General features: G+C 70.7%; 51 protein-coding genes and 1 pseudogene (1 of these 52 cut by a window edge). 31 read left to right on the forward strand and 21 right to left on the reverse strand.

Features of this window, described 5'->3' with window-relative positions:
• Positions 1–157 (reverse strand): DUF397 domain-containing protein (locus LE548_RS10255; RefSeq protein ID WP_225096454.1); only part of this gene is annotated, 157 nt, incomplete at its 3' end.
• Positions 154–984: a helix-turn-helix transcriptional regulator gene (locus LE548_RS10260; RefSeq protein ID WP_225096360.1), complete on the reverse strand. Its 831-nt coding sequence runs from the start codon at positions 982–984 to the stop codon at positions 154–156. The genes LE548_RS10260 and LE548_RS10255, both read right to left, overlap by 4 nt.
• Before the next feature lie 104 nt (positions 985–1,088).
• Between LE548_RS10260 and LE548_RS10265 the strand changes: the two genes are divergently transcribed.
• The 3 genes from LE548_RS10265 to LE548_RS10275 all read left to right on the forward strand — a co-directional run bounded on the left by LE548_RS10265 (position 1,089) and on the right by LE548_RS10275 (position 1,988).
• Positions 1,089–1,340 (forward strand): hypothetical protein, encoded by a 252-nt coding sequence (locus tag LE548_RS10265; protein WP_225096361.1) that lies wholly within the window; start codon positions 1,089–1,091, stop codon positions 1,338–1,340.
• Between the two features lie 175 nt (positions 1,341–1,515).
• Positions 1,516–1,689 (forward strand): hypothetical protein, encoded by a 174-nt coding sequence (locus LE548_RS10270; RefSeq protein WP_225096362.1) that lies wholly within the window; start codon positions 1,516–1,518, stop codon positions 1,687–1,689.
• Positions 1,686–1,988 (forward strand): hypothetical protein, encoded by a 303-nt coding sequence (locus LE548_RS10275; RefSeq protein ID WP_225096363.1) that lies wholly within the window; start codon positions 1,686–1,688, stop codon positions 1,986–1,988. The genes LE548_RS10270 and LE548_RS10275 overlap by 4 nt, the downstream gene beginning before the upstream one ends.
• Here LE548_RS10275 and LE548_RS10280 read toward each other — a convergent pair.
• Complete coding sequence (locus LE548_RS10280; protein ID WP_225096364.1) at positions 1,957–2,328, reverse strand: hypothetical protein; 372 nt, start codon at positions 2,326–2,328, stop codon at positions 1,957–1,959. The genes LE548_RS10275 and LE548_RS10280 overlap by 32 nt on opposite strands.
• 101 nt (positions 2,329–2,429) lie before the next feature.
• Between LE548_RS10280 and LE548_RS10285 the strand changes: the two genes are divergently transcribed.
• From LE548_RS10285 to LE548_RS10300, 4 genes are all read left to right on the forward strand, one after another.
• Positions 2,430–3,350: a serine hydrolase gene (locus tag LE548_RS10285; protein ID WP_225096365.1), complete on the forward strand. Its 921-nt coding sequence runs from the start codon at positions 2,430–2,432 to the stop codon at positions 3,348–3,350.
• A 66-nt stretch (positions 3,351–3,416) separates the two neighbouring features.
• Complete coding sequence (locus LE548_RS10290; RefSeq protein ID WP_225096366.1) at positions 3,417–4,442, forward strand: esterase-like activity of phytase family protein; 1,026 nt, start codon at positions 3,417–3,419, stop codon at positions 4,440–4,442.
• A 146-nt stretch (positions 4,443–4,588) separates the two neighbouring features.
• Positions 4,589–8,308 carry an ABC transporter ATP-binding protein gene (locus LE548_RS10295; protein WP_225096367.1) on the forward strand — a complete coding sequence of 1,240 codons (3,720 nt, stop codon included), beginning with the start codon at positions 4,589–4,591 and terminating at the stop codon, positions 8,306–8,308.
• Positions 8,309–8,419: 111 nt separating this feature from the next.
• Positions 8,420–8,809, forward strand: a complete 390-nt coding sequence (locus LE548_RS10300; RefSeq protein WP_225096368.1) for a hypothetical protein — start codon at positions 8,420–8,422, stop codon at positions 8,807–8,809.
• Between the two features lie 85 nt (positions 8,810–8,894).
• On the opposite strand, the gene LE548_RS10305 is transcribed toward LE548_RS10300, so the two are convergent.
• Both LE548_RS10305 and LE548_RS10310 read right to left on the reverse strand, forming a co-directional pair.
• Entirely contained in the window at positions 8,895–9,455 is a 561-nt protein-coding gene (locus LE548_RS10305) for a hypothetical protein (RefSeq protein WP_225096369.1), read from the reverse strand.
• Positions 9,456–9,572: 117 nt separating this feature from the next.
• Positions 9,573–11,552, reverse strand: a complete 1,980-nt coding sequence (locus LE548_RS10310) for a glycoside hydrolase family 3 protein (protein WP_225096370.1) — start codon at positions 11,550–11,552, stop codon at positions 9,573–9,575.
• Between the two features lie 99 nt (positions 11,553–11,651).
• On the opposite strand from LE548_RS10310, the gene aroA reads away from it, so the two are divergent.
• The gene (gene aroA / locus LE548_RS10315; protein WP_225096371.1) at positions 11,652–12,878 is read left to right on the forward strand and encodes a 3-phosphoshikimate 1-carboxyvinyltransferase; all 1,227 of its coding nucleotides are present in this window, start codon (positions 11,652–11,654) and stop codon (positions 12,876–12,878) included.
• Position 12,879: 1 nt separating this feature from the next.
• Here aroA and LE548_RS10320 read toward each other — a convergent pair whose 3' ends face one another.
• Positions 12,880–13,680: a sugar phosphate isomerase/epimerase gene (locus LE548_RS10320; RefSeq protein WP_225096372.1), complete on the reverse strand. Its 801-nt coding sequence runs from the start codon at positions 13,678–13,680 to the stop codon at positions 12,880–12,882.
• Between the two features lie 18 nt (positions 13,681–13,698).
• On the reverse strand, positions 13,699–14,472 hold the full coding sequence (locus LE548_RS10325; protein WP_225096373.1) for a bifunctional helix-turn-helix transcriptional regulator/GNAT family N-acetyltransferase: 774 nt from the start codon (positions 14,470–14,472) through the stop codon (positions 13,699–13,701).
• Positions 14,473–14,787: 315 nt separating this feature from the next.
• Between LE548_RS10325 and LE548_RS10330 the strand changes: the two genes are divergently transcribed.
• Both LE548_RS10330 and LE548_RS10335 read left to right on the forward strand, forming a co-directional pair.
• The gene (locus LE548_RS10330; RefSeq protein WP_225096374.1) at positions 14,788–15,072 is read left to right on the forward strand and encodes a hypothetical protein; all 285 of its coding nucleotides are present in this window, start codon (positions 14,788–14,790) and stop codon (positions 15,070–15,072) included.
• Between the two features lie 145 nt (positions 15,073–15,217).
• On the forward strand, positions 15,218–16,459 hold the full coding sequence (locus LE548_RS10335) for an FAD-dependent monooxygenase (RefSeq protein ID WP_225096375.1): 1,242 nt from the start codon (positions 15,218–15,220) through the stop codon (positions 16,457–16,459).
• Positions 16,460–16,662: 203 nt separating this feature from the next.
• Here LE548_RS10335 and LE548_RS10340 read toward each other — a convergent pair whose 3' ends face one another.
• A complete protein-coding gene (locus tag LE548_RS10340; RefSeq protein ID WP_225096376.1) occupies positions 16,663–17,709 on the reverse strand; it encodes a LacI family DNA-binding transcriptional regulator in 1,047 nt (348 codons plus the stop codon).
• Positions 17,710–17,944: 235 nt separating this feature from the next.
• On the opposite strand from LE548_RS10340, the gene LE548_RS10345 reads away from it, so the two are divergent.
• From LE548_RS10345 to LE548_RS10375, 7 genes are all read left to right on the forward strand, one after another.
• Positions 17,945–19,096, forward strand: a complete 1,152-nt coding sequence (locus LE548_RS10345; protein ID WP_225096377.1) for a Gfo/Idh/MocA family protein — start codon at positions 17,945–17,947, stop codon at positions 19,094–19,096.
• A complete protein-coding gene (locus LE548_RS10350) occupies positions 19,093–20,244 on the forward strand; it encodes a dihydrodipicolinate synthase family protein (RefSeq protein WP_225096378.1) in 1,152 nt (383 codons plus the stop codon). Before LE548_RS10345 ends, LE548_RS10350 begins: the two co-directional genes overlap by 4 nt.
• Positions 20,241–21,074, forward strand: coding sequence for a sugar phosphate isomerase/epimerase (locus tag LE548_RS10355; protein WP_225096379.1), 834 nt, complete (start codon positions 20,241–20,243; stop codon positions 21,072–21,074). The genes LE548_RS10350 and LE548_RS10355 overlap by 4 nt, the downstream gene beginning before the upstream one ends.
• 318 nt (positions 21,075–21,392) lie before the next feature.
• The gene (locus tag LE548_RS10360; protein ID WP_225096380.1) at positions 21,393–22,664 is read left to right on the forward strand and encodes a vanadium-dependent haloperoxidase; all 1,272 of its coding nucleotides are present in this window, start codon (positions 21,393–21,395) and stop codon (positions 22,662–22,664) included.
• Between the two features lie 31 nt (positions 22,665–22,695).
• The gene (locus LE548_RS10365) at positions 22,696–23,613 is read left to right on the forward strand and encodes a LysR family transcriptional regulator (protein WP_225096381.1); all 918 of its coding nucleotides are present in this window, start codon (positions 22,696–22,698) and stop codon (positions 23,611–23,613) included.
• Positions 23,614–23,749: 136 nt separating this feature from the next.
• On the forward strand, positions 23,750–23,932 hold the full coding sequence (gene dmpI, locus LE548_RS10370) for a 4-oxalocrotonate tautomerase DmpI (protein WP_361196183.1): 183 nt from the start codon (positions 23,750–23,752) through the stop codon (positions 23,930–23,932).
• A 45-nt stretch (positions 23,933–23,977) separates the two neighbouring features.
• Positions 23,978–24,424, forward strand: a complete 447-nt coding sequence (locus LE548_RS10375) for a nuclear transport factor 2 family protein (RefSeq protein WP_225096383.1) — start codon at positions 23,978–23,980, stop codon at positions 24,422–24,424.
• A 56-nt stretch (positions 24,425–24,480) separates the two neighbouring features.
• Here LE548_RS10375 and rbsD read toward each other — a convergent pair whose 3' ends face one another.
• The 7 genes from rbsD to LE548_RS10410 form a co-directional block, all read right to left on the reverse strand.
• Positions 24,481–24,861, reverse strand: coding sequence for a D-ribose pyranase (gene rbsD, locus LE548_RS10380; protein ID WP_225096384.1), 381 nt, complete (start codon positions 24,859–24,861; stop codon positions 24,481–24,483).
• The gene (locus LE548_RS10385) at positions 24,858–25,760 is read right to left on the reverse strand and encodes a ribokinase (RefSeq protein ID WP_225096385.1); all 903 of its coding nucleotides are present in this window, start codon (positions 25,758–25,760) and stop codon (positions 24,858–24,860) included. Before LE548_RS10385 ends, rbsD begins: the two co-directional genes overlap by 4 nt.
• Positions 25,761–25,877: 117 nt before the next feature.
• Entirely contained in the window at positions 25,878–27,839 is a 1,962-nt protein-coding gene (locus LE548_RS10390; protein ID WP_225096386.1) for a substrate-binding domain-containing protein, read from the reverse strand.
• Positions 27,829–29,358: a sugar ABC transporter ATP-binding protein gene (locus tag LE548_RS10395; protein ID WP_225096387.1), complete on the reverse strand. Its 1,530-nt coding sequence runs from the start codon at positions 29,356–29,358 to the stop codon at positions 27,829–27,831. Before LE548_RS10395 ends, LE548_RS10390 begins: the two co-directional genes overlap by 11 nt.
• The gene (locus LE548_RS10400; protein ID WP_225096388.1) at positions 29,355–30,404 is read right to left on the reverse strand and encodes a LacI family DNA-binding transcriptional regulator; all 1,050 of its coding nucleotides are present in this window, start codon (positions 30,402–30,404) and stop codon (positions 29,355–29,357) included. Before LE548_RS10400 ends, LE548_RS10395 begins: the two co-directional genes overlap by 4 nt.
• A 1,016-nt stretch (positions 30,405–31,420) precedes the next feature.
• On the reverse strand, positions 31,421–32,341 hold the full coding sequence (locus tag LE548_RS10405) for a hypothetical protein (RefSeq protein WP_225096389.1): 921 nt from the start codon (positions 32,339–32,341) through the stop codon (positions 31,421–31,423).
• A gap of 35 nt (positions 32,342–32,376) precedes the next feature.
• Complete coding sequence (locus LE548_RS10410; RefSeq protein WP_225096390.1) at positions 32,377–32,781, reverse strand: ATP-binding protein; 405 nt, start codon at positions 32,779–32,781, stop codon at positions 32,377–32,379.
• A 188-nt stretch (positions 32,782–32,969) separates the two neighbouring features.
• Between LE548_RS10410 and LE548_RS10415 the strand changes: the two genes are divergently transcribed.
• From LE548_RS10415 to LE548_RS10430, 4 genes are all read left to right on the forward strand, one after another.
• Positions 32,970–33,806 (forward strand): helix-turn-helix transcriptional regulator, encoded by an 837-nt coding sequence (locus tag LE548_RS10415; protein ID WP_225096391.1) that lies wholly within the window; start codon positions 32,970–32,972, stop codon positions 33,804–33,806.
• Positions 33,807–33,812: 6 nt separating this feature from the next.
• A complete protein-coding gene (locus LE548_RS10420; RefSeq protein ID WP_225096392.1) occupies positions 33,813–33,995 on the forward strand; it encodes a DUF397 domain-containing protein in 183 nt (60 codons plus the stop codon).
• 33 nt (positions 33,996–34,028) lie between these two features.
• Positions 34,029–36,302: an ATP-dependent RecD-like DNA helicase gene (locus LE548_RS10425; protein WP_225096393.1), complete on the forward strand. Its 2,274-nt coding sequence runs from the start codon at positions 34,029–34,031 to the stop codon at positions 36,300–36,302.
• A gap of 196 nt (positions 36,303–36,498) precedes the next feature.
• Positions 36,499–37,788, forward strand: coding sequence for a citrate synthase (locus LE548_RS10430; protein ID WP_225096455.1), 1,290 nt, complete (start codon positions 36,499–36,501; stop codon positions 37,786–37,788).
• 718 nt (positions 37,789–38,506) lie between these two features.
• On the opposite strand, the gene LE548_RS10435 is transcribed toward LE548_RS10430, so the two are convergent.
• The 3 genes from LE548_RS10435 to LE548_RS10445 all read right to left on the reverse strand — a co-directional run bounded on the left by LE548_RS10435 (position 38,507) and on the right by LE548_RS10445 (position 42,139).
• Entirely contained in the window at positions 38,507–40,771 is a 2,265-nt protein-coding gene (locus tag LE548_RS10435) for a cation-translocating P-type ATPase (protein ID WP_225096394.1), read from the reverse strand.
• Between the two features lie 85 nt (positions 40,772–40,856).
• Entirely contained in the window at positions 40,857–41,096 is a 240-nt protein-coding gene (locus LE548_RS10440; RefSeq protein ID WP_225096395.1) for a heavy-metal-associated domain-containing protein, read from the reverse strand.
• A gap of 92 nt (positions 41,097–41,188) precedes the next feature.
• Entirely contained in the window at positions 41,189–42,139 is a 951-nt protein-coding gene (locus tag LE548_RS10445; protein WP_225096396.1) for a PrsW family intramembrane metalloprotease, read from the reverse strand.
• Positions 42,140–42,457: 318 nt separating this feature from the next.
• On the opposite strand from LE548_RS10445, the gene LE548_RS10450 reads away from it, so the two are divergent.
• Positions 42,458–43,501 (forward strand): zinc-dependent alcohol dehydrogenase family protein, encoded by a 1,044-nt coding sequence (locus tag LE548_RS10450; protein ID WP_225096397.1) that lies wholly within the window; start codon positions 42,458–42,460, stop codon positions 43,499–43,501.
• Between the two features lie 6 nt (positions 43,502–43,507).
• Here LE548_RS10450 and LE548_RS10455 read toward each other — a convergent pair whose 3' ends face one another.
• Positions 43,508–43,705 carry an AlpA family transcriptional regulator gene (locus LE548_RS10455; protein WP_225096398.1) on the reverse strand — a complete coding sequence of 66 codons (198 nt, stop codon included), beginning with the start codon at positions 43,703–43,705 and terminating at the stop codon, positions 43,508–43,510.
• Between the two features lie 214 nt (positions 43,706–43,919).
• Positions 43,920–44,837 (reverse strand): sugar phosphate isomerase/epimerase, encoded by a 918-nt coding sequence (locus LE548_RS10460; protein ID WP_225096399.1) that lies wholly within the window; start codon positions 44,835–44,837, stop codon positions 43,920–43,922.
• 125 nt (positions 44,838–44,962) lie between these two features.
• Between LE548_RS10460 and iolC the strand changes: the two genes are divergently transcribed.
• The 9 genes and pseudogenes from iolC (at position 44,963) to LE548_RS10505 (ending at position 57,356) form a co-directional block, all read left to right on the forward strand.
• Entirely contained in the window at positions 44,963–45,913 is a 951-nt protein-coding gene (gene iolC, locus LE548_RS10465; RefSeq protein WP_225096456.1) for a 5-dehydro-2-deoxygluconokinase, read from the forward strand.
• Positions 45,910–46,857, forward strand: coding sequence for a deoxyribose-phosphate aldolase (locus LE548_RS10470; RefSeq protein ID WP_225096400.1), 948 nt, complete (start codon positions 45,910–45,912; stop codon positions 46,855–46,857). Before iolC ends, LE548_RS10470 begins: the two co-directional genes overlap by 4 nt.
• 7 nt (positions 46,858–46,864) lie before the next feature.
• Positions 46,865–47,689, forward strand: coding sequence for a 5-deoxy-glucuronate isomerase (gene iolB, locus LE548_RS10475; protein ID WP_225096401.1), 825 nt, complete (start codon positions 46,865–46,867; stop codon positions 47,687–47,689).
• Entirely contained in the window at positions 47,686–49,566 is a 1,881-nt protein-coding gene (gene iolD, locus LE548_RS10480; protein ID WP_225096402.1) for a 3D-(3,5/4)-trihydroxycyclohexane-1,2-dione acylhydrolase (decyclizing), read from the forward strand. Before iolB ends, iolD begins: the two co-directional genes overlap by 4 nt.
• Positions 49,567–49,583: 17 nt before the next feature.
• Positions 49,584–51,086 (forward strand): CoA-acylating methylmalonate-semialdehyde dehydrogenase, encoded by a 1,503-nt coding sequence (gene mmsA, locus LE548_RS10485; protein WP_225096403.1) that lies wholly within the window; start codon positions 49,584–49,586, stop codon positions 51,084–51,086.
• Between the two features lie 306 nt (positions 51,087–51,392).
• Positions 51,393–52,811 (forward strand): APC family permease, encoded by a 1,419-nt coding sequence (locus LE548_RS10490; protein ID WP_225096404.1) that lies wholly within the window; start codon positions 51,393–51,395, stop codon positions 52,809–52,811.
• A gap of 120 nt (positions 52,812–52,931) precedes the next feature.
• Positions 52,932–55,586 (forward strand): alpha/beta fold hydrolase, encoded by a 2,655-nt coding sequence (locus LE548_RS10495; RefSeq protein WP_225096405.1) that lies wholly within the window; start codon positions 52,932–52,934, stop codon positions 55,584–55,586.
• Positions 55,583–56,437, forward strand: a complete 855-nt coding sequence (locus tag LE548_RS10500; RefSeq protein WP_225096406.1) for an ABC transporter permease — start codon at positions 55,583–55,585, stop codon at positions 56,435–56,437. The genes LE548_RS10495 and LE548_RS10500 overlap by 4 nt, the downstream gene beginning before the upstream one ends.
• A gap of 46 nt (positions 56,438–56,483) precedes the next feature.
• Positions 56,484–57,356, forward strand: a pseudogene (locus tag LE548_RS10505) (IS5 family transposase).
• Here LE548_RS10505 and LE548_RS10510 read toward each other — a convergent pair.
• On the reverse strand, positions 57,340–57,671 hold the final stretch of the coding sequence (locus LE548_RS10510) for a hypothetical protein (RefSeq protein WP_225096407.1). 403 nt of this gene lie beyond the right edge of the window; the window shows 332 of its 735 coding nt (coding positions 404–735); its start codon lies off the right edge, out of view — the gene reads right to left on this strand; its stop codon occupies positions 57,340–57,342. The pseudogene LE548_RS10505 and the gene LE548_RS10510 overlap by 17 nt on opposite strands.

Consider the following 57,671-nt stretch of genomic DNA (forward strand, 5'->3'; position numbering starts at 1 on the left):
CGGCGGGGAAGCTCAGCACCGGACCGCTCGGGTTCTTGGAGTCACGGACGGGGATCACACCGTGCGAGGCGGCAAGGTTGACGGCGACTTCCACGCAGTTGCCGCCGTTGTTGCTGTAGGAGGACGTGAACCAGCGGGGAGCGTCGTTCGTTGTCACGGGGTGCCCTTTCGAAGCTGATCGATCATGGCCACGGAAGCCGCCTGCGAGAGTGCTTCGGCCTGTAGTTGATGGTAGGCCGCCATCATGGGCCGGATGGAAGTGGTTTCACGGTCCAGGTGGCCCTGAGCTTGGGACTCGGCGTAGGCGACCATGGACTGGTCGGACAGCGTCAGCAAGTTGACGGGCAGATCGTAAGGACGCTTCTCGCCTATCTCGAACGGGGCGATCTGTAGCACCGTGTTGGGGCGGGCGGCAAACTCGACCAGGCTCTCAAGCTGGGCGCCCATGACCTTGGTGCCGCCGACCAATCGCCGAATGCAGCTCTCATCCATGACGACAAGCACCGAGAGGAGCTGGGGCCGCAGTAGCGTCTTCTGCCGCTCCAGCAGGTACGCAACCCGCTCGTCAGCCTGCTCGGGTGTGATGGCTCCCCGCCTGACGGCGCTGTCCGCCAGTACTCGCGCGTACTCGGGCGTCTGAAGCAGACCCGGGATGATTCCGATCTCATAGAGCCGAATCTCAACTGCGCGGGCTTCGTAGTCGACATACTCAGCGAAGCCCTCCAACAAGGAGCCAAGGGTGAGCTCGCGGAAGCGGCGCTCGAACATGTCGCCCGTGCCCAACGTGCGGTCAGCACTGCGCGAGAAGCGCAAAGTTGGCATCTTCCGACCAGTTTCAACGGCCGAAATATGTGAGCTGGAATATTCCATTCTGGAAGCTAACTCCTCCTGCTTCCACCCCCTCTCTTCCCTCGACCTGCGCAGTTGAGCTCCGTAGGCCGCCTGTGGGCTGCGCTCGGGGTTCAGCACTTTCACGTTGGCCAACCCAACCTCCAACTAATCTGCCAGATCTGACACGTTGAATAGTTCCCAACTGTAGGCCACGCTGAACGCACTTGGTAGTCACGGCGCTACGGAGAGGAGCGATCATGCCCGAGGTTGACCAGAAGCAGGCGGAGGCCTTCCCCAAGTGCTACGGGTCGCTGAAGGAGTTGCGTGAAGCCCTGGCCAGCGTCGGCGTCTCCCTCCCCGGCCTCCGACTCGACCCAGCGTCCTTCGGCGACGGTGACGGGATCCCTCTCTTTGACCTCGGCCGTTGCAACATGACCAACGCGGCTCGCCTGGTCGAAGTGCTTCGGAAGGGAGTCTCGCCGCGACGGGACGGAAACGTGTCCGAGTAGCGGTCAGACCGCCACCTGACCCGTCAGAGACCGGCCCCGGTCGTCTCTGTTCCCCCAAGGGGCGACCGGGGCCTCTCCATGCCCTGAACCGAGGCCGGAAGAGATGTCGAAACCCCCGCGACCACGCGACCGGTCCGGGGGCGTGGCCATCAACAAACGCAAGGGAGTTGACGACATGCGTCACCGTATCGCCCGCTTCTTCACGTCGCTGCTGTTACGGCGGAACGGGCCGACCAGCTACGGCACCGGCACCTGGCCCCCGCGGCCACAGTCGGTGCCCCCGGTCACGGTGCCCGGGATCGGCATGGGGTCGTGCGGTATGCCGCCGGGCGTGGAGGTGAGGAAGTGAAGGACGGCACCAGCGCACGCCTCCTGCCCTGGGCGGGCTCGGAGGGCAAGCCCTGTTACCTCATCACCGACGGAACCGGCTATCTCTCCCGGGTGGCCGACGGCATCGAGTCCGTGCAACTCGGCATGGTCACCGGCCTCCTCGGCCATGCCTCCGACCTGCTCGCCGACGACCAGGCGACGTCTGCCCAGCTCCGGTTCCTGCTCGCCCGGATGCGCGAGGCGTTGACCGACGTGCACAGGATTGCCGTGAGCCGGGGCGTCCGCCTCACTTCAGGAGAGCGGGAAAGTCCTCTTTGAACTGGGCCAGTTGGGCGTCGTAACCGGCGATGAAGTCCGGGCGGCGGTCGTCGCCGAGGGTGCCTGTGGGCGGAAGCGGCCCCTGCTCCAGGAGGTCGGGCAGCGAGCGGAACACCGCCGCTGCCGCCTTCCAGTGCGCGTCGTCGCGCGTGCGGGCCCGCAGCAGGGCGTCGTACGGATTCGACCTCAGGTCGTTGATGCGCTGTGCCGGGACGAACTTGCCCGTGAAGGCGTCCGCGCCGGGCAGGGGCTGGCCCGGATCCGCGAGCGAGCGCAGCACCGCCACCACCGCGAACAACCGTCCCCACCGTCTGACTTGACTCTCGGTTCCGTCCGTCATGAGGGGATCACTGCCACGCGCCCCACCTCCCGAATCCCGCGAACTGCCTTGATAAGAACTGGTGTGCAACCATTCGGCCGCCCCCGCATGTCAAGTGGGGTATGAATCACCGGACATGGAGACGTACCAGCGCACTCGCCGCCGCCCTGCTCATACCGGCGGTCACCGCCGTGGCCGCCGCCGGTCCGGCCGCCGCGGCCACGCCCGCCGTCAGCTGTACGTCCGCCAAGGCGGGCCTCGCCGCCAAGCTCCAGAAGGACATCACCGGCGCCCTGGCGGGCCGCAAGAGCACGGTCGCCCTCGGCCTGTACGACCGCAGCACCAACACCACCTGCACCCTGCGCGCGACCAGCGCCTACGACTCGGCCAGCACCGTCAAGGTCACCGTGCTCGCCACGCTGCTGTGGGACGCCAAGAAGCACAACCGGTACCTCACGGACACCGAGACCAAGCTCGCCACGGCCATGATCACCAGGTCGGACAACAACGCGACCAGCACGCTGTGGAAGCAGCTGGGCCTGACGAAGATCAAGGGGTTCCTGTCCGCCGCCGGGATGACGAAGACCGTGCCGGGCACGGGCGGTTACTGGGGCCTGACCCAGGAGAACGTCACCGACGAGCAGAAGCTGCTCAAGCTCATCACCGCCAAGAACAGCGTGCTGAGCGACAACTCCCGCGCCTACATCCTGAAGCTGATGGGCCAGGTCGTCTCCGACCAGCGCTGGGGCACGCCCGCCGGTGCCCCGTCCACCGTCTCCGTGCACGTCAAGAACGGCTGGCTGGAGCGCTCGACGCACGGTTGGCGGGTGCACAGCCTCGGCACCTTCAACGGCGCCGGCCACGACTACATGATGTCGGTGCTCACCCAGGACAACAGCACCATGGACTACGGCGTGACCACCATCCAGAACGTCGCCAAGGTCATCCACAAGGATCTCGTGCCGACCACGGCGACCACCAAGGTCTACGTCCCGACGAGCAAGCCCAGTGAGGCCTTCGTCGCGGTGCCGCCGCAGGGCTGACGCGTCGACACGGCGTTTCACGGTGCGGTCTCCCGCGGGACACCCGGCCGCCCTACGGTGACGGGCATGCGTCTGAGAACCGTACTCGCCACCCTCACCGTCGGCCTGGCGGCGGTCACCTCCCTGACCGCCGCCGGGCCCGCCAGCGCCAACTCATCGATCAGCAAAGCCTGTTCGCCATCCGTCTCCCTCGACCGCTTCTCCGACGTGCTCGACAAGACGACGTACGACGGCACCTTCGTCGGCAACTTCTCCGCGCTCGCCGTGGACCGGGACGGTTCCCTCGCCGCGCTGGAGGACCGCTCCTCCCTCTTCGACCTGGACCCGACGACCCTCCAGCCGAAGCGGGCCGTCCACCTCGCCGACGAGAAGGGCGCCGACCTCGACTCCGAGGGCCTCGTCATCGACCGGGACGGCACCCGGCTGATCACCTCCGAGACCGAGCCGTCGGTCCGCCGCTACTCCGTCGACGGCAGGATCCTCGACCGCCTCCCGGTCCCGTCCTCCCTCCTGGTTGCCCCCGCCGGCCGCGCCACCGCCAACCAGACCTTCGAGGGCCTGACCCTGCTGCCCGGCGGACACACCCTGCTGGCCTCCATGGAGGACGCGATCTCGGGCGACTCGACCGGGATCGTCCGCTTCCAGACCTGGACACGTCACCAAGGCCCTTTCGAACTGTCCGCCCAGTACGGCTACCGCACCGACCCCGGCCTCGGCGTCCCCGAGGTCCAGGCCACCCCCGACGGCCGCCTCCTGGTCCTGGAGCGCGGCTTCACCGCGGGCGTCGGCAACACCGTCCGCCTCTATCTGGCCGACCCCCGCCATGCCTCAGACACGAGCGGCATCGAGAATCTCACCGGGCAGCCTTCCGTCCGCCTGATCAGGAAAACCCTGCTGACCGGCATCGTCACCTGCCCCTCCCTCGGCGCCACCGCGAAGCAGCCCCAGCCCAACCCCCTGCTGGACAACATCGAAGGCATGACGATCACAGGGCGTGACCACACCGGCCGCCTGAAAGTGGTCCTGGTGAGCGACGACAACCAGAACCCGGCCCAGACGACCCGGTTCTATTACCTGCGGGTACGGGTCTGATACCTGCGGGTACGGGTCTCATATCTGCGGGTACGAGTCTGACCCTTTCCCCGAACCCTCCCCCCTCGTTTGTTGCAGAGGGATGAAATCCGCTCCCGCGCGCGTTGGTGCCTTCCGGTAGACCAGGTCAACAGGGAGGCACCGGCGTGGCAGCGCAACGGGGATGGGCAAAGCGCCTGGCGGGCTACGCCTGGCGGTATCCGAAGGACGTGATCCTCGCCCTCGGCTCCTCGCTCGCCGGCATGGCCGTCATGGCCGTCGTGCCCCTGATCACCAAGGTGATCATCGACGACGTGATCGGGAACCACACCCGCTCCATGGCCCCCTGGGCCGGCGCCCTCATAGCCGCCGCCCTCCTCGTCTACGCCCTCACCTACATCCGCCGCTACTACGGCGGCCGCCTCGCCCTCGACGTCCAGCACGACCTGCGGACGGAGATGTACGGCACGATCACCCGGCTCGACGGGCGCCGTCAGGACGAGCTCAGCACGGGACAGGTCGTCGGCCGGGCGACCAGCGACCTCCAGCTGATCCAGGGGCTTCTCTTCATGCTCCCGATGACCATCGGGAACGTCCTGCTCTTCGTGATCTCCCTGATCATCATGGCGTGGCTGTCGCTGCCGCTGACCCTGGTCGCGCTCGCCGTCGCGCCCGCGCTCGGCTGGATTGCCAGGCGCAGCCGCAGCAAGCTGCACCCCGCCACCTGGTACGCGCAGGCCCAGGCCGCCGCCGTCGCGGGTGTGGTCGACGGCGCCGTCAGCGGCGTCCGGGTGGTGAAGGGTTTCGGGCAGGAGGACCAGGAGACCGGGAAGCTGCGCGAAGTGGGCCGGCGGCTGTTCGCGGGGCGCCTGCGCACCATACGGCTGAACAGCAAGTTCACCCCCGCCCTTCAGGCCGTCCCCGCCCTCGGTCAGGTCGCCATGCTGGCCCTCGGCGGCTGGCTGGCCGTACGCGGTCACATCACGCTGGGCACCTTCGTCGCCTTCTCCTCCTACCTCGCCCAGCTGGTCGGCCCGGTCCGCATGCTCGCGATGGTCCTCACCGTCGGCCAGCAGGCCCGCGCCGGCACCGAGCGCGTCCTGGAGCTGATCGACACCGAGCCGACCATGCAGGACGGCACGAAGACCCTGCCCGCCGACGCGCCCGCGACCGTCGAGTTCGACGACGTGTCCTTCGGATACGACCATGAACGCCCGGTCCTCGAAGGGCTCACCTTCGAGATCCGGCCCGGTGAGACCCTCGCCGTCGTCGGCTCCTCCGGTTCCGGCAAGTCCACCCTCTCCCTGCTCCTGCCGCGCTTCTACGACGTGACCCACGGCGCCGTGCTCATCGGCGGTCACGACGTCCGCGAGCTGACCCTGGACTCGCTGCGGGCCGCGATCGGTCTCGTCCCCGAGGACTCCTTCCTCTTCTCCGACACCGTCCGCGCCAACATCGCGTACGGCCGTCCGGACGCCACCCAGGAGGAGATCGAGCAGGCCGCCCGCGCCGCCCAGGCGGACCGTTTCATCAATGACCTCCCCGCGGGCTACGACACCAAGGTCGGCGAGCAGGGCCTGACCCTCTCCGGCGGCCAGCGCCAGCGCGTCGCGCTCGCCCGCGCCCTGCTCACCGACCCCCGCCTGCTGGTCCTGGACGACGCCACCTCGGCCGTGGACGCCCGGGTCGAGCACGAGATCCACGAGGCGTTGAAGCACGTCATGGAGGGCCGGACCACCCTCCTCATCGCGCACCGCCGCTCCACCCTCAACCTCGCCGACCGCATCGCCGTCCTCGACGGCGGCCGGCTCGCCGACCTCGGCACCCATGACGAACTCCAGGAGCGGTCCGCCCTCTACCGCCGGCTGCTCACCGACCCCGACGAGCTGGGCGGGGTCTCCCCGGGCCATGCCCTGCCGGTCCCGCCCGCCGAGGACACGACCGTCCGCGAGGAGCTGGACGCCGAGTTCGACGCCGAGCGGGGCGTGACCCCCCGGCTGTGGAGCGGCGACCGGGAGCCCAGGGACCTGGCGCTGTCCGGCACGCCCGCCACCCCCGAACTGCTCGCCCAGGTCGACGCGCTGCCCCCGGCCACCGACACCCCGGACATCGACGAGGCACGGGCGGTCCGGCGCGAGGACTCCTACGGGCTGCGCCGGCTGCTGCGCGGCTTCGGCGTGCCCCTGCTGATCAGCCTCGGGCTGGTCGCCGTGGACGCGGGCGCCGGTCTGCTGCTGCCGGTGCTGATCCGGCACGGCATCGACGCGGGCGTGACGAAGATGGCCCTCGGCGCGGTCTGGGCGGCGTCCCTGCTCGGCCTCGCGACCGTCCTCGTCCAGTGGGCCGCGCAGATCGGCGAGACCCGGATGACCGGCCGTACCGGCGAACGCGTGCTGTACACGCTGCGGCTGAAGATCTTCGCTCAGCTCCAGCGGCTCGGCCTCGACTACTACGAGCGCGAGCTGACCGGCCGGATCATGACCCGGATGACGACCGACGTCGACGCCCTGTCGACGTTCCTGCAGACCGGCCTGGTCACGGCGTTCGTCTCGGTCGTCACCTTCTTCGGCATCATGGTCGTCCTGCTCGTGATCGACGTCCAGCTCGCGCTCGTCGTCTTCGTGACCCTGCCCCCGCTGATCGTCGCGACCGTCTTCTTCCGCCGGGCGAGCGTGAGGGCGTACGAACTCGCCCGCGAGCGCGTGTCGGTGGTCAACGCCGATCTGCAGGAGTCGGTCGCCGGGCTGCGGATCGTGCAGGCCTTCCGGCGCGAGCGGGACGGCGGTGCGCGGTTCGCCGGGCGCAGCGAGGACTACCGGCGCGCCCGGATCCGCGGCCAGTGGCTGATATCGGTCTACTTCCCCTTCGTCCAGCTGCTGTCCTCGGTCGCGTCGGCGTCCGTGCTGATCGTGGGCGCGCACCGGGTGGAGGCGGCCACGCTGACGACCGGTGCCCTGGTCGCCTACCTCCTCTACATCGACCTGTTCTTCGCGCCCGTCCAGCAGCTGTCCCAGGTCTTCGACGGCTACCAGCAGGCCACGGTCTCCCTGGGCCGCATCCAGGAGCTGCTGCGCGAGCCGACGTCCACGAAGTCGGCCGACGAGCCCCTCGAAGTCCTGTCCCTGCGCGGGGACATCGCCTTCGAGGACGTGCACTTCGCCTACGGCGCCGAGGAGGAGGCGCTGACCGGCATCGACCTGACGATCCCCGCCGGGCAGACGGTGGCGTTCGTCGGCGAGACGGGCGCGGGCAAGTCCACCCTGGTCAAGCTGGTCGCGCGCTTCTACGACCCCACCGCGGGGCGGGTCACGGTCGACGGCACGGATCTGCGCGCCCTCGACATGACCTCGTACCGGCACCGCCTCGGGGTCGTCCCGCAGGAGGCGTACCTGTTCCCCGGCACCATCCGTGACGCCATCGCCTACGGCCGCCCCGACGCCAGCGACGCCGAGGTGGAGGCGGCGGCGCGGGCGGTCGGCGCGCACGAGATGATCGCCGGGCTGGAGGGCGGCTATCTGCACGAGGTCGCCGAGCGCGGCCGCAACCTCTCGGCCGGCCAGCGCCAGCTGATCGCGCTCGCCCGCGCCGAACTGGTCGACCCCGACATCCTGCTCCTGGACGAGGCCACGGCCGCCCTGGACCTGGCCACCGAGGCCCAGGTCAACCAGGCCACCGACCGCCTGGCCGGCCGCCGTACGACCCTGGTCGTCGCCCACCGCCTGACCACGGCGGCCCGCGCCGACCGGGTCGTGGTGATGGACCACGGCCGGGTCGCGGAGGATGGCACGCACGACGAACTCCTCGCCCGCGGGGGCCGGTACGCCGAGTTGTGGCGGACCTTCGTCGGCGGGGCTGAGCCGGAGGAGCCGGTTCCCGCCACTCGCTGAGGCGTTCCGCTGACGGTCGTGCAACCTTCCGACACACTGACGCGTCCGTACATCAGTACGGGCCATCGGGGGAGGGTGACCGTCATACGGGGCAATACGGGGAGGACAACTGTGGACCGTGGTGGGATACGCCGGCGGCTGGCACTCGGCGCGGCCGTGCTGGCCGCCTCCGGGGGGCTCGCACTGTTGGCGTCGGGCACCGCTCAGGCCGACGCCAACTCCTGCGCCGGGCGCGAGGTGCGCACGCTGCCGTTCGACACAGGTGTGACGCACGTGTACAAGGACAACGGCTACGTCTGCGCCATCACCGTCGCCAGACGCGCCGGCACCAGCCAGACCATGTCCGTCAGCGTCCAGGCCCGCGGCAACCGCCCGGTCGCCGACACGGGCAGCTACTACTACCAAGCCGGCCCCGTCACCGTCCACGCCGGCCACCGCTGCGTGTGGATCAAGGGCTCGGTGGGCCGGAGCTCGGTGAGTTCCGGGTGGATCCTGTGCTGACCGCGCGCTGAGGCCTCACACCCGCGACCTCACACCCGCGACCTCACACCCGCGACCTCACACCCGCGACCTCACACCCGCGACCTCACACCCGCCGGGCGCAGCCCACCGGGTTGCTTCCGCCCAGCTGGACGTACAGGGCCGTCGACGCGGGACACTCCGCCCGCGTCGCCGCCGCCCTGGTGATCCGGTACTGCGGCCGGTGGGTGCCCGAGCCGTCGCACGGGGTCTCGCGGACCTGGCCGGCGCCGGAGGCGTACACACAGTCGCCCGGGATCGTGCGCGGGCCGCCTCCGCCGCCGGGGTCGCCGGGGTGCGGGGGCTCCAGGTTGCGCATGCACGCGTAGCCCTGGGCGCCGATGTGCAGCACGAAGTCGGTGGTCGCCGGGCACAGGGGGCCGTCGGCCGTCGCGCCGTCGTAGCGGGCGACGACCCGGGCCGCCGCCCGCTCGCTCGTGCACGGCACCTCGGTGAACCTGGTCGTGCCGAACGAGCTGCACGTGCCGACGGCGAGGAACTCGGCGCCGTAACCGCCGACGGCCGTGGGGCGGGCGTCGCCCACCGGGGTGCCCGCCGTGCCCCGGCAGCCGGTCAGCGAGGCGGCCAGCAGCAGGCACGCCAGTACGGAGACACCTTTCCCGCGCATCGCCACCCCCCGGACACACACCCCCGCCCAGCGTGACCCGGGGCCCCGGTGACACGCCAGACGATGAGGGAGGGTTTCCGGCGTTCGATGGCGGTACGCCCGGTGTGTGACGTACGCCTAGTACGTCAGCCCGTGTCCGATCGGGTACAGCACCTGCGCCGGATCGTCCGCCCGCTGCACCGGCACCGGCAGCTTCCCGCGCGGCGACACGCGCCCGGCGATCACCCGGGCCGCCGCCCGCACTTCGACATCGGTCCAGCCGTAGGACGCCAAGCAGGCCTTCACGGAGGCGAGTTGGGCCACGTCGTAGGGGTTGCGGACGGCGAGGGCAGCCAACGGCCTGCCCGTGGTGAGCAGTTGTTCCACCAGGGTGCGTTGCGGGCTGTCCGCGGTGACGTTGTACGTCGCCACGACCACCGCGTCCGCGCCCTTCGCCGCCGTGACCGCCTCGGCGACGGTCGCGGCGGAGGGGGCGGTGCCGGTGGACAACGCCGTTGCGGTGAAGCCGAGTTCGGTGAGGGCGGCCGCCAGGACGCCGGTGGGCGGGCCGGTGGTGCCGGAGGGGGAGGCCGGGTCGGCGCCGACGACCAGGATCCGGCGTGCGGTGCGGGGCGTGAAGGGGAGGGTGCGGTCCTCGTTGACCAGCAGGGTCGTGGTGCGCTCGGCGATCCGGTCGGCGGCGGCCAGGTGCGCCTCGGTGCCCACCGTGCGCTCGACGGCCGCCCGGCTGGTGTACGGCGCGTCGAAGAGGCCGAGCCGGGACTTCAGCCGCAGGATACGCAGGATCGATTCGTCCAGGCGGGACTCGGTCAGCTCGCCGTCCTGTACGGCCTTCAGCACGGCGTGCCAGGCCACGTCGATCGACGGCGGGTTGAGCAGCTGGTCCACCCCGGCCTTCAGCGCGAGCACCGGCACCCGGTCGTCGCCGTACTTCGTGCGGACGCCCTCCATGCCCAGGGAGTCGGTGATGACGACGCCGTCGTAGCCGAGCTCGCCGCGCAGGATGCCGGTCAGGATCGGGTGGGAGAGGGTGGCCGGGTCGCCGGAGTCGTCCAGGGCCGGGAACTGGATGTGCGCGGTCATGACCGAGTCGATGCCGGCGGCGATCGCGGCCCGGAACGGCACCGCGTCCAGCTTCTCCCACAGGTCCCGGCTGTGTGTGATGACCGGGAAGCCGGTGTGGCTGTCGACGGCCGTGTCACCGTGCCCCGGGAAGTGCTTGGCGGTCGCCGCGACCCGGGACTGCTGATAGCCCTTCACCTCGGCGGCCACCAGCCCCGCCACCGCCTCCGGGTCGGCCCCGAACGACCGTACGCCGATGATCGGGTTCGCCGGGTTGACGTTGACGTCGGCGTCCGGGGAGTAGTCCTGGTTGATGCCCATCGCGCGCAGCTCGGCGCCGGAGATCCGGCCGAGTGTCTGCGCGTCGGAGTGTGAGCCGCCCGCCCGTCTCCCACCACCGCCCTTCTGACGAAGCGCTTCGCGCCCTCTTTCTCCTGCGCCGAGGGCCATCGCGCCGGGGAAGAGGGTGGCGGGCCTGCCGACCCGGCAGACCGCGCCGTGCTCCTGGTCGGTGGCGATGAGCACCGGCAGACCGCGCGCCTGGCCCAGCGAGGCCCGCTGGATGCCGTCGGAGAGGTCCGCGATCTGGTGCGGGTCGCGGGTGTTGTGAGCCCAGGTGAAGTAGATGATGCCGCCGACCCGGTACGTCGCGATCAGCTCGGCGGCCGTGCGGACCCCGAGCTCTTTGCGGTTGGCGTCGATGTCGGCCTGGGCGGGGGCGGTGGCGGAGTCGCCGTAGACCCGCATCACGAACAGCTGGCCGACCTTCTCCTGAAGGGTCATGCGGGAGATCAGGGCGCGCAGCCGGCGGTCGTCGGGGGGAGTGGCGGGAGTGGCGGGAGCGGCGGGGGTGGTGGCGTGGGCGGCGGCGGACGGTACGGTCAGCGCGGCGGTGAGGCCCGCGCCGGCGGTGAGGACGGCGCGTCTGGACGGTCTGCCGGTGTCGGGCACATGCGCTCCTTCCAGAGGAGAACCACTGAAGGAAACTTCCGAGAAGCCACCAATATCCGGGAAGTTTCTTTCCGTCAAGGACATGCGCAGCAACCCCGGCAGGGGTCGGTTCCGGCCACTCCGGTGTCCCAGTTCATGGACAGCGGGCTCCCGGCGGGCGGCCGTACGGCCATCATGGGGGCCATGCCCGCAGTCGAGATCCCCGGTTCCAAGTCCATCACCGCCCGCGCCCTCTTCCTCGCGGCCGCCGCCGACGGTGTCAGCACCCTGGTACGGCCTCTGCGGTCCGACGACACCGAGGGCTTCGCGGAGGGCCTGACCCGGCTCGGCTACCGGGTGGGCCGCACCCCCGACACCTGGCAGGTGGACGGCCGCCCGCAGGGCCCGGCGCACGCCGAGGCCGACGTCTACTGCCGCGACGGCGCCACCACTGCCCGCTTCCTGCCGACCCTGGCCGCCGCCGGCCACGGCACCTACCGCTTCGACGCCTCCCCGCAGATGCGCCGCCGCCCCCTCGGCCCGCTCACCCGCGCACTGCGCGACCTGGGCGTCGACCTGCGGCACGAGGAGACCGAGGGCCACCACCCGCTCACCGTCCGGGCGGCGGGTGTCGAGGGCGGCGAGGTGGTCCTGGACGCCGGCCTCTCCTCCCAGTACCTGACCGCCCTCCTCCTGCTGGGCCCACTCACCCGCACCGGCCTCAGGATCCGGGTGACCGAGCTGGTCTCGGCGCCGTACGTGGAGATCACGCTCGCGATGATGCGGGCATTCGGGGTGGAGGTCGTCCGGGACGGCGACGTGTACGCCGTCCCGCCGGGCGGCTACCGGGCCACCACCTACGCCGTCGAGCCGGACGCCTCCACCGCCAGCTACTTCTTCGCCGCGGCCGCCGTCACCCCGGGCCGCGAGGTGACCGTCCCGGGCCTCGGCACGGGCGCGCTCCAGGGCGACCTGCGGTTCGTGGAGGTGCTGCGCCGGATGGGCGCCGAGGTGGAGACCGGGGCGGACCGGACGACCGTACGCGGCACGGGAGTTCTGCGCGGACTCACCGTCAACATGCGGGACATCTCCGACACCATGCCGACCCTGGCCGCGATCGCCCCGTTCGCCGACGGACCCGTGCGCATCGAGGACGTGGCCAACACCCGGGTGAAGGAGTGCGACCGTCTGGAGGCCTGCGCGGACAACCTCCGGCGGCTCGGCGTGACGGCGACGACCGGCCCGGACTGGATCGAGATCCAGCCGGGCAGCCCGCTGCGGGACGTCGAGATCAAGACCTACGGCGACCACCGCATCGTCATGTCCTTCGCCGTGACCGCCCTGCGCACACCTGGCATCACGTACGACGACCCCGGTTGCGTACGCAAGACCTTCCCGGGGTTCCATGAGGCGTTCGCACAGCTGGGCTGACCTACGCCGCCTCGCCGAGCAGCCTCAGCAGATGCTGCCGTCCCCCGCCCAGCAACTCGGGAAGCGGCGCAGCCGACTCGTACCACCGCTTCTCGTACTCCCAGCACAGCCACCCGTCCCAGCCGTTGCGGCACAGGACGTCCACGCACTCGGTGAGCGGAAGCACCCCCGCCCCGAGCGGCAGCGGGGTCGTGTCCTCGGCCGAGGCGATGTCCTTGACCTGCACGTATCCCAGGTGTGGAGCGAGTGCGGCGTAGGTCTCCGCGGGCTGTTCGCCGCCCAGCCAGGTGTGCATCACGTCCCACAGCGCGCCGACGTGGCCGTGTCCGACCGGCCCCAGGACACGGATCGCGGCGGCTCCGGTGCGGTGGGAGTCATGGGTCTCCAGCAGGACGCGTACTTCGAGCGCGGCGGCGTCCTCGGCGACCGTGCCGAGCCGCCGGGCGGCGGCCGCGTCGGACTCGGCGGCGGGCAGGGCCGGGTCGGCGCCGGGGAAGACCCGGATGAAGGGAGCGCCCATGTCATGGGCGAGATGGAGGAGTTGGCGGATCTCGTCGACGACCGGGGCGTCCTCGCCGGGCGCCGCGACGCGCGCATACCCGGCAATGCCCAGGACTTCGACCCCGGCCGCCTTGAACTCGGCGGCGACATCCGCCCGCCCGGCCGCCGAGAGGCCCGGATGCACCGGCTCCTCCGGATGCGCGCGCAGTTCGACGCCGTGGTAGCCGTGCGCGGTCGCGAGCGCCAGGACGTCCGGCACCGGCAGGCCGGGAACCCCGAGGGTGGAGAAGGCTAGCTTCATGGTCACGGACCCTACTCGTCACTCGCCCGATCGGTGCAGATCCAGGCGCCAGTCCTGGCCGATCAGGTCCTTGCCGAAGGAGCGGTGCGGTTTCTCCGCGGTGAGCACGAAACCGTGCCGCTGGTAGATGCGCCGGGCGGCGCCGAGCACGTCGTTCGTCCACAGCACCAGGTCCCGGTAGCCGACCCCGCGCGCGAAGTCCACGACCGCGCCGACCAGCCGGTCCCCGAGGCCGAGCCCCCGTGCCTCCGGCTCGACCAGCAGCAGCCGCAGCCGTGCGGTGCCGGGCGCGTCGTCCCGTACGCACATCACGCATCCCGCGGGCCGCCCCGCCAGCTCCGCGATCCACACCCGCTCCAGATGGGGATCGTGGTCCTCGGCGAAGTCGGCCACGATCCGGGCCACCAGCCCCTCGTAGTCGGCGTTCCAGCCGTACTCGGCGGCGTACAGCGCGGCATTGCGCTGCACGATCCACCCCAGGTCACCGGGCCGGGGCTCACGCAGCGCGACCCCTGCGGAACCCTGCGGGGCCGGGCTGCCGAGGAAGGTACGGAGCGTTTCCCGGGCCCGCTCGGCGAGCAGCCCGGCGGCGGCCCGTCCGCGCGCGGTGAGTGCCACGCGCGTCCCGGCGGGGGCCCGCTCGACCAGTCCGGCCGCCGCGAGGGAGTCGAGTGTCCGGCTCACGTGTGCGGCGTCCAGCCCGAGTCGGGTCCGCAGCCCGGCCTCGTCGCTGTCCGCGGTGTGCGCGAGTTCGTACAGCAACCGGCACTCGGCGATGGTCTGGACGGTCATGGCTGGACCCCGATGGTTTCCTGCGGCGATGGTTTCCTGCGGCACCGATGGTTGAAATCTTGAACTACCTTGACTTCTCTTGCAGTTATCTTCTCTCGCCGCGGCCTGCTTTTGACTTCCCCGCTCTCTCATCGTAGGTTTAAACACGAACGTCACTTATGTCCGTTTAGAACCGGAAGTGACGGATCCGCCGCAGATCGCCTTTGCGGGCGGCGGACCCCCGCTCGGAGCTGCGCGCAGGCTCTGGAGCGCCAGGAGAACGGCCCCGATCGCGGCCGTCGAAAGAGAAATCACACCCTCGGAGAGGGGCACACCATGCGCGCGCACACCACCCGTATCAAGAGAGTGGCCATCGCTGTCTGCTCGGCCCCCATCCTGGCACTCGCGGCCGGGGCCGGAGTCGCCAGCGCCGCCACGACCGCAGCTCCGACCACGGCTGTCCAGCACGACGGCGGCGGCTGGGGTTGGGGAGACCACGGCGGCGGCTGGGGCTGGGGCGACGGCGGCGGCTGGGGTTGGGGAGACCACGGCGGCTGGGGTTGGGGAGACCACGGCGGCTGGGGCTGGGGTGACGAAGGCGGCTGGGGTTGGGGCGACTGACCACCAGCTGTGACGTGACACCCCCCTGACGACAACGAAGACGAAGGGTGGATCCGGGTGCCCGGCTCACGGGCACCCGGATCCATATGCCCTCCGCACAGGGAATCCCCGTAGGGGTGAAGGCAGTGGTGAAGGCGGTGACCGGATGAGGATCGTCTGCGTGGGCGGAGGCCCGGCCGGGCTGTACTTCTCGATCTCGGCGAAACTCAGGGACGCCGGGCACGAGATCACGGTGATCGAACGCGACCCGCCCGAGGCCACCTACGGCTGGGGCGTCGTGTACTGGAACGACCTGCTGGACATCCTGCACGGCAACGACCCCGAGAGCGCGCGGGCGGTGAGCGCCGGCTCCGTGCTCTGGGAGGGGCAGGAGATCCAGCTGCACGGCAGCCGGCACGACGGTACGGCGTACTTCGGGGGCTACGGCTACAGCATGGGCCGCGCCTCCCTCCTGGACGCGCTGACCCGGCGCGCCCGGTCGCTCGGTGTGGACGTACGGCACGGGGAGTATCTGGCCGACCCTGCCGAGCTGCCCGAGGCCGACCTGATCGTGGCCGCCGACGGCGCGAGCAGCCGGATCCGGCAGAGTCGCGCCGAGCACTTCGGCACGAAGACCGAGACCGGCCGCAACCCCTACATCTGGCTCGGCACGGACCGGCAGTTCGACAGCTTCGTGTTCTGCTTCGAGGAGACCGAGGCCGGCTGGGTCTGGTTCCACGCCTACCCGTCGATCCGCGGGATCAGCACCTGCATAGTGGAGTGCTCCCCACAAACCTGGCAGGGCCTGGGCCTCGACTCGATGGAGACCGAGGAGGCCGTACCCCTGCTGGAGAAGATCTTCCACCGGGCCCTGGACGGCCACTCCCTCATCAGCCGGTCCCGCGGCGCCCCGGCGAAATGGCAGCGCTTCACCCACATCAGCAACGAGACCTGGTTCGACGACACCGACGGCAGGCTCGTCGTCCTGGCCGGCGACGCCGCCCACACCACCCACTTCACCCTGGGCTCCGGCACCCGGCTCGCGATGATCGACGCGATCGTGCTGGCCCACAGCCTGGCCCACCACGCGGATCCCCGCGCGGCCCTGCGCGCCTACGACCAGCACCGCCGCGAGGAACTCCACCCCGTCCAGGCCGGCGCCCGCTCCAGCATGGCCTGGTTCGAGCAACTCGACGACTACCTGGACCGCGACCCGGTCTCCTTCGCCTACGCCATGTCGGTCCGCACCGGCAAACAATCCCCCTGGCGTTACCAGGTCCACCTGGCCACCCAGATCCCGCCCGTACGCAAGGCCCGCCTGGCCTACGACAGGGGCCGCCGCTGGTACCGCGACAGGAGGAGGGGCGAGGCACCGCTGCCGCTGCTGGGGCGGTCACTTCACGGGTGACGGCGAGGGAGCGCGGGGAGGGTCGCGGGGAGGATCGCGGGGAGGACGGCTCGCTTCCCGGCCGGCCGGAGAACGAACCCCGGGCGGGTCACCTCTCGGCCGGCCGGAGAACGAACCCCGGGCGGGTCACCCCTCGGCCGACCGGGTCGGGTGGCGGATGGGCACAGGCCGGGGATGGGGGGCGGAGCCCCCAGGTGGGCCGCTCAAGCCCGGGGCACCCCCGAAGACCCCCGCACCATCAACTCCCCGCGAACCGTCGCGATCCCGCCGGGGGGCGGCTCCTCCCGCCCCATCGCGATCCGCCCGGCCCGCGCCCCCGCCTCCGCCAGCGGCAACCGCACCGTCGTGAGCGCAGGCACCGCATCCACGCTGAACGGCAGATCGTCGAACCCGGCGACAGAGACATCGTCCGGAATCCGCAGCCCCGACTCCCGCAGCGCCGCACACGCCCCCAGCGCGACGGAGTCGTTCGCCGCGACGATCGCCGTCAGCCCGGGATCCCGCCGCAGCAATTCCAGCGTGGCCTCGTACCCGGACCGGCGGTCGTAGCGGCCGTACACCGTCCAGCGCGGATCCTCCTCTATCCCCGCCGTGGCCAGCGCCGCCCGGTGTCCCTCCAGCCGATGTCGTGTCGTCGTCCGCTCCTCCGGCCCCGCGATGTACCCGAGCCGCCGGTGACCGAGCCCGAGCAGATGCTCGGTCAGCCGGTGCGCGCCCCCGCGGTTGTCGAAGGTGAGCGCCACGGCATCGGTGCCGGGCACCGGCGGCCGCCCGCACAGCACCACCCGCGTCCCGGCCTCCGCCAGCTTGCGCAGCTTCGCCGAGACCGCCGCCGCGTGCGGCACGTTCTCCATCGCGCCGCCGGTCAGCACCACGGCCGCCGCACGCTGCCGCTGGAGCAGCGTCAGATAGGTCAGCTCCCGCTCGGGCGACCCCCCGGTGTTGCAGACGACGGCCAGCCGCTCGCCGCCCGCCCGGCCGCCGGGTCCGCCGATCTCGGCCTGGATCGCGGACGCCATGATCCCGAAGAAGGGGTCCGCGATGTCGTTCACCAGGATCCCGACCAGGTCGGACGTGGCGGCGGCCAGCGCGCTGGCGGGACCGTTGAGGACGTAGTCCAGCTCGTCCACCGCCCGCAGCACCCGTTCTCGCGTGGAGGCGGCCACCGGGTAGTTGCCGTTCAGTACGCGCGACACCGTCGCGGGGGAGACCTGGGCGCGGGCCGCCACATCCGCCAGGGTCACCGTCATGTCGTCGTCCTCCGGTCGCGCTTCGTGTCGTACGCCCTCGTAGACAGCCGGGCACTGCTCCTGGTTCCGAGCAGATCTCCAGCAGATCTTCCAGCAGACCTTAGAGCCATGGACCCCGTTTGTTCGCCCCCTCGAACAACTCGAAGGGGCAACGGTCTTGTACAGACCACTGTTCAGAGGCTAGCTTCTCAGGTGATAGAAAGCGCTTGCTGTACCCGTATATGAGGGGACTGACGTGACACGCAAGACGGTGCGTATCGCCATGAACGGCGTGACCGGGCGCATGGGCTACCGCCAGCACCTCGTCCGGTCGATCCTCGCCCTGCGCGAGCAGGGCGGCCTCGACCTCGGCGACGGCACCGTGCTGTGGCCGGAGCCGATCCTGCTCGGCCGCCGCGAACACGCGCTCCAGGAGATCGCCGAGCGCCACGGCCTGGAGCACATCTCGACGGACCTGGACGCGGTGCTGGCCGATCCTTCCGTGGACATCTACTTCGACTCCCAGGTCACCTCGGCCCGCGAGGAGTCGATCAAGAAGGCGATCGCGGCCGGAAAGCACATCTACACCGAGAAGCCCACCGCCACCGGGCTGGAGGGCGCCCTCGACCTCGCCCGCCTCGCCCACGACAAGGGCATCAAGCACGGCGTCGTCCAGGACAAGATCTTCCTGCCGGGCCTGCTGAAGCTGAAGCGGCTCATCGACGGCGGCTTCTTCGGCCGGATCCTGTCCGTCCGGGGCGAGTTCGGCTACTGGGTCTTCGAGGGCGACTGGCAGCCGGCCCAGCGTCCCTCCTGGAACTACCGCGCCGAGGACGGCGGCGGCATCGTCGTCGACATGTTCCCGCACTGGGAGTACGTCCTGCACGAGCTGTTCGGCCGCGTCACCTCCGTCCAGGCCCTCGCCACCACCCACATCCCGCAGCGCTGGGACGAGCAGGGCAAGCCCTACGACGCGACGGCGGACGACGCGGCGTACGGCGTCTTCGAGCTGGAGGGCGGTGCGATCGCCCAGATCAACTCCTCCTGGGCGGTCCGGGTCAACCGCGACGAGCTGGTGGAGTTCCAGGTCGACGGCACCGAGGGCTCGGCGGTGGCGGGACTCAGGAACTGCCGGGTCCAGCACAGGTCGGCGACCCCCAAGCCGGTATGGAACCCGGACATCCCCGCCACCGAGGTCTTCCGCGACCAGTGGCAGGAAGTGCCGGACAACGGCGACTTCGACAACGGCTTCAAGGCCCAGTGGGAGCTGTTCCTCAAGCACGTCTACGCCGACGCGCCGTACCACTGGGACCTGCTCGCCGGCGCCCGCGGTGTGCAGCTCGCCGAACTGGGCCTGAAGTCCTCCGCCGAGGGCCGCCGCCTCGACGTACCGGAGATCTCGCTGTGACCATCCAACTCCCGTCGGCGGACGGCACGTTGCGGACGTACGAGCCGCGCACCGAACCCCTCCTGTTCTCGTCGGGCACCCCCTTCAGCTCCCGTACGGTCTTCTCGGCGGCCCACGTCGTCGCGGACCCTTACGCGGACACGACCCCCGACTCGCCCGCGGCCGTCGACTGGGACGCCACCCTCGCCTTCCGCCGCCACCTGTGGTCCCACGGGCTCGGTGTCGCCGAGGCGATGGACACCGCCCAGCGCGGCATGGGCCTGGACTGGGTGGGCGCGGCCGAACTGATCCGCCGCAGCGCGGCGGAGGCGCGTTCGGTCGGCGGCCGCATCGCCTGCGGGGTCGGCACCGACCAGATCACGGGCGGCACACTCGCCGACATCCGCGCGGCCTACGAGGAACAGCTGGCCGTGGTGGAGGAGTCCGGCGCCCAGGCGATCCTGATGGCGTCGCGAGCCCTGGCCGCCGTGGCCTCGGGCCCCGAGGACTACCTGGAGATCTACGGCCATCTGCTGCGCCAGTCCGCCGAGCCGGTGATCCTGCACTGGCTGGGCCCGATGTTCGACCCGGCGCTGGGGGGCTACTGGGGCTCGGCCGACCTCGACGCGGCGACGGAGGTGTTCCTGGAGGTCATCGCCGCCCACCCGGACAAGGTGGACGGCATCAAGGTGTCGCTCCTGGACGCCCAGCGCGAGATCGACCTGCGCCGCCGCCTCCCGCAGGGCGTCCGCTGCTACACCGGCGACGACTTCAACTACCCCGAGCTGATCGCGGGCGACGACCAGGGCTTCAGCCACGCCCTGCTGGGCATCTTCGACCCGCTGGGCCCCCTGGCGGCGCAGGCGGTACGGGTCCTGGACACGGGCGACGTGACCGGCTTCCGAGCCCTGCTGGACCCGACGGTCGACCTCTCCCGCCACCTCTTCCAGACCCCGACCCGCTTCTACAAGACGGGCGTGGTCTTCCTGGCCTGGCTCGCGGGCCACCAGTCGCACTTCACGATGGTCGGCGGCCTCCAGTCGGCCCGCTCCCTGCCGCATCTGGCCCGCGCCTACGAACTCGCCGACGGCCTGGGCCTGTTCCCGGACCCGAAGCTGGCGGAGGAGCGGATGAAGAACCTGCTGTCGCTGTACGGGGTGGACCGATGACCGATCTCTCCCGGTTCAGCATCAACCAGATGACGGTGAAGCAGCTGTCCCTGCCGGAACTGGCCGATGTCTGCGGCCAGTTGGGCGTGAGCCAGGTAGGCCTGTGGCGCGAACCGGTCCAGGCGTACGGCGTGGAGGCGACGGCCAAGCTCATCCGTGAGGCGGGCCTGACGGTGACGACCCTGTGCCGGGGCGGCTTCTTCACGGCGATCGACCCGGAGGCTCGCGCGGCGGCGCTGGCCGACAACCGGCGCGCCATCGAGGAGGCGGCGACCCTCGGCACCGACACCCTGGTCCTGGTCTCCGGCGGCCTCCCCGCCGGCAGCAAGGACCTGCGGGCGGCCCGCGAACGCATCGCCGACGCCCTGGCCGAACTCGGGCCGTACGCCGAGCAGCACGGCGTCCGCCTGGCCATCGAGCCCCTGCACCCCATGTACGCCTCGGACCGCTGCGTGGTCTCCACCCTGGCCCAGGCCCTGGACATCGCCGAGCGTTTCCCGGCGCACCAGGTCGGGGTGACGGTGGACACGTACCACATCTGGTGGGACGACCAGGCCCCGGCCCAGATCGCACGGGCGGGCGCGAGCGATCGCATCCACACCTTCCAGCTCGCCGACTGGACCACCCCGTTGCCGGAGGGCGTCCTCAACGGCCGCGGCCAGATCGGCGACGGCGCGATCGACATGCGGGAGTGGAAGGGGTACGTGGAGGCCGCCGGCTACACGGGCCCGATCGAGGTCGAACTCTTCAACGACGCGCTGTGGGCCCGGGACGGGCGAGAGGTGCTGGCGGAGACGGCGGAGCGGTTCGTGGAGCACATGGCGGACTGAAGGATCCGCGGCCGCCGGCCATCCGGCGGCCGATGCCCTGTTCGCGGGGGAGGAGGAGGTCCTCGACCTCCTCCGCGATTCCGAACTGCGGACCGCGTTTCTGCACTTCCGGGGTGTCAGCTACTGATACGCCCGTCCCGCACGGCCCCGACGAACGCGGCCCAGCCGTCGGTCGAGAAGTTGAGGGTAGGACCGGTGGCGTTTTGCCGAGGCGCACGCCTTGGCCAGCCTGACCATGATGCCGGAGTTGCGGCGCGGATCGGGTCCCCGCAGGCTGGATCTGGCGAGCGACCTCGATGACGTGAAGAGGTGATCGGGTTGCGGAAGACACTCGCCGTACTGACCGGAGCCGCGCTGGCAGCCGGACTCACCAGCCCCGCATTCGCAGCCGGCGCCGCTCCCTCATCCACGGCGCCCAGGGCGTCGGCCACGGCGTCGGGGACGTCGGTCGTGGAATGGAACCGCGAGCTCATCACCATCCTCGGCGATCCGAAAGCGCAGCCCGCCACCGTCCAGCCCACGCGCAGCTTCGCGCTCCTCCAGGCCGCCGAGTACGACGCGGTGGTGTCGATCAGCCGGGGCGGCCCCGCCTACCTGTTCTCGGTGTCGGCGCCGCGAGGCGCTCGTGCGGATGCCGCGGCGGACCAGGCGGCCCACGATGTGCTGGTCGCCCTGTACCCGGGCAAGCGCGCGGGCGTGGACCAGCGGCTGAGGAGCCAGCTGTCCGCGATTCCGGGCGGCCCGGACAAGCAGGCGGGCACGGCTGTGGGAGCCGAGGTCGCCCGCAGGCTGATCAGCCTGCGGTCCGACGACGGGTCGTCGGCGACACCGCCGCCGTTCCACCCCGGCGACAAGGCCGGTGACTACCGGCCCACCCCTCCCGACCATCCGGCACCGGTGTTCACCGACTGGGGCTCGGTCAAGCCGTTCGTGCTGACCAGCGGACGCCAGTTCCGCCCGGCAGCACCGCCGGCCGTGAGCAGCGAGGCGTACGCCACCGCCTTGAACGAGGTCAAGGGCCTGGGAAGCAAGACCAGTACCACCCGCACCGCCGATCAGACGGCGGCCGCGAAGTTCTGGTCGGCGGCGCCCGTCTGGAACGTCTGGAACCAGATCACGCAGAACCTGGTCACCTCGCAGAACACGAGCCTGGAGCAGGCGGTGAAGGTCTTCGCCCGGCTCGACCTCTCCCTCGCCGACACCACGATCGCGACGTACGACGCCAAGTACACCTACCGCGTGTGGCGGCCCGTGACCGCCATCCGGCTCGGCGGTACGCACTACAACCCGCGCATCGTCGGCGACCCCAACTGGACCCCCCTGTTGAAGACCGCCCCGGATCCGTCCTACCCCAGCGCTCACGCCGCCCTCAGCCAGGCGGCGGCAACGACGCTCGCCGGGCTCTACGGTGCGCGGCACCGGCTCACGGTGACGTCGAAGGGCATCACCCGCACCTTCGCCGGCTTCCAGGACGCCGCCACCGAAGCGTGGCTCAGCCGGATCTGGGCCGGCCAGCACACCTCTCTCGACAACCGCGCGGGACAGCAACTCGGCACGCAGGTGGCGGGTTTCGTGGCAGGCCGGCTCTGACCGTCGGCCCGGCGGTTGTTTAGCTACGGCCATGGAACTGCGTCAACTTCGCTACTTCGTGGCCGTCGCCGAGGAACTGCACTTCGGGCGGGCCGCCGAACGGCTGCTGATCGTGCAGTCGGCCGTCAGCCAGCAGGTGCGGCGGCTGGAACGGGAGCTCGGCACCGACCTGTTCGACCGGTCGCCGCGGCGGGTGCGGCTGACCGAGGCGGGGCAGCGGTTCCTGCCGGCGGCGCGCGAGGTGCTGGCGGCCGAGCAGCGGGCGCGTGCGACGGTGGCCGACTACGCCGCCGCCCGCGCCGACCGGTTGCGGGTGGGCACCAGCACCGGGATGGGGGACCGGCTGGATCAGGTGCTGGAGGTGCTCGCCGTTCAGGCCCCCGAGCTGCGGGTGGAGCTGGCCTCGGCCCCCACGGCCGTACGACTGGAGCAGGTGGCGCGTGGCGAGCTGGACGCCGCTTTCGTGCGCGGGGTGGAGGAGGGCCCCGACGGAGTCCGGCTCGTTCCGGTGTGGCAGGACCGGCTCCTGGTGGTCCTCGGCGCCCGGCACGTCCTGGCCCGGCAAGCCGAGCTGGAGCTGGCCGAGCTGGCCGCTCTGCCGCTGTATCTGACGGCGCGGCGCAACAATCCGCCCCTGGTGGATCTCGTCGTGGGCGCATGCCGTGACGCCGGCTTCGAGCCCGTACCCGGCCCGGCGCACAGCTCGCTCCAGGACACCCTCGCAGCTCTGGGGGCGGGCAGTCCCGGCTGGAGCGTGGTGTACGCGTCCCACGCCGCCCAACTGGCCACCGAGCGGGTCGCCTTTCTGCCGGTGCGGGAGGCCGGCGGGCACGGGACCCCCCTCGTCCTGCCGACCGCGCTCGCCGTGCACCGCACCTCACCCCCGGCCCGCCTCGGATCTTTCCTGGACGCCTGCCGTGCGGTCGGCGCGAGCGATCACGCATCGTGAACGCTGCGTGCGCGAGGTGGCCCTGGGTCGCGCGCCCCGGATCGAGTGAACTGGTGGTCGTACAAGGAACACGCAGCAACACGCAGCAACACGCAGGAACACGCAGGAACTCGCTCATCGATCTCAGGAGATGAACATGCCCATCGTCACCGTCCAGCAAGGCCCGCGCAGCACCGAGCTCAAGCGCGAACTGATCGCCCGCATCACGGACGCCTTCGTGGACGCCTACAAGATCCCTGCCGACACCGTCCAGGTGTGGATCAACGAGGTCCCGGCCGACAGCTGGGGCGCCGCCGGCACGCTCACCGCCGACAAGTAGCCGGACAAGTAGCCGGACAAGCAGCCGAGAGGAACCGACGCCGCCATGACCACCGCCGAGCGCACCGAACGCACCGAGTCCGACGAACCCAGGGACGTGGTGCTGCGCTACTTCGAGGCGCTCGCCGCCGGGGACCAGGAGACCATCTGGGACAGCTGGGCCGACGACGGCATCTGCTGGTACGGCGGTGACCTGCCCATCTCCGGCACCTGGCAGGGCCGGGACCAGGTCATCAACGGATTCCTGGCGACGGCCTTCGCCCACCTGGACCCCGACCGCGAGATCGGCCTGAAGATCACCAACGTCTTCGGCGAGGGCGAGCAGGTGCTGGTCGAGTGGGACTCCTGGGCGACCGGCAGGACCGGCAGGCCCTACCACGAGCACAACATCGGCGTCTTCACCGTCCGCGCCGGAAAGATCACCGGCATGCGCGAGTACGCCGACACCCAGCACTGGGAGCGTGCCCTCGTCGCCCCGGACCCGGTCCGCTAGAAGAACGCCCGCCAGAAGAACGCCCGCCAGAAGAACGCCCACCAGAAGAACGCCCGCTAGAAGAACACCCCGCACCGCAACAGCACATTGGCGTACGGCCGCGCCTCCCCGGTGCGGACCACCAGCCGGGCGCCCGCAGAGAGTTCCTTCAGCCGCTCGTGCGGGACCAGCTCCAGGTCCTCGAAGTGGCCCTCCAGCAGCGCCCGGTTGGTCCCGCGCAGCTCCTGCGCGGCCGTGGCGCCCTCCACCACCAGCTCGGCCAGCAGCCCGTCCAGCACCTCCGCGAACGACGGCACACCGGCCCGGAACGCCAGGTCCACCACCCGCGGCCCGGCCGGGATCGGCATACCGGCGTCACACACCAGCACCCCGTCCCCGTGCCCCAACTCGGCTATCGCACCGGCGAGATGACGATTGAGGATCCCCGCCTTCTTCACAGGGCCTCGACCTCCTCCGCCGTCGGGTACGACTCCTGCGCGCCCCGCTTGGTCACCGCGGCGGCGCCGACCCGGGCCGCGTACTGCGCCGCCTCCGCCAGAGAGGCACCCGACCCCAGCTTCCAGCCGAGAGCCGCCGTGAAGGCGTCGCCCGCCCCCGTCGTGTCCACCGCGTCCACCTTCACCGACGGCACCCGCGTCACCCCGGAGGAGTCGCACACCAGCGCCCCCTCCGCGCCCAGGGTCACGACCACCGAGCGCGGCCCCTTGGCCAGCAGCAGCCTCGCCCAGTCCGCGGGCTCCTCGCTGACGCACGCGTCGCCGAGGACGACCCGGGCCTCGTGCTCGTTGACGATCAGCGGGTCGCAGGCCGCCAGCACCTCCGAGGACAGCGGCCGCGGCGGCGACGGGTTCAGCACGAAGCGGCTGTCCGGAGACAGGTTCCGTACGACCTCCACCACCGTCTCCAGCGGGATCTCCAGCTGCGCCGACACCACCCGGGAAGCGTGGAAGAGGCTGCCCGCCGCCCGGACGTCCGCCGGGGTGAGCCGGGCGTTGGCCCCGGGGGACACCACGATGCTGTTGTCCCCTTCAGGGTCGACGGTTATCAGCGCCACGCCCGTCGGCGCCCCGCCCACCAGCACGCCGACCGTGTCGACGCCCGCCGAGCGCAGCGAGTCGAGGAGCAGCCGGCCGTGGCCGTCGTTGCCGACCCGCGCCAGCAGGGTCGTAGCGGCACCGAGCCGGGCGGCGGCGACCGCCTGGTTGGCGCCCTTGCCGCCCGGGTGGACGGCGAGGTCACCGCCGAGCACCGTCTCTCCGGCGGCCGGCCGCCGCTCGACATCGATCACCAGGTCGGCGTTGGCCGACCCCACGACCAACAGGTCGTAGTCGTACATCAGTTGACTCCCCTTGATCCCCGTGACAGTCCTGCGGGACGACCCGGGGCGGACGGCCGCCACCCGGAACACCCGAGGTGCCCATGGTGTACGACCGCCCGCCCGAGCCGTCCGTCATCAGCCGCTGAAACCGGCCACGTTGTCCTTCGTGACCACCTTCACCGGCACCTTCACCGTCGACTCGACCTTCTTGCCCTGCACGGCCTTCAGCGCGTTGTCCACGGCGATCCTTCCCAGCTGCGACGGCTGCTGGGCGACCGACGCGTACAGCGTGCCGTCCTTCACCGCGGTCAGCCCGTCCGGGGTGCCGTCGAAGCCGACGACCTGCACCGACGTGCCGGCCTTGGAGCCGAGCGCCTTGATCGCGCCGAGCGCCATCTCGTCATTGGCGGCGATCACGCCCTGCACGTCCGGGTGGGCCTGGAGCAGGTTCGACATCACGTCGAGGCCCTTGGTGCGGTCGAAGTCGGCGGGCTGCTGGGCCACCACCTGGATACCGGGGTAGGCCTTCAGACCCTGGGCGAAACCGGCCGCCCGCTCGCGGGCCGCCGACGTACCGGCCTGGCCCTGGAGGATCACGATCTTGCCCTTGCCGCCGAGCTTCTCGGCGATCGTCTTGGCCGCCAGCTCACCGCCCGCCACGTTGTCGGACGCCACCAGGGCATCCAGGTCGGCCTTGTTGACACCCCGGTCGACGGCGATGACCGGGATCTTCGCCTTGTCGGCGGCCTTCACCGAGTTGCTCGCCGCGTCCGAGTCGACGGGGTTGACGATGATCGCACCCAGCCCCGAACTGGTGAAGTTCTGGAGCTGGTTGGCCTGCTGCGAGGCGTCGTTCTGGGCGTCGGTGACGGTCAGGTCCACGCCCAGCTTCTTCGCCTCGGCCTGGGCACCGGCCCGGATCTGCACGAAGAAGGGGTTGTTCAGGGTGGACAGCGACAGACCCATGCGCGGGGTCGCCGACGAGGACGACCCGGTGTGCAGGAAGGAGGTCGCGCCGACGACCGCCACGGTCACGACGGCCGCGAGCGCGTACGTCGCCGCCTGCTTGCCCTTGCCGCCCGGAGCACCGCCGGTGGTCACCGGGGTGGCCCCGGCCTTGCGGCGCACGGTGTCCAGCAGCACCGCCAGCGCGATGACGACACCGATCACGACCTGCTGCCAGAACGCCGACACCGACAGCAGGTTGAGGCCGTTGCGGAGCACCGCCAGGATCAGCGCGCCGATCAGCGTGCCGGACGCCTTGCCGGTACCGCCCGCGAGCGAGGCACCGCCGATGACGACCGCCGCGATCGCGTCCAGCTCGTAGCCGGAGGCGGCCTGCGGCTGCGCCGAGGACAGCCGGGAGGCCAGCACGATGCCGGCGACGGCCGCGAACAGCCCGGACAGGGCGTAGATCGCGAGCTTCTGCTTCGACACCCGCAGACCGGAGAGCCGGGCGGCCTCCTCGTTGCCGCCGATGGCGTACATCGAACGACCGATGTACGTCCGTGCGAGGACCACGGCCGCGACGAGCCCCATCACCACCATGACCAGCACGGGCACCGGCAGCCAGCCGCCGAGCGTGTCACCGAGGTGCGAGACCGAGTCCGGGAAGGCGATCGGCGAACCCTGCGAGATGACGAGCGCGAGCCCACGCCCCACGGACAGCATCGCCAGCGTCGCGATGAACGGCGGCAGCTTGCCGTAGGCGATGAGGAAACCGTTCACCAGCCCGGCCACGACACCCGTGCCGAGGCCGAGGAGGACGGCGACCGGCACCGGCACCCCGTGCTGCGTGGCAGTCCAGGCCAGCACGGTCGCCGACAGCGCGGCCACCGACCCGACCGACAGGTCGATGCCCGCCGAGACGATCACGAAGGTCACACCGAACGCGAGGATCGCCGTGACAGCGGCCTGCACACCGATGTTGAGCAGGTTGTCGGTGGTCAGGAAGTCCCCGGACAGCGCCGACAGGGCGATGACCAGGACGATCAGCGCGGTGAGCGCGCCGTTGTCGAGGAGCAGCCGGCGCAGGCCGCCGGGGCCTCCGGGGGCGCCAGTCGCGCCCTTCGTGCTCGTGAGTGTGTCAGTGGCCACGGCTGGCCTCCTTCTGGGTCTTCTCGGTGCTGGGGGTGGAGACGGCGAGGGACATGACCGCGTCCTGGGTGGCCTCGTCGGCGGTGAGCTCACCGGCGATCCGGCCCTGGGCCATGACCAGCACCCGGTCGCTCATGCCGAGCACCTCCGGCAGATCGCTGGAGATCATGAGTACGGCGGCCCCGGCGGCGGTCAGTTCATTGATCAGCTGGTAGATCTCGACCTTGGCGCCGACGTCGATGCCACGCGTCGGCTCGTCGAGGATCAGCACCTTGGTGTCGGCCAGCAGCCACTTGCCGATGACGACCTTCTGCTGGTTGCCGCCGGACAGGGTCCGCACAAGCTGCCCGAGGCCCGCCATCCGCACGCCCAGCTGCCCGGCGATGCGCTCGGCGGCCACGTGCTGGCTCTTACGGTCGACGAGCCCCGCCCGGGTGGCGGCCCGCATGGTGACGAGCCCGAGGTTCTCCTCGACGGAGGCGTCGAGCACGAGCCCCTGCCCCTTGCGGTCCTCGGGCACGAGCCCGATTCCGGCGGCCATGGCGGCGTTCACGTCATGCCGCTTGAGCCGCGTGCCGGAGACGGTGACGGCGCCGCCGTCGTAGGGGTCGGCCCCGAACACGGCCCGCACGACCTCGGTCCGCCCGGCTCCCACGAGCCCGGCGATCCCGACGACCTCCCCGGCGTGCACCTCGAAACTCACGTCGTGGAACACCCCGTCCCGGGTGAGCCCCTCGACGCTGAGCAACGCCGAGCCCCGCTCGGGCCGCTGCCGCGGATACTGCTGCTCGATGGACCGCCCGACCATGAGCCGTACGAGCTCGTCCTCGGCCGTGGAGGCGGGCACCTGCCCGACACTGCGCCCGTCCCGGATGACGGTCACCCGGTCCCCGAGGGCGGCGATCTCTTCGAGGTGATGGGTGATGAAGACGACCCCGACCCCGTCCTCGCGCAGCTGGCGCACGATGCCGAAGAGCTTCTCCACCTCCTCGGAGGTGAGCACGGCGGTCGGCTCGTCCATGATGAGCACGCGCGCGTCCAGGCTGAGCGCCTTGGCGATCTCGACCATCTGGAGCCGGGCGATACCGAGTTCACGCACACGCGCGCGTGGCGACACATGGACACCCACGCGCGCGAGCAGAGCCTCGGCGTCGGCCTCCATCCGCTTCCGGTCGATCATCCCGAAGCGCCGGGGCTGGCGCCCGAGGAAGATGTTCTCGGCGACGGTGAGATCGGGAACGAGGTTGAACTCCTGATAGATGGTGGCGATGCCGAGCCGCTCGGCATCCTGCGCACCATGGATCCGCACTTCCTGACCGTCGACGCGGATCCGTCCGTCATCGGGCGTGTAGGCCCCGGAGAGCATCTTGATGAGCGTGCTCTTGCCGGCGCCGTTCTCACCGAGCAGCACATGGACCTCGCCCCGGCGCAGATCGAAGTCGACGCCGTCGAGCGCGACCACGCCGGGGAAGGTCTTGCGTATGCCCTCGATGCGCAGCAACTCGTCCGGGTTGCTCACGACGTGCTCCTTTGCACTGGGGAGGGGGACTGCGTGGGGGATGGCAGGGATGTGGGCGGCTCACCGCACGAGCGGCGTACGACGAGCCGGGCGGGCAGGGTGACGGACCGGGGGGTGCGCCCCTCGATCCGGTCGACGAGGGCCCGTACGGCGGCCCGCCCCAGCTCACCGGTCGGTTGGGCGATCGCGGTGACGGGCGGATCGGTGTGCACGAACCAGGGGATGTCGTCGAACGCGGCCAGCGCGATGTCGTCCGGAACGCGCAGCCCACGCGCGCGTACGGCGTCCAGGGCGCCGAGTGCCATGAGGTTGTCGGCGGCGAAGACGACGTCCGGCGGCTCGGGAAGATCCAGGAACCCCTCGGTCACCCGCCGCCCGCTCTCGGCCTGGAAATCGCCCTGGCCTATGTAGGCGTCGGGAAGCTCAAGCCCGTACTCGGCCAGCGCGGCCCGGAAGGCCTCGACGCGCTCACTGCCGGTCGTGGTGGCGGCGGGCCCGGCGATGATCGCGAGCCGCCGTTGCCCGAGGGAGTGCAGATGCGCGACCAGATCCCGTACGGCGGCCCGCCCGTCAGCCCGTACGACAGGCACGTCGAAGCCCGGGATCCACCGGTCCACGAACACCATCGGCGTCCCGGCGCGGGCGGCGTCGAGCATGAGCGGCGACCCGCCGTCGGTGGGGGAGATGAGCAGCCCGTCGATCCGCCGGTCGAGCAGATTCCGCACGTGATGATCCTGGATCTCGGGCCGCTCGTCGGCGTTCCCGATGATCACGCTGTACCCCAGCGCCCTGGCCTCCTCCTCGACGGAGCGGGCCAGCTCGGTGAAGTAGGGGTTCAGCACGTCGCTGATGACGAGCCCGAGGGTGTGCGTCTGGTCGGTCCGCAGCGACCGGGCGACGGCGTTCGGCCGATACCCGAGCGCTTCTACGGCGGCCAGCACACGCGTGCGTGCGTCCGCACTGACCGACGGATGCGCATTCAGGACACGCGACACCGTGGCCACGGACACCCCGGCCGAGGCGGCGACATCCTTGATACTCGCCAACGCGCTCACCTCCTCGTGAGACTCCCTGTGGAACGGACAGCGGTGTAACCATCGAGTCGTGTAATCGATTCCATGCCGTGCCGCAGGAAGGATTGGAATCGATTACATGGCGGGATGCAAGAGGTTGAAGGTTGACCGAAACCTAATCGTGACCGGGGTGGGGGTGTGAGGTGGCGAGGTCGGCGGGGGTGGACGTCGGCTGCGAGGTTGCCGTGGGGCCGCCCGCTTCTCGGCGAGTGTCGTGCCTCCGCGAGCTGCGTCAAGGGCGCTCCCGTTCCGCTTCGCTCCACTCCCGCGTCGGCTGACGCCGATGGCCCTCCGGGCCACCCTTGACTCACCTCGCTCCAGCACGGGGGAGAAGCGAGCGGGCAGCCCGGGGAGCAGTGGGCGCCTTACCGGGGTTGACCCCTGAGTCGGCTGCGTTCGTGGCCTTGGCTGTGGGGGCGCGGTCGCGTCTCGCATGGACGCCGGGTGGGCGAAGCAGCTTGCGAGTTGTGGGGGCGGGAGTGGCGCGCGCCTGTGGAGTGGCAGCGCGCCGGGTGGGTGTGGGCTGAGCGGCGATCACCCGGTGAGTGGAGAGTTTGGGCGCGCGGGTGGCGGGGCGGTGTGCGTAAGGAAGCCTCATCCACCACCTGCCCCGACCGTCTGCCGCCCCAGTCCGTGGCCCAGATCTACCAATTGCCGCCCAGGCGAACTCGATTGAGCCTGCCTCGACCTTCGGCATGACCAGGGATAGCCGCTGAGACGGCCCGGCGTGCCGACGAGACGCGATCGCGCCTCCGAAACCGACGGCGACTACTCAGTCTCCCTCAGGGCCCGGTACCGGCCGGGGCCACCGCTCTTCCGGGCCGCTCGCTCGCTTCTTCCCCGTGCTGGAACGGGCCGGGTCAAGGGTGGCCCGCAGGGCCATCGGCGCAGCCGACGCGGGAATGGAGCGCAGCGGAACGGGAGCGCCCTTGAGGCGGACCGTGGAAGCACGACACTGAGAGGAAGCGAGCGGCCCCACGGTCACTTGCTCACTCCGTGTCGAACAGCTCCGCGGCGTCCGTGGCGTGTACGGCTCGCTGGGCCCAGACCTCCAGTTGGCCGAGGTCCGTGCAGGTGCTGACGCACTCGCGGACAGAGTCGGGCACCGGGATACCGCGCCACTCCAGGACCCGGAGCACCATCTCCGCCTTGGCCTCGGCTCGACCCTCTTCCCGCCCCTGCTCCAGACCTTGTTCCAGGCCCTGTTCCCGGCCTTCCTCCCGCACCTGCTCGGCCAGCGGGTGTCGCCAGAAGTACTGGACTGCCGTCATGAGATCCCTCCACATCTGCTTCGCCTGGGGGTCGGTCAGGCATGAGTCGACGAACTGCACGAAGACTGCGGCGCTGTCGGGGTCGATGGTCCGCAGGGCGGCGGCCAGGGACTCCAGTATGGCCGGAGCCTGGGGGCCACGCCCGTGTGTCATGGCCGAGAGCACCGCGAGGGGGACGTCCAGCTCGGCCTGTTTCTCGTCCGCGATCACCGGGACGTTGTCCGGGCCGAGTACGAGCGGCCGTACCGTCAGCGACTCCCAGCCCGGGAAACCGAGCCGGATGGGACGCGCGGCCCAGCGTTCCGTACGGCTGCTCTGGGTGATGACGATGAGGACGGGCTCGCAGCGGTACTTCTCGTACAGGTAGCTGAGGTAGTAGGGCCAGCTGCCCCGCTTCCGGTCGTCCACCTTCCCCTGCGACTCCACGACCAGCAGGTACGTGCCCTCGTCCGTCTCCGCCCGCAACAGGGTGTCCACGCGGCGCTCGACCGGTTCGATCTCCGTGAGGTCCACGTTCAGCGCGGCGAACTCCCTCGGTTCAGGGAAGGGCACGTGCAGGACCTTCTGTAACGCTTTCGTCAGCAGTGTCGGGTCCTTCTGAAAGATCTGGTGCAGCGCCTCATGGGACGAGCTGACCATCACTTCTCCTCTCGTACGACGTCGTGATCAACGAGCTAGGCGGCCACAAGTTCGCACCACACGAACTTGCCCTTGCTGCCGAACCGGGCCGCCGGCTGCCACCCCCAGAGGTCCGCACACGCCATGACCAGCCCCAGCCCGCGCCCCTCCTCCAGCTCCGCCACCTGCTCCAGCGCACGCGGCGGGTCGGGCGGTACCGGGTCGGTGTCCCAGGCCCCGATCCACACCATGCCCTCCGGGGACCGGCGGACCCTGAGCGCGGCGGGCCCCTTGGTGTGCCGTACGGCGTTGGAGACCAGCTCCGTGGCGAGGAGTTCGGCGGTGTCCACCAGTCCGGTCAGACCGTGCAGGGTGAGGATCAGGCGAAGGGTGCGGCGGCACACCGTGACCGCTCTCAAGTCTTTGGGGATCTGGAGGGTGTAGTCCCAGGTTTCGGGCATGCGTCATCAACTCCGTTGAGGTGAAGGGATTTTTGGGCGCAGGGTGGCAACGCCGCATACGCGGTGCACTTCCGCTGCGTGTGCGGTGCGTCACCGACGGTAGATCTAAATCTAGGGACGCGGCAAGCCGGTCGCGTAATCTGACGCCGAACGAGTTGCGCCAAGAGGCGTGTGAGGAGAGCCAGTCGATGGTGAAGAGGCGCGAACCAACGGCACGTCAGATGCGACTGGCAACCGAACTGCGCAGACTCCGTGAGGCTGCGGGTCTCAACTCCCGCCAGGCGGCGGCGCTCCTCGGCGTGGCCCCCGCCCAGATCACCCATATCGAGTCCGCCCTCGCGGGCGTGAGCGAGCAGCGACTCCGTCGCCTCGCCTCCCACTACGCCTGCACCGACGAGGAGTTCATCGACGCCCTGGTGGCGATGGCCACCGACCGGACACACGGCTGGTGGGAGGAGTACCGGGGCTTGCTGCCCACGTCGTTCCTGGACCTGTCCGAGCTGGAACACCACGCCCGGTTCCTCCGCCACGTGGCAATCCTGTACGTACCGGGCCTGCTCCAGACCGAGGACTACTCGCGTGCCGTCTTCTCGTCCAGGCTGCCGGAACTGACCGCCGAGGAACTTGAGTTGCGTATCCAGCACCGCAAGGCGCGCCAGGAGTTCGCCATCCCCTACGAAGCGGTGATCCATGAGGCAGCACTTCGGATCAGAGTCAGCGACCGTGCCACCTCAAGGGCCCAGCTCACCCGGCTCCTGGAGCACTCCGAGGCGGATCACATCACCGTGCGCGTCATCCCCTTCGACCTGGACGGCTTCGCCAGTGCCTCCAGCACGATGACGTACGTCGGCGGCCCTCTGCCCAAGCTGGACACCGTGGTCCGCGACGCGCTGCACGGCTCGGCCTTCATTGATTCAGAGGCTCAGCTCAACACCTACCGAACGAGTTTCCGTAAGGTGGAGGCCGCTTCACTCGACCCCGGACAGTCGCGTGAATTCATCCACAGCTTGGCGAAGGAGCTATAGGACCCCATGGACAACTGGCGGAAGTCGTCCTACTCGGGCCCGGGTGACGGCAACGAATGCGTGGAAATATCCACCACCCCCACCCACACATCCCTCCGCGACTCCAAAACCCCCACCCGAGCCACCCTCACCTTCCCCACCCCCACCTTCACCACCTTCCTGGAAGCCCTGAAGAAGGCGGACCGGTAACCCACTGTCATACCCCACCGGTACCGTCGGATCATGGCTCAGCAGGCGGGGACCCAGACCGGAGAGCGACGGCTCGCCACGCTCGAAGGCGTGCTGGAACGCATCACGTACGCCAACGAGGAGAACGGCTACACGGTCGCCCGGGTCGACACGGGCAGAGGCGCGGGCGATCTCCTCACGGTCGTCGGCGCGCTGCTCGGTGCCCAGGTGGGGGAGTCGCTGCGCATGGAGGGCCGCTGGGGCTCGCACCCGCAGTACGGCAAGCAGTTCCACGTCGAGAACTACACGACCCTCCTGCCCGCCACCGTCCAGGGCATCCGGCGTTACCTCGGCTCAGGGCTCGTGAAAGGGATCGGCCCCGTCTTCGCCGACCGGATCACCCAGCACTTCGGGCTGGACACCCTCCGGATCATCGAGGAGGAGCCCAAGCGGCTCATCGAAGTTCCCGGCCTCGGGCCCAAGCGGACCAAGAAGATCGCCGACGCCTGGGAGGAGCAGAAGGCGATCAAGGAGGTCATGCTCTTCCTCCAGACCGTGGAGGTGTCGACCTCCATCGCCGTGCGGATCTACAAGAAGTACGGCGACGCGTCGATCTCCATCGTCAAGAATCACCCCTACCGACTCGCCGCCGACGTCTGGGGCATCGGCTTCCTGACCGCCGACAAGATCGCCCAGTCCGTCGGCATCCCGCACGACAGCCCGGAGAGAGTCAAAGCCGGCCTTCAGTACGCCCTGTCCCAGTCCGCCGACCAGGGCAACTGCTTCCTGCCCGAGGAGCGGCTCATCGCCGACGCGGTCAAGCTGCTCCAGGTCGACACCGGGCTGGTCATCGAGTGCCTCGCCGAGCTGGCCGCCCCACCGGAGGAGGACGGAGCGGATCCCGGCGTCGTACGGGAGAAAGTACCCGGGCCGGAAGGTGACAAGGACGAACCCGTCACGGCCGTCTACCTCGTCCCCTTCCACCGCGCCGAAATTTCCCTCTCCGCCCAGCTCCTCCGTCTCCTGCGGACCGAGCAGGACCGCATGCCCGGCTTCCAGGACGTCGACTGGGGCAAGGCCCTCGGCTGGCTGAAAACGCGCACCGGTGCGGACCTGGCGCCCGAGCAGGAGGCCGCCGTGAAGCTGGCGCTCAGCCACAAAGTGGCCGTGCTCACCGGCGGGCCCGGCTGCGGCAAGTCCTTCACGGTGCGGTCGATCGTGGAGCTGGCGCGGGCCAGGCGGGCCAAGGTGCTGCTGGCCGCCCCGACGGGGCGGGCCGCCAAGCGGCTGGCCGAGCTGACCGGTGCCGAGGCCTCCACCGTGCACCGGCTGCTGGAGCTCAAGCCGGGCGGGGACGCCGCCTATGACCGGGACCGGCCGCTGGACGCCGACCTGGTCGTGGTCGACGAGGCCTCCATGCTCGACCTCCTCCTCGCCAACAAGCTCGTGAAAGCCGTACCGCCCGGTGCGCATCTCCTCTTCGTCGGGGACGTCGACCAGCTTCCCAGCGTCGGCGCGGGGGAAGTCCTCCGGGATCTTCTGGCCGACGGCAGTCCCATCCCCGCCGTACGGCTCACGCGCGTGTTCCGGCAGGCCCAGCAGTCCGGTGTCGTCACCAACGCGCACCGCATCAACGCGGGGCAGCATCCGCTCACCGACGGGCTCAAGGACTTCTTCCTCTTCGTCGAGGACGACACGGAGGAGGCGGGGCGGCTCACCGTGGACGTGGCGGCGCGGCGGATTCCGGCCAAGTTCGGGCTCGATCCGCGGCGGGATGTCCAGGTCCTCGCGCCGATGCACCGGGGGCCTGCCGGGGCCGGTGTGCTCAACGGTCTGCTCCAGCAGGCCATCACCCCCGGCCGGCCCGATCTGCCCGAGAAGCGGTTCGGCGGGCGGGTCTTCCGTGTCGGGGACAAGGTGACCCAGATCCGTAACAATTATGAGAAAGGGGAGAACGGCGTCTTCAACGGCACCGTGGGCGTCGTCACCTCGCTCGATCCGGTCGACCAGACGCTGACGGTGCTGACGGACGAGGACGAGGAGGTTCCGTACGAATTCGACGAACTGGACGAACTGGCGCACGCGTACGCGGTGACCATTCACCGCTCGCAGGGAAGTGAATATCCCGCCGTGGTGATTCCCGTCACGACCGGGGCATGGATGATGCTCCAGCGGAACCTGCTGTACACCGCCGTGACCCGGGCCAAACAGCTGGTCGTCCTTGTCGGTTCACGCAAGGCGATCGGGCAGGCGGTGCGCACGGTGTCTGCCGGACGGCGGTGTACGGCCCTGGACTTCAGGCTCATCGAGTCCCATCGCGAAAAATGATCGATCAAATGAGTCACGAAGGTCACAGAGCACTTCCGGATGCCCCTTCCAGGGGGCAGGATGGGCAAGTTGGCGGCACTGAGTGCCGCCAATGGGCCCAATGGTCGACCCCGAGTGCACTCTCCTGAGCCAAATGGGGGATGGTAGAGACAGTCAGGGCACCTCGAAGATGAGGACTACGTCGGTGAGGGAAGACGTGAGCGACAACTCTGTAGTACTGCGGTACGGCGACGGCGAGTACACCTACCCGGTGGTCGACAGCACCGTCGGTGACAAGGGCTTCGACATCGGGAAGCTCCGCGCCCAGACCGGTCTGGTGACTCTGGACAGCGGCTACGGCAATACGGCCGCCTATAAATCCGCCGTCACCTACCTCGACGGCGAGGCGGGCATCCTCCGCTACCGCGGCTACCCCATCGAGCAGCTGGCCGAGCGCTCCACCTTCCTGGAGGTGGCGTACCTGCTGATCAACGGTGAGCTGCCCACCGTCGACGAGCTGGCCACGTTCAAGAACGAGATCACGCGGCACACGCTGCTGCACGAGGACGTCAAGAACTTCTACAAGGGCTTCCCGCGCGACGCCCACCCGATGGCCATGCTGTCGTCGGTCGTCTCGGCGCTGTCCACCTTCTACCAGGACAGCCACAACCCGTTCGACGAGAAGCAGCGCGACCTCTCCACGATCCGGCTGCTCGCGAAGCTCCCGACGATCGCGGCGTACGCGTACAAGAAGTCGATCGGCCACCCCTTCGTCTACCCGCGCAACGACCTCGGCTACGTCGAGAACTTCCTGCGCATGACCTTCTCGGTCCCGGCCCAGGAGTACGACCTCGACCCGGTCGTGGTCTCCGCGCTGGACAAGCTGCTGATCCTGCACGCCGACCACGAGCAGAACTGTTCGACCTCGACGGTCCGCCTGGTCGGCTCCTCGCAGGCCAACATGTTCGCCTCGATCTCGGCCGGCATCAGCGCGCTGTGGGGTCCGCTGCACGGCGGTGCCAACCAGTCCGTGCTGGAGATGCTGGAAGGCATCCAGGCCAACGGCGGCGATGTCGACTCCTTCATCACCAAGGTGAAGAACAAGGAGGACGGCGTCCGTCTGATGGGCTTCGGCCACCGGGTCTACAAGAGCTTCGACCCGCGCGCCAAGATCATCAAGGCCGCCGCGCACGACGTCCTCTCCGCGCTCGGCAAGAGCGACGAGCTGCTGGACATCGCGCTGAAGCTGGAGGAGCACGCGCTCTCCGACGACTACTTCGTCTCGCGCAACCTCTACCCGAACGTCGACTTCTACACCGGCCTGATCTACCGGGCCATGGGCTTCCCGACCGAGATGTTCACGGTCCTGTTCGCCCTGGGCCGCCTGCCGGGCTGGATCGCCCAGTGGACCGAGATGATCAAGGAGCCGGGCTCCCGCATCGGCCGCCCGCGCCAGATCTACACGGGCGTGGTCGAGCGCGACTTCGTTCCGGTCGAGGAGCGCTGACACCTGCCGGTGAGGGGCCGGATTCGTTGGTCCCCTCACTGGAGCAGGTGCTCTTGGTCGGGTGTGCGCCCAAGAGTCTGCCCCTGAAGGTGCGTGGGCGGCTGCCGGCTCGTTGTGGCTTGTCGCGCAGTTCCCCGCGCCCCTCAGGCGGGTGCAGTAGCCCGACGCTGCTTACGCAAAAGCAGAAGGCGCCCTGAGCCGTCAGTCCCCCCACGGGCCGACGACCAGGGCGCCTTCCCATGTCCCGGTGCGGATTCCCCCCACGGGATCCGGCCGGGCGCTCGGAGAGGACAGCGCCTGAATCGCTGTCTGTCGAGCAGAACGAGCAGAACTCGTCCCACTCCAGTGATGCGGTGCGATCTGCCGGGACAGCGCACGCTGGGAGGGCCGCTCAAAGCTCCCCGGTGTACGTGCCCCGGCAACGCATCTCTGAGGAAGTCCCCCAAGACATCCCCAGATGCCGGCTGACGCCCCCCAAGACGCCGAACCGACATCGCCAACTTAGACCTTCGAACCCCTTCGATGGTTACGTTCGCATCACTGTGATCTGCGTCTCTTGCATATGTCCCTTAGGTGCGCAAGAGCCCCGATACGGCGATCGGGGCCCAAGCGTAAGGATGATGCGCGAGCCTTGTGAAGAGCTTATGTGAGGCGCGCGCCCGACTCCAGAGGGTGTCTCACTTCGGCTGGGGCGAACCGCCGGTAACCTCTGGGGACTTCAGCGGAAGCGGCGCAGCCGCAGGCTGTTGGTCACCACGAAGACCGAGGAGAACGCCATCGCCGCGCCCGCGATCATGGGGTTGAGCAGCCCGGCGGCGGCCAGCGGCAGCGCGGCCACGTTGTAGCCGAAGGCCCACACCAGGTTGCCCTTGATGGTGGCCAGCGTCCGCCGGGACAGCCGGATCGCGTCCGCCGCCACCCGCAGGTCCCCGCGCACCAGCGTCAGATCGCTCGCCTCGATCGCCGCGTCCGTGCCGGTACCCATCGCCAGGCCCAGGTCGGCGGTGGCCAGCGCGGCCGCGTCGTTGACGCCGTCGCCGACCATCGCCACGGCGTGTCCCTCGTCCCGCAGCCGCCGTACGACGTCCACCTTGTCCTCGGGGAGCACGTCGGCGTAGACGTCCGCCGGGTCGATGCCGACCGTCTTCGCGACCGCCTCGGCGACCGTCCGGTTGTCCCCGGTCAGCAGGACCGGCGTGAGACCCAGGGCGTGCAGTTCGGCCACGGCCGCCGCGCTGGTCTCCTTGATCGCGTCGGCGACGGCGAGGACCCCGCGCGCCCGCCCGTCCCAGCCGGCCACGACGGCCGTACGGCCCTGCTCCTCGGCCTCGCGGGCCGCCCCCGCCAGCTCCTGCGGCAGCTCGTCGTACAGGCGGCCCACGGCCACCTCACGGCCGTCCACGCGTCCGCGTACGCCCCGCCCGGGGACGTTCTCGAAGTGCTCGACCTCCGGCAGTGCTCCGGCGCGCTCCTCGGCGCCGGCGGCGATCGCGCGGGCGACCGGGTGCTCGGAGGCGTGTTCCAGGGCGCCGGCGAGCCGCAGCAGCTCCTTCTCGTCCTCGCCGTCGGCGACGTAGACCGCCTGGAGGGTCATCCGGCCGGTGGTGACGGTGCCGGTCTTGTCGAGGACGATCGTGTCGACACGGCGCGTGGACTCCAGCACCTCGGGGCCCTTGATCAGGATGCCGAGCTGGGCGCCGCGGCCGGTGCCGACCATCAGCGCGGTCGGCGTGGCGAGGCCCAGCGCGCAGGGGCAGGCGATGATCAGGACGGCGACGGCGGCGGTGAACGCGGCGACCGCGTCCCCGGTCACGCCCAGCCAGCCGCCGAACGTGGCGAGCGCGATGCCGATGACGACGGGTACGAACACGGCGGAGACACGGTCGGCGAGCCGCTGCACCTCGGCCTTGCCGTTCTGTGCGTCCTCCACGAGCTTCGCCATGCGCGCGAGCTGGGTGTCGGCCCCGACCCGGGTCGCCTCGACGACCAGTCGCCCGCCCGCGTTGACCGTGGCCCCGGTGACCCGGTCGCCCGGTCCCACGTCCACCGGCACCGACTCGCCGGTCAGCATGGACGCGTCCACCGCGGAGATGCCCTCGGTCACCGTGCCGTCGGTGGCGATCTTCTCGCCGGGCCGTACGACGAACCGGTCCCCGACGGACAGAGATGCCACGGGGACGCGTACCTCACGGCCGTCCCGGAGCACCGCCACGTCCTTGGCGCCCAGCTCCATCAGGGCCTTCAGGGCCGCGCCCGCCCGCCGCTTGGAGCGGGCCTCCAGATAGCGGCCGAGCAGGATCAGCGCGACCACTCCGGAGGCGACCTCCAGATAGATGGTGGAGGCGCCGTTCATCCGCGAGATGGTGAGCCGGAACTCGTCGTGCATGCCGGGCATGCCGGCGTCGCCGAAGAACAGGGCCCACAGCGACCAGCCGAACGCGGCCAGCGTGCCGACCGAGACCAGCGTGTCCATGGTCGCGGCGCCGTGCCGGAGGTTGGTCCAGGCGGCCTGATGGAAGGGCAGACCGCCCCAGACGACGACGGGCGAGGCGAGAGTGAGCGAGAGCCACTGCCAGTTGTCGAACTGGAGTGCCGGGATCATCGCGAGCAGGACGACGGGCAGCGCGAGCAGCGCGGATATCAGCAGCCGCCGGCGCAGGGCGCCGAGCTCGGAGTCGTAGCCGGGAGTCTCTTCGGTCGTGGCCTCGGGCTGCGGCGGGGCGGGCTCCTCGGCGGTGTAGCCGGTCTTCTCCACGGTGGCGATCAGGTCGGCGACCTGGACGCCCGTGCCGAAGGAGATCTTCGCCTTTTCGGTGGCGTAGTTGACGGTGGCGCTGACCCCGTCCATCCGGTTGAGCTTCTTCTCCACGCGCGCGGCGCAGGAGGCGCAGGTCATCCCGCCGATGAGCAGCTCGACCTCGTCGGCTTCAAAGGAGGTCCCGCCTATCGCCGGGGCTTTCTCTGTGCGGGTGGTGCTGGTCATGTCCGGACTCCAGACATCGGACCGGACTGCACGGAGCCAGTATCAGCTGGTCGGCACAGCCCGGTCGGGGGATCGAGGGGGTTGCTCAGGCCCGGCCGGCCAGCTCGAAGCCGGCCTCGTCCACAGCGGCGCGCACGGCCTCGTCGTCCAGCGGGGCCCCGGAGACGACGGTCACCTCGCCGCTCGACGCCACGGCCTTCACCGAGGTGACGCCGGGGATCTGGGAGACCTCGCCGGAGACGGCGCCCTCGCAGTGGCCACAGCTCATGCCGGTCACCTTGTAGACGGTGGTGACGGAACCGGAGGTGTCGGTGTGGGCGGTCATGTCGTTACTCCTCGTCAAGGCGTAGGGGCCAGTGGGGTCCGCGAGGGCCGCTGGGCCACGGGAGAACCCCTCATGTTCCCAACACTATACCCCTAGGGGGTATTCCTCCAAGAGGAGTCCTGGCGTGCCAGCGACCGCACCCAGCCGACCCCGGCCAGCGCCACCAGGGCCAGCCCGCCGACCGAGAACAGGGTGAACAGATGCTCCTGCGTGGCGCTGGGCCGGGCGAGGTACTGCTGTGCGGACAGCAGCCGGTCCAGACCGGCCCCGGTCAGCCGGGCCGTGGCCCAGACCGCGAGGCCGTGCGTCGAGTCCCACAGGGTGTGCAGCAGGGCGACGCCGAGGCAGGTGCCGACGACGGGGGCGGTGACGCGGAAGCGGCCGGTCAGCCGGCGCCGGGACAGCAGGGCGGCGCCGGCGATCGCGGTCCACAGGCCGTGCCCGAAGGGCGCCAGGACCCCGCGCAGGATCTCCGTCTCCAGCAGCGCGCGCAGGTCGGCGCCCTCGGAGGAGACGGCCGCGTCGAAGGCGTACCCGGCGCTCTCCAGGGCGGCGAAGCCGAAGCCGACGGCCGCGCCGAGCACCAGCCCCGCGCGCGTGCCGCGGACACCGGGCTGGCTCCGCAGCACGAACACCAGCGCGGCGAGCTTGGCCGCCTCCTCGATCAGGCCGACGCCGAGGAACATCCCGAGAGAAGGATGCGGCAGATACGACTCCACCAGCGAGGCACCGAGCACCCCGAGCGTGCCGCCGGTCAGGAAACAGCCGAGGATCGCGCTGACACCCAGGTCCCGGCCGTGCCGCTCGTACGCCCACAGCACGAAGACGACCGGCGCCAGAAAGCTGCCGAGCAGGATCAGCGTCGGCAGCAGCGTGCTGTCGCGCGTCTCGTACGTCACCCAGGCCGTCAGCGCCCACAGGGCGAGCCCGCCGCCCAGACAGCGCCGCCACAGCCCCGCGCGGATGCGGGGATACGGCGGCGGAGGCTGCTGCGGGCCGGGGATGCGGGCCTTGGGCGTGCCGGGCGGCGGGGAGTGGGTCACGGGCGTCCCCTCGACTGCTGCTGGGCGATGTATCCGCGCTGATTTATCCGCACTCTAGGCATATGTTCCAGTTGCCGCAGTCCGGGTGACTCCCTGGGGTCACCTGCGGCCGTCCGGGCGTACTCCGGAGCCTCTGAGCGGTCCTGGCGAAGTCGGCTGCGGTTCGGCAGCGCCCCCGAAGGGGCGCGGGGCTGTGTTCGACGGCGGCTCCGCCGCGGGGCGCGACCAGCTACGACGGGCCCGCAGACGATCGACGGCCCATCGCGGCACTTCGCGCGGAGCGCCTAGTCTTCGCGGAGGTCCCCGAAAGGAGCGCGCATGCGAGCGGTCGTCTTCGAGCGGTACGGCGCCCCCGCCGAGGTACGTGAGCTGCCCGACCCCCACCCGGCCCCGCACGGGGTGGTCGTCCGGGTCGAGGCGACCGGCCTGTGCCGCAGCGACTGGCACGGCTGGATCGGCCACGACCCCGACATCAGGCTGCCGCACGTGCCGGGGCACGAACTTGCCGGTGTCGTCGAGGCGGTGGGGCCCCTGGTGCGGCGCGCGCGGCCCGGCGACCGGGTCACCGTGCCGTTCGTCTGCGCCTGCGGCACCTGCCCGGCGTGCGCGGCGGGCGACCAGCAGGTGTGCGAGCGCCAGACCCAGCCGGGCTTCCACCACTGGGGCTCCTTCGCCGAGTACGTCGCGCTGGACCACGCCGACGTCAACCTGGTCGCGATCCCGGACGACATGGCGTACGCCACCGCCGCCGCCCTCGGCTGCCGCTTCGCCACCGCCTTCCGTGCGGTGGTGCAGCAGGGCCGGGTGGCGGCGGGGGAGTGGGTCGCGGTGCACGGCTGCGGCGGGGTCGGACTGTCGGCGGTGATGGTCGCGGCGGCCTCGGGGGCGCGGGTGGTCGCCGTCGATGTAGCACCCCAAGCCCTCGATCTGGCGCGGAAGTTCGGGGCGGCGGAGTGCGTGGACGCGACCGGTGCGGCCGATACGGCCGCCGCGGTCCGCGAGCTGACCGGCGGCGGGGCGCACCTCTCCCTCGACGCACTCGGCTCCCCGGCCACCTGCGCGGCCTCGGTGAACGGCCTGCGCCGCCGGGGCCGGCACGTCCAGGTCGGCCTGCTGCCCTCGGCCGACGGCACCACCCCCGTCCCGCTGGCCCGCGCCATCGCCCTGGAGCTGGAACTGCTCGGCAGTCACGGCATGGCCGCCCACGCCTACCCCGAGATGCTCCGCCTGGTCCGCTCCGGGGTGCTGCGGCCCGACCTGCTGGTGACGTCCACGATCCCGCTGGCCGCGGCACCGGCCGCCCTCGCGGCGATGGGGACGGCACCGGGTGCCGGGGTCACCGTCATCGAGCCGTGGAGCTGAGGGGTTTCACTCTCTGCGGCCGCGGTTGCCCGGCCGGGAGGCGACCCAGGCGCGGACGGTGTCGGCGTACCAGTAGGGCTTGCCGCCCTCCACATGGTCGGGCGCGGGCAGCAGCCCGTGCTTGCGGTAGGACCGTACGGTGTCGGGCTGCACGTTGATGTGCGCCGCGATCTCTTTGTAGGACCAGAGCCTGCGGTCGGTCATGAGTTGCACCTCCCTGCGCACGCCACGGCGGCGGCCTGGGACGGCCGTCGGGGGAGCCGGGCGCTGCGCTGGCGATCACCAGCCTGCGTCCGGTGAACGACGCGGAGTGAGCAGGGGACAGTGCTTGTCGACCGGGTGTGACGCACAACCCGCGTACACGAGACACATGTGACACAGGCGGTGCGTTTGTGACACAGCTACCGCAAAGCGGCCCTTACGCCCCGCAGGACCGCAGAAACGCCCTGGTTCGCCTGGCGATCGGCAGCGGAGTGTCCGGCTCGCACGGGTACATGTCCTGCTCGACGATCGCGAACAGGTCGGCGTCCAGCCGCTGGGCCGCTTGCAGCACCGGCCCCAACTCCGGTACTCCACTGGGCGGTTCGCACATCACGCCCTGTGCCACGGCAGGCCCGAACGGCGTGCCCTTGGCCCGCACGTCCGCCAGGATCTCCGGGTCCACCTGCTTGAGGTGCAGATAGCCGATGCGCTCGCCGTAGGTCTCGATGAGCTTCACGCTGTCCCCGCCGCAGTACGCGTAGTGCCCGGTGTCCAGGCACAGGGACACCAGGCCGGAATCCGTGCCGTCGAGGAAGCGTGTGACGTTCTCCTCGCTGTCGATGTGCGTGTCGGCGTGCGGGTGGACGACGATCGTCAGGCCGTAGCGCTCGCGCACCTCCCGGCCGAGCCGCTCGGTCAGCGAGGTCAGGTTCCGCCACTGCCCGGCCGTCAGCGTGTCGGGCTCCAGCACCTCGCCGGTCTTGTCGTCCCGCCAGAAGGAGGGGATGACGACCAGGTGCCGGGCGCCCATCGCCTGGGTCAGCGCGGCGATGTCCGACACGTGTGCCCAGGTCTTGTCCCAGACCGCGTCCCCGTGGTGCAGGCCGGTGAAGACCGTGCCGGCCGACACCTTCAGGCCGCGCCGGGCGGTCTCCTCGGCGAGTACGGCCGGGTCGGTCGGCAGATAGCCGTAGGGGCCCAGCTCGATCCACTCGTAGCCGGAGTCCGCCACCTCGTCGAGGAAGCGCTGCCAGGGAACTTGCTGCGGGTCGTCGGGGAACCACACGCCCCAGGAGTCGGGCGCCGATCCGATCCGGATACGGGAGAGTGAGGAGGAGGGTGACAACGACGTCATGGCCGTCAGCGTGCGGGTGCGTGGAAAGCGGTGTCAAGAGCTGGTCCGAATGTCTGGACAAAACATTGACAGGGCTCGGCGTGCGGGACTACAAAGCCGTGGAGAGCCGTGACGAAGGGAAGCCGATGGCCTACGACCTGATCACCATGGGGCGGATCGGAGTGGACCTGTATCCACTGCAAACCGGTGTCCCGCTCGCCCAGGTGTCGTCCTTCGGCAAGTTCCTCGGCGGGTCGGCCACGAACGTCGCGGTCGCCGCGGCCCGGCTCGGCCGGCGCACCGCCGTGATCACCCGCACCGGCGACGACCCGTTCGGCGCCTATCTGCACGAGGCGCTGCGCGGTTTCGGCGTCGACGACCGCTGGGTCACCCCGGTCCCGGGCCTGCCGACCCCGGTCACCTTCTGCGAGGTCTTCCCGCCGGACGACTTCCCGCTCTACTTCTACCGGCAGCCCAAGGCGCCCGACCTGGAGATCGACGCCCACGAGCTCGATCTCGACGCGATCCGCGACGCCCGCATCTTCTGGGTCACCGGCACCGGCCTGAGCGAGGAGCCGAGCCGTACGGCGACCCTCGCCGCCCTCGCCCACCGCGCCAAGTCCGCTGCGACGGTCTTCGACCTCGACTGGCGCCCCATGTTCTGGTCCGACCCCGACCAGGCCCGCCCCTTCTACGCCGAGGCCCTGCGGCACACCACCGTCGCCGTCGGCAACCTGGACGAGGTGGAGGTCGCGACCGGGGTGCGCGAGCCGCATGCGGCCGCACGCGCGCTGCTGGACGCCGGGGTCGAGATCGCCGTCGTCAAGCAGGGACCCAAGGGCGTCCTCGCGGTAAGCGCTTCCGGCGACTCGGCCGAGGTGCCGCCCCTGCCGGTCACCGTCCTCAACGGGCTCGGCGCCGGGGACGCCTTCGGCGGTTCCCTGTGCCACGGCCTCCTCGAAGGCTGGGACCTGGAGACGATCATGCGTCACGCCAACGCGGCCGGCGCCATCGTCGCCTCCCGGCTGGAGTGCTCCTCCGCGATGCCCACCCCGGACGAGGTGGCCGCCGCCCTGGACGCCGGAGCGGTGCTGTGAGGGCCGGCCGTGTCACGGGCACCCACACCGAGGGCGGGGACGCCGGACGGCAGCCGCGGGTCGATGTCGCCGAGCTCGTCCGCATCCGCACCCACCACCCCGAGGCGATCACCGAGGCCGCCACCCGCCGGGCCCGCAGGCCGCTGCTCAACGAGAGCGGCAAGCTGATGATCGTCGCCGCCGACCACCCCGCCCGGGGCGCGCTCGGCGTCGGCGACCGCAAGCTCGCCATGGCCAACCGCGCCGACCTGCTGGAACGGCTCTGCCTGGCGCTGTCCCGCCCCGGCGTCGACGGCGTCCTCGCCACCGCCGACATCCTGGACGACCTGCTGCTGCTCGGCGCCCTCGACCACAAGGTGGTCATGGGCTCGATGAACCGGGGCGGACTCCAGGGCGCCAGCTTCGAGCTGGACGACCGCTTCACCGGCCACCGGCCCGAGGACATCGAGCGGCTCGGCTTCGACGCGGGCAAGCTGCTGCTGCGGATCGACTACGACGACCCCGGTTCGCTGACCACCCTGGAGTCCACCGCCCGCGCCATCGACGCCATGGCGGCGCGCCGGCTGCCGGTCTTCGTCGAGCCGTTCATCAGCCGCCGCACCCCCGAGGGGAAGGTGAAGAACGACCTGAGCGCCGAGGCGGTCACCCGGTCCATCGCCATCGCCTCCGGCCTCGGCGGCTCCTCCGCCTACACCTGGCTGAAGGTGCCCGTCACCGACGACCCCGACGACATGGCCCAGGTCATGGAGACGTCGACCCTGCCGGCCGTGCTGCTCGGCGGTGACATCGGCGATTCGCCCGAGGACCAGGTCGCCGCCTACGAGAAGTGGCGCGGCGCGCTCCAACTCCCCACCGTGCGCGGCCTGGTGGTCGGCCGCTCGCTGCTGTACCCGGCGGACGGCGATGTGGCCGCCGCTGTGGACACCGCCGTAGGACTGCTGTGAGGGCCGCATGACCAGCACCGATCTGCATCTGGCCAAGGGCGCGACCCGGAACGCCCAGTACGCCGTCGACATCGGTCCCAAGGTGGCCGGCTGGACACACAGCAGCTTGCGTGTCGTCGAGTTGACGCCTGGTGGCACGCATATGTTCACCACCGGTGACAGTGAGTGGATCGTGCTTCCGCTGGAAGGCGGATGTACCGTCCACACCGAGGAAGAAGAGTTCCAACTCCTGGGTCGGGAGAGCGTGTTCGCGGCAGTCTCCGACTTCGCGTACGTTCCCCGGGACGCCCGGGTCCAGATCGCCTCCGGCGCGGGAGGCCGCTTCGCCCTGGCAGGAGCGAAGTGCGAGCGACGACTCCCCGCCCGCTACGGTCCCGCGCCGGAGGTCCCCGTCGAGCAGCGCGGCAGCGGCACCTGCGCCCGCCAGGTGCGCAACTTCGCCTCCGCCGACTCGTTCGACTGCGACAAGCTGATCGCCGTCGAGGTGATCACCCCCGGCGGCAACTGGTCCTCGTACCCGCCGCACAAGCACGACGAGCACCGGCCGGGCGAGGAGTCCGAGCTGGAGGAGATCTACTACTTCGAGATCGACGGCCCGAACGGTCTCGGCTATCAGCGCGTGTCCCCCTCGCGCGAGGGCGGCTCCGACGTCCTCGCCGAGGTCCGCTCCGGCGACGCCGTCCTCGTCCCCGACGGCTGGCACGGCCCGTCGATCGCCCAGCCCGGCCACGACATGTACTACCTGAACGTCATGGCGGGCCCGGGCGCCACCCGCGAGTGGCGGATCTGCTTCCACCCGGACCACACCGACACCACAGGGGGGTACCGATGACGACGACCCGGCTGACCGTCGCCCAGGCACTCGTCCGCTTCCTCGCCGCCCAGTACACCGAGCGGGACGGCGAGCGCCGCCGGCTGATCGGCGCGACCTGGGGCATCTTCGGGCACGGCAATGTCGCCGGCCTCGGCCAGGCGCTCATCGAGTACGCCGAGACGATGCCGTACCACCAGGGCCGCAACGAGCAGTCCATGGTGCACGCGGCCGTCGGTTACGCCCGCCAGGCGAACCGGCTGTCCACGCACGCGGTGACGACGTCGATCGGCCCCGGCGCGACCAACCTCGTCACCGGCGCGGCCCTCGCCACCATCAACCACCTCCCGGTCCTGCTGCTGCCCGGCGACGTCTTCGCGACCCGCCCCGCCGACCCGGTGCTCCAGCAGCTGGAGGTGCCGTACGCGGGCGACGTCTCGGTCAACGACACGCTGCGCCCGGTGTCGAAGTACTTCGACCGGATCACCCGCCCCGAGCAGCTGATCCCGTCCGCGATCCAGGCCATGCGGGTCCTCACCGACCCGGTCGAGACCGGCGCCGTCACCCTCGCGCTGCCCCAGGACGTGCAGGCCGAGGCGTACGACTGGCCGGAGGAGTTCTTCGCCGAGCGCGTGTGGACCGTACGCCGGCCGGGCGCGGACCCCGTCGAACTGGCCGAGGCGGTCCGGGCGATCCGCGCGGCGAAGCGGCCCCTCGTCGTCGCGGGCGGCGGGGTCCACCACAGCCGCGCCGAGGAGGCCCTCGCGGAGTTCGCGTCGGTCACCCGGATCCCGGTCGCCTCCACCCAGGCCGGCAAGGGCTCGCTGCGCTGGGACCACCCGCAGGACGTGGGCGGGGTCGGCCACACCGGCACCGCGACCGCCGACGAACTGGCCCGCACCGCCGACCTGGTGATCGGCGTCGGCACCCGCTACACCGACTTCACCACCGCCTCCGGCACCCTCTTCGCGAACCCGGACGTCCGCTTCCTGAACCTCAACATCGCCCCCTTCGACGGCCACAAGCTGGGCGCGCTGCCGCTGATCGCGGACGCCCGCAGCGGTCTGGGCGAGCTGACCGAGGCCCTCCAGATGCACGGCCACCGGGTCCAGGACTCCTACGTCACCGAGTACACCGAGGACAAGGAGCGCTGGGAGCAGCGCGTCGACGCCTGCTACGAGGCCGACGAACCGGACGTACGGCCGACCCAGCCGCAGGTCCTCGGCGCCCTGGACGCCCTGGCCGACGAGTCCGACATCATCATCAACGCGGCCGGCTCGCTCCCCGGCGACCTGCACAAGCTGTGGCGGGCCCGCTCGTACGACCAGTACCACCTGGAGTACGGCTACTCCTGCATGGGCTACGAGATCCCGGCCGCGATCGGCGTGAAGCTCGCCGCGCCGGAGCGCAACGTGTGGGCGCTGGTCGGCGACGGCACGTATCTGATGATGCCGACGGAGATCGTGACGGCCGTGCAGGAGGGCATCGCGATCAAGATCCTGCTGGTGCAGAACCACGGGTACGCGTCCATCGGCGGGCTGTCGGAGTCGGTGGGCGGCGAGCGCTTCGGCACGGCCTACCGCTTCCCGACGGACGACGGGACGCTCACGGGTGCCCCGCTGCCCCTCGACCTCGCCGCCAACGCGGCCAGCCTGGGCATGCGGGTGCTGCGCGCGAAGACCGTACGGGACCTGCGCGAGGCACTCGCCGAGGCGCGGGCCGCCGACACTCCCACATGTGTCTACGTGGAGACCGAAACGTCCGACACTGTGTCGGGCGCGCCTCCGGCGCAGGCCTGGTGGGATGTTCCTGTGGCCGAGACCGCGACGCGACCGTCGGCGGTCAAGGCACGTGAGCTGTACGAACGGCACGTCTCGACCCGACGCCGCCATCTGTGAGTAAGGAGTCTCTGGTCATGACGAAGATCGTCAACCACTGGATCGGCGGCAAGACCGTCGAAGGCGCGTCGGGCACGTACGGGCCGGTCACCGACCCGGCGACCGGTGCGGTCACCACGAAGGTCGCGTTCGCCTCGGTCGACGAGGTGGACGCGGCGGTGGCGGCGGCCAAGGAGGCCTTCGTCACCTGGGGCGAGTCCTCGCTGGCCCAGCGCACGAACATCCTCTTCAAGTTCCGCGCGCTGCTGGACGCCAACCGGGACGCCATCGCGGAGCTGATCACCGCCGAGCACGGCAAGGTGCACTCCGACGCGCTCGGTGAGGTCGCGCGCGGTCTGGAGATCGTGGACCTGGCCTGCGGCATCAACGTGCAGCTCAAGGGCGAGCTGTCCACGCAGGTCGCCAGCCGGGTGGACGTCTCCTCCATCCGCCAGCCGCTCGGTGTCGTCGCGGGCATCACGCCGTTCAACTTCCCGGCGATGGTCCCGATGTGGATGTTCCCGATCGCCATCGCGACCGGCAACACCTTCGTGCTGAAGCCGAGCGAGAAGGACCCGTCGGCGTCGATCAAGCTCGCCGAGCTGCTGGCCGAGGCCGGCCTGCCGGACGGCGTCTTCAACGTCGTGCACGGCGACAAGGTGGCCGTCGACCGGCTGCTGGAGCACCCGGACGTCAAGGCCGTGTCCTTCGTCGGCTCGACCCCGATCGCCCGCTACATCCACACCACCGCCGCCGCCAACCACAAGCGCGTCCAGGCCCTGGGCGGCGCCAAGAACCACATGCTGGTCCTGCCGGACGCCGACCTGGACGCGGCCGCCGACGCGGCGGTCTCGGCGGCCTACGGCTCCGCGGGCGAGCGCTGCATGGCCATCTCGGCCGTCGTCGCGGTCGGCTCGATCGGCGACACGCTGGTGGAGAAGATCCGCGAGCGCGCCGAGAAGATCAAGATCGGTCCCGGCAACGACCCGACGTCCGAGATGGGCCCGCTGATCACGGCCGCCCACCGCGACAAGGTGGCGTCCTACGTGACGGGCGCGGCGGCGGAAGGCGCCGAGGTCGTGCTCGACGGCACCGGGTACACGGTCGAGGGCTTCGAGGACGGCCACTGGATCGGCATCTCGCTGCTCGACAAGGTGCCGACCAGCGCCAAGGCCTACCAGGACGAGATCTTCGGCCCGGTGCTGTGCGTGCTGCGCGCGGAGACGTACGAGGAGGGTCTGGCCCTCATCAACGCCTCGCCGTTCGGCAACGGCACCGCGATCTTCACCCGGGACGGCGGCGCGGCCCGCCGCTTCCAGCTGGAGGTCGAGGCCGGCATGGTCGGCGTGAACGTGCCGATCCCGGTGCCGGTGGGCTACCACTCCTTCGGCGGCTGGAAGGACTCGCTCTTCGGCGATCACCACATCTACGGCAACGACGGCACGCACTTCTACACCCGCGGCAAGGTCGTCACCACCCGCTGGCCCGACCCGGCCGACGCCCCGGCGGGCGTGGACCTGGGCTTCCCGCGCAACCACTGAGCGACCGACAGGGCCTGACAGGGCCGTCCGCTATGCGGACGGCCCTGTTTTTTTGGGCCGGGGCGCTGCGATTCTCGTACGGCCGCAACGGCCCGAGAATGTGGACGGTTGGTGCGGGAATCCGTTGTTGATCGCTTTTTGGCTGCGGATTCCGTAGGTGAACACCCATTGACGCGGCGGTTTTCGTCGGGGTTCCCTATGCACCGCCGGGAGCGGACGAGACACACACGCACCACGATCCGCCGGAGGCGATAGCGCGCTCCCGAGCCCCACCCTCATGTCACACGAGTCGATCGGAACCGCCGCATGACCGACACGTTCAGCCCTGCCGAGACATCCGCCCCGGGCGCTTCGCACAGTCCCCGGCAACTCAAGCGCTCCATCGGCGTGGTCGGCGGCACCCTGCTGACGCTGTCCTGCGTCACGCCCGCCTCGACGCTCTTCGTGATCGTTCCCGACCTGTTCTCCAGTCTCGGCACCGCGACCGCCCTGTGCCTCGTCATCGGCGCGCTGCTCTGCATCCCCGTGGCCTTCTGTTACTCGGAGCTGGGCACCCTCATCCCCAGCGCCGGCGGCGAGTACGCGATCGTCTCCACACTGGCCGGGCGGCTCGCCGGCTGGCTGGCCTTCGTGATGTCGCTGCTCGTCGTGATGATCGTCCCTCCGGTCATCGCGATGGGCACCGCCGACTACCTCGCCCCGGTCGTCCACCTCGACCCGGCCTGGACGGGCGCCGGCGTGATGATCGCGGCCACCCTCGCCGGCCTGCTGGACCTGCGCGCCAACGCCTGGATCACCGGCATCTTCCTGGTCCTGGAGGTCGTCGCCGCCGGTGTCGTCGCCGTCCTCGGCTTCAGCCACTCCCACCGCGGTGCGGGCAGCCTCGTGAGCTCGCTCCAGGTGGCCGGTGACCACGCGCACGTCAACCCGGTCACGGCCATGATGGTCCTCTCCGGGCTCGCCATCGCCCTCTTCGCCACCCAGGGCTTCTCCACCGCCATCTACCTCTCCGAGGAACTGGAGAACCCGCGCCGCAGCGTCGCCCGTACCGTCCTCGCCACCCTCGCCATCTCCAGCGTCGTCATCCTGGTGCCGGTCATGGCGATCACCCTGGGCGCCGGTGACCTCAAGACCCTGACCGGCGGCGACATCTCCAGCATGGTCATCGCCTGGAGCAACTCGGCCGTCGGCACCTTCGTCAGCCTCTGCGTCGCCCTCGCGATCATCAACGCGGGCATCGTCATGGTCATCCAGAACTCCCGCGTCCTGTTCGCCTCCGCCCGCGACAAGGCCTGGCCCGCGCCGGTCAACAACGCCCTCGCCAAGCTCGGCCGGTTCGGCTCCCCGTGGGTCGCCACCCTCGTCGTCGGCGTCCCCGGCGCCTTTCTCTGCTTCGTGAACCTGGACACCCTCTACGGCGTCACCGGCGTCGCCGTCACCGGCCTGTACCTGCTGGTCGCGATCGCCGCGCTGCTCGCCCGGCGCGGAGCGCACGGCACCCGGCAGGCCTGGCGGATGCCGCTGTGGCCGGCGATGCCGATCCTGCTGATCGCCGTCCTCCTCTACATCCTGGTCGAGCAGGACCCGTCGTACCTGTGGTGGACCGGCGGCATCACCGCCGTCGCCACCCTCTACTGGGCCTTCTACCTCCGCCCGCGCCGCGAGACCCGCTGGCTGGTGTCCCTGCCGGAGGACGTCCGGGTGCCGGAGAACGCCCAGGCCTGACGCCGGCCCTTGCGTACCGCGCCCGAAGTACGGCGGCGCGGGTCCGTACGCCCCAAGGAGGGGCCCGGGTTCAGCCCGGGGGATCCATCGGATGTCAGTGCGGGCCCGTACCGTTGGGGCATGGATCTTCGCCGGCTCTCGGTGCGAGGGCTGCTCAAAGGACCGCGGCGGCTGACGGCCGCCGCGGCCGCTGTCGTGGTGCTCGCCGGCGCCGGGACGTGGACGGTCGCCGCCGCCGATGACGGCCCGCCCGCGGTGCACCGCACCGACCAGGTCATGGCCATGCCCGGCGGCGCCCGTCTGGACACCTCGTACTTCACCCCGGCCGGCTCCGGCCGCCACCCCGCCGTCCTGCTGGCGCACGGCTTCGGCGGCAGCAAGGACGACATGCGCGGCCAGGCCGAGGACCTCGCCCGGGACGGGTACGCGGTCCTGACCTGGTCCGCGCGCGGCTTCGGCAGGTCGACGGGGAAGATCGGGCTCAACGACCCCAAGGCCGAGGTCGCCGACGTCTCCCGGCTCATCGACTGGCTCGCGAAGAAGCCCCAGGTCCAGCTCGACAAACCCGGCGACCCGCGCGTGGGCGTGGCCGGCGGCTCCTACGGCGGCGCGATCTCCCTGCTCGCCGCCGGATACGACGACCGGGTGGACGCCATCGCCCCGGCCATCACGTACTGGAACCTCGCCGACGCCCTCTTCCCGAACGGCGTGTTCAAGAAGCTGTGGGCCGGCATCTTCTTCAACACCGGCGGCGGCTGCGCCCACTTCGAGCCCGAGCTGTGCCAGATGTACAACAGGGTCGCCGAGTCCGGCACCCCGGACGCGGCCGCCCGCACGCTGCTTCAGGAGCGCTCGCCGTCCGCCGTAGCCGCCCGCATCAAGGTGCCCACCCTGCTGGTCCAGGGCCAGACGGACTCCCTGTTCCCCCTCGGCCAGGCCGACGCCGCCCAGAAGGCGATCCGCGCCAACGGCGCCCCTGTGGACGTCGACTGGATCGCGGGCGGCCACGACGGCGGCGACATGGAGAACGGCCGCGTCCAGACACGCGTGCGTGCGTGGTTCGACCGCTATCTGAAGGGTGAGAAGAGCGCCGATACCGGACCGGCCTTCCGGATCACCCGGACCGGGGGCGTGGACTCGCGCGACGGCACCGCCCAGTTGCGCGGCGCCAGTGCCGCCGCCTACCCCGGCCTGCACGACCACCAGCGCTCCGTCGCCCTGACCGGCGGCACCCAGCAGGTCGCCAACCCGGCAGGCGCCAGCCCGCCCGGCGTCTCCGCGCTGCCCGGCCTCGGCGCCTCCGGCGGCCTGAGCCAGCTGTCCGCGCTCGGCGTCGGCGTCTCCCTCGACTTCCCCGGCCAGTACGCCAGGTTCGACTCCGCCCGGCTCACGCACGACCTCCAGATCACCGGCGCCCCCACGGCCACCGTCCACATCACCTCGACCAGCGACGACGCCGTCCTGTTCGGCAAGGTCTACGACGTCGGCCCCGACGGCACCCAGCAGGTGCTGCCCTCCCAGCTCGTCGCCCCCTTCCGGGTGACCGGCGCCAAGGCCGGCCAGGACGTCACGGTCACCCTCCCGGCGATCGACCACAAGGTGCAGAAGGGCCACCGGCTCCGCCTGGTCCTCGCCTCCACCGACCTCGGCTACGCCTCCCCGGCCGCCCCTGCCACCTACACCGTCTCCCTGAAGGGCGCGCTGAGCGTGCCGACGGCCCCCGCCGTCACCGCCGCCGCCGCACCCCTGCCCGCCTGGGTCTGGTGGCTGCCCGGGGCCGGCGCCGTGGCCGCGCTCGCCCTGCTGCTCACCGGCCGTCGCCGGACGACCGCCCCCGCACCCGACCCGGAGCTCACCGACGTCCCGCTCGTCATCAAGGACCTGAGCAAGCGGTACGCCAAGTCCACCGACCGGTACGCCGTGCGCGAGCTGTCCTTCCGGGTGGAACGCGGCCAGGTGCTCGGCCTGCTCGGCCCCAACGGCGCGGGCAAGACCACCACCCTGCGCATGCTGATGGGCCTGATCACCCCGGACGACGGCGAGATCAGGGTCTTCGGCCACGCCATCCGGCCCGGCGCGCCCGTGCTGTCCCGGGTCGGCGCCTTCGTGGAGGGCGCGGGCTTCCTGCCGCACCTGTCCGGCCGGGAGAACCTGGAGCTGTACTGGCGGGCCACCGGCCGCCCGCCCGAGGACGCCCACCTGGACGAGGCCCTGGAGATCGCCGGGCTCGGCGACGCGCTCGCCCGTGCGGTGCGCACCTACTCCCAGGGCATGCGCCAGCGCCTCGCCATCGCCCAGGCCATGCTCGGCCTGCCCGACCTGCTCATCCTCGACGAACCCACCAACGGCCTCGACCCGCCCCAGATCCGCGAGATGCGCGAGGTGATGATCCGCTACGCGGCCGCGGGCCGTACGGTGATCGTCTCCAGCCATCTCCTCGCCGAGGTCGAGCAGTCCTGCACCCACCTGGTGGTGATGGACCGCGGCCGGCTCGTCCAGGCGGGCCCCGTCCGGGAGATCGTCGGCTCCGGCGACACCCTGCTGGTCGGCACCGCCGTGCCCGTGCAGGACCCGGTCGTGGAGAAGGTGGGCGCGCTGCCCGGCATCGCCTCCGCCGTACGCACCGACGACGGACTGCTGGTCCGGCTGGAGCCGGGCGGCACGGCCGAGCGGCTGGTCGTGGAGCTGGTGCGCCTCGATGTGCCCGTCGCCTCGGTCGGCCCGCACCGCCGCCTGGAGGACGCCTTCCTGACCCTGATAGGAGGTTCCGCATGAGCACGCTCACCGAGGAGGTCGCCTCCGGCTATCAGACCCGGCACACCCTGCCCCTGCGGGTCGAGCTGGTCCGCCAGCTCAAGCGGCGCCGCACCCTGGTCATGGGCGCGATCTTGTTCCTGCTGCCGTTCGTCCTGCTCATCGCCTTCGCGATCGGCACCCCGCACGACCGGGGCGGCCAGATCACCCTGATGGACACGGCCACCGCGTCCGGCGCCAACTTCGCCGCGGTGAACCTGTTCGTGTCGGTGGGCTTCCTGCTGGTGATCCCGGTCGCCCTGTTCTGCGGGGACACCGTCGCCTCCGAGGCCAGCTGGTCCTCCCTGCGCTATCTGCTGGCCGCGCCCGTGCCCCGGGCCCGCCTGCTGTGGTCCAAGCTCGTCGTGGCCCTCGGGATGAGCCTCGCCGCGATGGTGCTGCTCCCGGTCGTGGCGCTCGCCGTCGGCACGGCCGCCTACGGCTGGGGCCCGCTGCAGATCCCCACCGGCGGCGCGCTGGACACCGGCACGGCGGCCCAGCGGCTCGTGCTGGTCGTGGCGTACGTCTTCGTGTCCCAACTGGTCACCGCCGGGCTCGCGTTCTGGCTGTCCACGAAGACGGACGCCCCGCTCGGCGCGGTCGGCGGCGCGGTCGGCCTGACGATCGTCGGCAACGTCCTGGACGCCGTCACCGCCCTCGGCCACTGGCGCGACTTCCTGCCCGCGCACTGGCAGTTCGCCTGGGCCGACGCCATCCAGCCGCACGCCGAGTGGTCCGGCATGATCCAGGGCGCCGCGATCTCCGTGTCGTACGCCCTGGTGCTGTTCGCCCTGGCCTTCCGGGGATTCGCCCGCAAGGACATCGTCTCCTAGGGCGTGTATCGGAAGTGGATCTTTCGACGTGAGATGATCTTGGTTCGTGGCACGTGGAGACCTGACGGACGCGCAGTGGGCGGTGCTGGAGCCGCTGTTGCCGAAGGGCAAGAAGCCAGGACGGCCGCCGATATGGACGCGTCGGCAGTTGATCGACGGCATACGGCTCCGGGTCCGCACCGGGATCCCCTGGCGGGACTTGCCCGAGCAGTACGGGCCGTGGGGCCGAGCGTACGACTTGTTCCGCCGCTGGCAGCGGGACGGAACCTGGCATCGGATCTTCACCGAGTTGCAGGCCCAGGCCGACGCGAAGGACCTGATCACCTGGGACCTCAACGTCGACTCCACCGTTGTGCGCGCCCATCAGCATGCCGCCGGGGCGCGGAAAAAGGGGAGCTGCAGAAGGAGCCGCCCGGCGGCGTCGCGGCCGAGCCTGCCGACCATGGGCCGGGCGTTCGCGCGGGGGCCTGACCACGAAGCTGCACCTGGCTGTCGGGCAGTGGCAGAAGCCCATGTCGATCGTGATCACGGCCGGGCAGCGGGGTGACTCCCCGCAGTTCGAGGTCGTCCTGGGGCGCGTCCGGGTTCCCCGCCCCGGGTCTGGCCGGCCGCGCACCCGGCCAAGTCGGGTCCGTGCCGACAAGGCGTACGCCTCGCGTAAGAACCGCGCCTACCTGCGGCGGCGTGGCATCCGCTGCACCATCCCGGACAAGGCTGACCAGGTGCGCAACCGCAAGAAGCGGGCTCGCGCGGCGGTCGTCCTCCGAAGTTCGACGCCGAGGACTACAAGGCGAGGCACGCGGTCGAGTGCGGCATCAATCGCCTCAAGAGGCATCGGGCGGTTGCCACGAGGTATGACAAGTTGGCGGTCCGCTACGAGGCGACCGTGCTGGTAGCAGTCATCAACGAGTGGCTGTGACCGGCAGATGCCGAGGCTGAGGGTTCGCTGGGCAGCGTGGTTGGGGGCGGTTGTGGAGGGCGCGGGTGACGGTGGTCAGCAGGTCGTCCAGGCCGTTGGCGAGGAACCCTTCGGGACGGAAGGCGTGGACCGGGCCGCCGTACTCGGCAAGCTGAGGCCGCACGCGTAGATCCCTCTGCCAGTCACGCAGGTCCTCGTGATGCCGGACCATGGCGACGCGGTCCAGACCGGTCAAGCCCAGCTCACGCAGCTCGATGCCCAGGGCGTCGAAATACTCGCGGGTCTGCCAGTTGGAGGAGCTCCGCGGGTGGATAG

This window comes from Streptomyces sp. CoH27 (assembly GCF_020181035.1).
GTDB lineage: Bacteria > Actinomycetota > Actinomycetes > Streptomycetales > Streptomycetaceae > Streptomyces > Streptomyces camelliae.

Coding starts and splice junctions, on each gene's coding strand:
- LE548_RS10265 (WP_225096361.1), top strand. CDS start 1,089: ATGCCCGAGGTTGACCAGAAGCAGGCGGAGGCCTTCCCCAAGTGCTAC.
- LE548_RS10270 (WP_225096362.1), top strand. CDS start 1,516: ATGCGTCACCGTATCGCCCGCTTCTTCACGTCGCTGCTGTTACGGCGG.
- LE548_RS10280 (WP_225096364.1), bottom strand. CDS start 2,328: ATGACGGACGGAACCGAGAGTCAAGTCAGACGGTGGGGACGGTTGTTC.
- LE548_RS10285 (WP_225096365.1), top strand. CDS start 2,430: ATGAATCACCGGACATGGAGACGTACCAGCGCACTCGCCGCCGCCCTG.
- LE548_RS10290 (WP_225096366.1), top strand. CDS start 3,417: ATGCGTCTGAGAACCGTACTCGCCACCCTCACCGTCGGCCTGGCGGCG.
- LE548_RS10305 (WP_225096369.1), bottom strand. CDS start 9,455: ATGCGCGGGAAAGGTGTCTCCGTACTGGCGTGCCTGCTGCTGGCCGCC.
- LE548_RS10310 (WP_225096370.1), bottom strand. CDS start 11,552: ATGTCCTTGACGGAAAGAAACTTCCCGGATATTGGTGGCTTCTCGGAA.
- aroA (WP_225096371.1), top strand. CDS start 11,652: ATGCCCGCAGTCGAGATCCCCGGTTCCAAGTCCATCACCGCCCGCGCC.
- LE548_RS10320 (WP_225096372.1), bottom strand. CDS start 13,680: ATGAAGCTAGCCTTCTCCACCCTCGGGGTTCCCGGCCTGCCGGTGCCG.
- LE548_RS10325 (WP_225096373.1), bottom strand. CDS start 14,472: ATGACCGTCCAGACCATCGCCGAGTGCCGGTTGCTGTACGAACTCGCG.
- LE548_RS10330 (WP_225096374.1), top strand. CDS start 14,788: ATGCGCGCGCACACCACCCGTATCAAGAGAGTGGCCATCGCTGTCTGC.
- LE548_RS10335 (WP_225096375.1), top strand. CDS start 15,218: ATGAGGATCGTCTGCGTGGGCGGAGGCCCGGCCGGGCTGTACTTCTCG.
- LE548_RS10340 (WP_225096376.1), bottom strand. CDS start 17,709: ATGACGGTGACCCTGGCGGATGTGGCGGCCCGCGCCCAGGTCTCCCCC.
- LE548_RS10355 (WP_225096379.1), top strand. CDS start 20,241: ATGACCGATCTCTCCCGGTTCAGCATCAACCAGATGACGGTGAAGCAG.
- LE548_RS10365 (WP_225096381.1), top strand. CDS start 22,696: ATGGAACTGCGTCAACTTCGCTACTTCGTGGCCGTCGCCGAGGAACTG.
- dmpI (WP_361196183.1), top strand. CDS start 23,750: ATGCCCATCGTCACCGTCCAGCAAGGCCCGCGCAGCACCGAGCTCAAG.
- LE548_RS10375 (WP_225096383.1), top strand. CDS start 23,978: ATGACCACCGCCGAGCGCACCGAACGCACCGAGTCCGACGAACCCAGG.
- LE548_RS10385 (WP_225096385.1), bottom strand. CDS start 25,760: ATGTACGACTACGACCTGTTGGTCGTGGGGTCGGCCAACGCCGACCTG.
- LE548_RS10405 (WP_225096389.1), bottom strand. CDS start 32,341: ATGGTCAGCTCGTCCCATGAGGCGCTGCACCAGATCTTTCAGAAGGAC.
- LE548_RS10410 (WP_225096390.1), bottom strand. CDS start 32,781: ATGCCCGAAACCTGGGACTACACCCTCCAGATCCCCAAAGACTTGAGA.
- LE548_RS10415 (WP_225096391.1), top strand. CDS start 32,970: ATGGTGAAGAGGCGCGAACCAACGGCACGTCAGATGCGACTGGCAACC.
- LE548_RS10420 (WP_225096392.1), top strand. CDS start 33,813: ATGGACAACTGGCGGAAGTCGTCCTACTCGGGCCCGGGTGACGGCAAC.
- LE548_RS10425 (WP_225096393.1), top strand. CDS start 34,029: ATGGCTCAGCAGGCGGGGACCCAGACCGGAGAGCGACGGCTCGCCACG.
- LE548_RS10435 (WP_225096394.1), bottom strand. CDS start 40,771: ATGACCAGCACCACCCGCACAGAGAAAGCCCCGGCGATAGGCGGGACC.
- LE548_RS10440 (WP_225096395.1), bottom strand. CDS start 41,096: ATGACCGCCCACACCGACACCTCCGGTTCCGTCACCACCGTCTACAAG.
- LE548_RS10450 (WP_225096397.1), top strand. CDS start 42,458: ATGCGAGCGGTCGTCTTCGAGCGGTACGGCGCCCCCGCCGAGGTACGT.
- LE548_RS10455 (WP_225096398.1), bottom strand. CDS start 43,705: ATGACCGACCGCAGGCTCTGGTCCTACAAAGAGATCGCGGCGCACATC.
- LE548_RS10460 (WP_225096399.1), bottom strand. CDS start 44,837: ATGACGTCGTTGTCACCCTCCTCCTCACTCTCCCGTATCCGGATCGGA.
- iolC (WP_225096456.1), top strand. CDS start 44,963: ATGGCCTACGACCTGATCACCATGGGGCGGATCGGAGTGGACCTGTAT.
- iolB (WP_225096401.1), top strand. CDS start 46,865: ATGACCAGCACCGATCTGCATCTGGCCAAGGGCGCGACCCGGAACGCC.
- iolD (WP_225096402.1), top strand. CDS start 47,686: ATGACGACGACCCGGCTGACCGTCGCCCAGGCACTCGTCCGCTTCCTC.
- mmsA (WP_225096403.1), top strand. CDS start 49,584: ATGACGAAGATCGTCAACCACTGGATCGGCGGCAAGACCGTCGAAGGC.
- LE548_RS10490 (WP_225096404.1), top strand. CDS start 51,393: ATGACCGACACGTTCAGCCCTGCCGAGACATCCGCCCCGGGCGCTTCG.
- LE548_RS10495 (WP_225096405.1), top strand. CDS start 52,932: ATGGATCTTCGCCGGCTCTCGGTGCGAGGGCTGCTCAAAGGACCGCGG.
- LE548_RS10500 (WP_225096406.1), top strand. CDS start 55,583: ATGAGCACGCTCACCGAGGAGGTCGCCTCCGGCTATCAGACCCGGCAC.